Annotated in this window: 38 protein-coding genes and 4 pseudogenes; 25 read left to right on the top strand and 17 right to left on the bottom strand. The window is 66.2% G+C overall.

Annotated elements, in window-relative coordinates; translation table 11 throughout:
• The 5 genes and pseudogenes from DID98_RS32250 to DID98_RS32230 form a co-directional block, all read left to right on the top strand.
• Window positions 1-282: pseudogene (locus tag DID98_RS32250) on the top strand (amidohydrolase); the annotation flags it as partial.
• A 1-nt stretch (window position 283) separates the two neighbouring features.
• Entirely contained in the window at window positions 284-730 is a 447-nt protein-coding gene (locus DID98_RS32245) for a DoxX family protein (protein ID WP_124489415.1), read from the top strand.
• Window positions 731-1,112: 382 nt separating this feature from the next.
• Window positions 1,113-2,132 carry an aldo/keto reductase gene (locus DID98_RS32240; protein WP_124572028.1) on the top strand — a complete coding sequence of 340 codons (1,020 nt, stop codon included), beginning with the start codon at window positions 1,113-1,115 and terminating at the stop codon, window positions 2,130-2,132.
• Between the two features lie 17 nt (window positions 2,133-2,149).
• Window positions 2,150-2,563, top strand: a complete 414-nt coding sequence (locus tag DID98_RS32235; RefSeq protein WP_124572027.1) for an SRPBCC family protein — start codon at window positions 2,150-2,152, stop codon at window positions 2,561-2,563.
• 641 nt (window positions 2,564-3,204) lie between these two features.
• Entirely contained in the window at window positions 3,205-4,788 is a 1,584-nt protein-coding gene (locus DID98_RS32230; protein ID WP_124572026.1) for an aldehyde dehydrogenase (NADP(+)), read from the top strand.
• A gap of 153 nt (window positions 4,789-4,941) precedes the next feature.
• Here DID98_RS32230 and DID98_RS32225 read toward each other — a convergent pair whose 3' ends face one another.
• Entirely contained in the window at window positions 4,942-5,850 is a 909-nt protein-coding gene (locus DID98_RS32225; RefSeq protein ID WP_044847137.1) for a LysR family transcriptional regulator, read from the bottom strand.
• Window positions 5,851-6,171: 321 nt separating this feature from the next.
• Between DID98_RS32225 and DID98_RS36685 the strand changes: the two are divergent.
• Window positions 6,172-6,417, top strand: a pseudogene (locus DID98_RS36685) (aldo/keto reductase); the annotation flags it as partial.
• Window positions 6,418-6,842: 425 nt separating this feature from the next.
• Here the strand turns inward: DID98_RS36685 and DID98_RS32215 are convergent.
• Together DID98_RS32215 and DID98_RS32210 are read right to left on the bottom strand one after the other, a co-directional pair.
• Window positions 6,843-7,289: a DUF6196 family protein gene (locus DID98_RS32215; RefSeq protein WP_124489411.1), complete on the bottom strand. Its 447-nt coding sequence runs from the start codon at window positions 7,287-7,289 to the stop codon at window positions 6,843-6,845.
• A gap of 306 nt (window positions 7,290-7,595) precedes the next feature.
• On the bottom strand, window positions 7,596-8,384 hold the full coding sequence (locus DID98_RS32210; protein WP_260427358.1) for a DMT family transporter: 789 nt from the start codon (window positions 8,382-8,384) through the stop codon (window positions 7,596-7,598).
• A gap of 244 nt (window positions 8,385-8,628) precedes the next feature.
• On the opposite strand from DID98_RS32210, the gene DID98_RS32205 reads away from it, so the two are divergent.
• The gene (locus DID98_RS32205; protein WP_124489418.1) at window positions 8,629-9,528 is read left to right on the top strand and encodes a LysR family transcriptional regulator; all 900 of its coding nucleotides are present in this window, start codon (window positions 8,629-8,631) and stop codon (window positions 9,526-9,528) included.
• Here DID98_RS32205 and DID98_RS36680 read toward each other — a convergent pair.
• From DID98_RS36680 to DID98_RS32190, 4 genes and pseudogenes are all read right to left on the bottom strand, one after another.
• Window positions 9,520-9,642 (bottom strand): annotated as a pseudogene (locus DID98_RS36680) (IS5/IS1182 family transposase); the annotation flags it as partial. The gene DID98_RS32205 and the pseudogene DID98_RS36680 overlap by 9 nt on opposite strands.
• Window positions 9,636-9,740: pseudogene (locus DID98_RS36440) on the bottom strand (IS5/IS1182 family transposase); the annotation flags it as partial. The pseudogenes DID98_RS36440 and DID98_RS36680, both read right to left, overlap by 7 nt.
• 112 nt (window positions 9,741-9,852) lie before the next feature.
• Complete coding sequence (locus DID98_RS32195) at window positions 9,853-10,794, bottom strand: LysR family transcriptional regulator (protein ID WP_124489408.1); 942 nt, start codon at window positions 10,792-10,794, stop codon at window positions 9,853-9,855.
• Window positions 10,795-11,337: 543 nt separating this feature from the next.
• Window positions 11,338-11,637 (bottom strand): H-NS family nucleoid-associated regulatory protein, encoded by a 300-nt coding sequence (locus DID98_RS32190; RefSeq protein WP_124489407.1) that lies wholly within the window; start codon window positions 11,635-11,637, stop codon window positions 11,338-11,340.
• A gap of 396 nt (window positions 11,638-12,033) precedes the next feature.
• On the opposite strand from DID98_RS32190, the gene DID98_RS32185 reads away from it, so the two are divergent.
• On the top strand, window positions 12,034-12,429 hold the full coding sequence (locus DID98_RS32185; protein ID WP_124489406.1) for a hypothetical protein: 396 nt from the start codon (window positions 12,034-12,036) through the stop codon (window positions 12,427-12,429).
• A 257-nt stretch (window positions 12,430-12,686) separates the two neighbouring features.
• Here DID98_RS32185 and shc read toward each other — a convergent pair whose 3' ends face one another.
• Window positions 12,687-14,747 (bottom strand): squalene--hopene cyclase, encoded by a 2,061-nt coding sequence (gene shc, locus DID98_RS32180; RefSeq protein WP_124489405.1) that lies wholly within the window; start codon window positions 14,745-14,747, stop codon window positions 12,687-12,689.
• A gap of 52 nt (window positions 14,748-14,799) precedes the next feature.
• Here shc and DID98_RS32175 point away from each other — a divergent pair, with 52 nt between their 5' ends.
• The 3 genes from DID98_RS32175 (at window position 14,800) to DID98_RS32160 (ending at window position 17,817) form a co-directional block, all read left to right on the top strand.
• Window positions 14,800-15,534 carry a TetR/AcrR family transcriptional regulator gene (locus tag DID98_RS32175; protein ID WP_124489404.1) on the top strand — a complete coding sequence of 245 codons (735 nt, stop codon included), beginning with the start codon at window positions 14,800-14,802 and terminating at the stop codon, window positions 15,532-15,534.
• 710 nt (window positions 15,535-16,244) lie between these two features.
• Window positions 16,245-16,499, top strand: a complete 255-nt coding sequence (locus DID98_RS32165; protein WP_124489403.1) for a hypothetical protein — start codon at window positions 16,245-16,247, stop codon at window positions 16,497-16,499.
• A gap of 145 nt (window positions 16,500-16,644) precedes the next feature.
• On the top strand, window positions 16,645-17,817 hold the full coding sequence (locus tag DID98_RS32160) for a 4-hydroxybenzoate 3-monooxygenase (protein ID WP_124489402.1): 1,173 nt from the start codon (window positions 16,645-16,647) through the stop codon (window positions 17,815-17,817).
• A 78-nt stretch (window positions 17,818-17,895) separates the two neighbouring features.
• Here DID98_RS32160 and DID98_RS32155 read toward each other — a convergent pair whose 3' ends face one another.
• A complete protein-coding gene (locus DID98_RS32155; RefSeq protein WP_124489401.1) occupies window positions 17,896-18,795 on the bottom strand; it encodes a helix-turn-helix domain-containing protein in 900 nt (299 codons plus the stop codon).
• 183 nt (window positions 18,796-18,978) lie between these two features.
• Here DID98_RS32155 and DID98_RS32150 point away from each other — a divergent pair, with 183 nt between their 5' ends.
• The 4 genes from DID98_RS32150 (at window position 18,979) to DID98_RS32135 (ending at window position 23,660) form a co-directional block, all read left to right on the top strand.
• Window positions 18,979-19,815: an SDR family oxidoreductase gene (locus DID98_RS32150; protein WP_185640916.1), complete on the top strand. Its 837-nt coding sequence runs from the start codon at window positions 18,979-18,981 to the stop codon at window positions 19,813-19,815.
• Window positions 19,816-19,896: 81 nt separating this feature from the next.
• On the top strand, window positions 19,897-21,690 hold the full coding sequence (locus DID98_RS32145) for an FAD-dependent oxidoreductase (protein WP_409362348.1): 1,794 nt from the start codon (window positions 19,897-19,899) through the stop codon (window positions 21,688-21,690).
• 14 nt (window positions 21,691-21,704) lie between these two features.
• Window positions 21,705-22,046 (top strand): NIPSNAP family protein, encoded by a 342-nt coding sequence (locus tag DID98_RS32140; RefSeq protein WP_124489399.1) that lies wholly within the window; start codon window positions 21,705-21,707, stop codon window positions 22,044-22,046.
• Window positions 22,047-22,286: 240 nt separating this feature from the next.
• On the top strand, window positions 22,287-23,660 hold the full coding sequence (locus DID98_RS32135; RefSeq protein ID WP_124572024.1) for an MFS transporter: 1,374 nt from the start codon (window positions 22,287-22,289) through the stop codon (window positions 23,658-23,660).
• A gap of 125 nt (window positions 23,661-23,785) precedes the next feature.
• Here the strand turns inward: DID98_RS32135 and DID98_RS32130 are convergent, their stop codons facing one another.
• Window positions 23,786-24,727, bottom strand: coding sequence for a dihydrodipicolinate synthase family protein (locus DID98_RS32130; RefSeq protein ID WP_124523839.1), 942 nt, complete (start codon window positions 24,725-24,727; stop codon window positions 23,786-23,788).
• Between the two features lie 589 nt (window positions 24,728-25,316).
• On the opposite strand from DID98_RS32130, the gene abaF reads away from it, so the two are divergent.
• Both abaF and DID98_RS32120 read left to right on the top strand, forming a co-directional pair.
• The gene (gene abaF, locus DID98_RS32125; protein WP_124572023.1) at window positions 25,317-26,696 is read left to right on the top strand and encodes a fosfomycin efflux MFS transporter AbaF; all 1,380 of its coding nucleotides are present in this window, start codon (window positions 25,317-25,319) and stop codon (window positions 26,694-26,696) included.
• Between the two features lie 366 nt (window positions 26,697-27,062).
• Window positions 27,063-29,822, top strand: a complete 2,760-nt coding sequence (locus DID98_RS32120) for a UPF0182 family protein (protein ID WP_124572022.1) — start codon at window positions 27,063-27,065, stop codon at window positions 29,820-29,822.
• 157 nt (window positions 29,823-29,979) lie between these two features.
• Here DID98_RS32120 and DID98_RS32115 read toward each other — a convergent pair whose 3' ends face one another.
• On the bottom strand, window positions 29,980-31,350 hold the full coding sequence (locus DID98_RS32115; RefSeq protein WP_124572021.1) for an MFS transporter: 1,371 nt from the start codon (window positions 31,348-31,350) through the stop codon (window positions 29,980-29,982).
• Window positions 31,351-31,810: 460 nt separating this feature from the next.
• On the opposite strand from DID98_RS32115, the gene DID98_RS32105 reads away from it, so the two are divergent.
• Window positions 31,811-32,212, top strand: a complete 402-nt coding sequence (locus tag DID98_RS32105) for a hypothetical protein (RefSeq protein WP_124489393.1) — start codon at window positions 31,811-31,813, stop codon at window positions 32,210-32,212.
• A 191-nt stretch (window positions 32,213-32,403) separates the two neighbouring features.
• Here the strand turns inward: DID98_RS32105 and DID98_RS32100 are convergent, their stop codons facing one another.
• The 3 genes from DID98_RS32100 to DID98_RS32090 form a co-directional block, all read right to left on the bottom strand.
• Window positions 32,404-33,327 (bottom strand): recombination-associated protein RdgC, encoded by a 924-nt coding sequence (locus DID98_RS32100; protein ID WP_124523859.1) that lies wholly within the window; start codon window positions 33,325-33,327, stop codon window positions 32,404-32,406.
• Between the two features lie 122 nt (window positions 33,328-33,449).
• Window positions 33,450-33,854: a nuclear transport factor 2 family protein gene (locus DID98_RS32095; protein WP_124489392.1), complete on the bottom strand. Its 405-nt coding sequence runs from the start codon at window positions 33,852-33,854 to the stop codon at window positions 33,450-33,452.
• A gap of 214 nt (window positions 33,855-34,068) precedes the next feature.
• A complete protein-coding gene (locus tag DID98_RS32090; protein ID WP_124572020.1) occupies window positions 34,069-34,986 on the bottom strand; it encodes a LysR family transcriptional regulator in 918 nt (305 codons plus the stop codon).
• Window positions 34,987-35,124: 138 nt separating this feature from the next.
• Here DID98_RS32090 and DID98_RS32085 point away from each other — a divergent pair, with 138 nt between their 5' ends.
• The 3 genes from DID98_RS32085 to DID98_RS32075 all read left to right on the top strand — a co-directional run bounded on the left by DID98_RS32085 (window position 35,125) and on the right by DID98_RS32075 (window position 37,603).
• The gene (locus tag DID98_RS32085; protein WP_124489416.1) at window positions 35,125-35,889 is read left to right on the top strand and encodes an SDR family NAD(P)-dependent oxidoreductase; all 765 of its coding nucleotides are present in this window, start codon (window positions 35,125-35,127) and stop codon (window positions 35,887-35,889) included.
• Window positions 35,890-35,972: 83 nt separating this feature from the next.
• Window positions 35,973-36,680, top strand: coding sequence for a pirin family protein (locus tag DID98_RS32080; protein ID WP_124572019.1), 708 nt, complete (start codon window positions 35,973-35,975; stop codon window positions 36,678-36,680).
• Window positions 36,681-36,922: 242 nt separating this feature from the next.
• Window positions 36,923-37,603 (top strand): GntR family transcriptional regulator, encoded by a 681-nt coding sequence (locus DID98_RS32075; RefSeq protein ID WP_044847167.1) that lies wholly within the window; start codon window positions 36,923-36,925, stop codon window positions 37,601-37,603.
• 142 nt (window positions 37,604-37,745) lie between these two features.
• Here DID98_RS32075 and DID98_RS32070 read toward each other — a convergent pair whose 3' ends face one another.
• The gene (locus tag DID98_RS32070; RefSeq protein ID WP_124489389.1) at window positions 37,746-37,940 is read right to left on the bottom strand and encodes a hypothetical protein; all 195 of its coding nucleotides are present in this window, start codon (window positions 37,938-37,940) and stop codon (window positions 37,746-37,748) included.
• Between the two features lie 557 nt (window positions 37,941-38,497).
• On the opposite strand from DID98_RS32070, the gene DID98_RS32065 reads away from it, so the two are divergent.
• The 4 genes from DID98_RS32065 to DID98_RS32050 all read left to right on the top strand — a co-directional run bounded on the left by DID98_RS32065 (window position 38,498) and on the right by DID98_RS32050 (window position 42,561).
• Window positions 38,498-39,484: a TRAP transporter substrate-binding protein gene (locus DID98_RS32065; protein ID WP_124523850.1), complete on the top strand. Its 987-nt coding sequence runs from the start codon at window positions 38,498-38,500 to the stop codon at window positions 39,482-39,484.
• The gene (locus tag DID98_RS32060) at window positions 39,481-40,059 is read left to right on the top strand and encodes a TRAP transporter small permease (protein WP_124524223.1); all 579 of its coding nucleotides are present in this window, start codon (window positions 39,481-39,483) and stop codon (window positions 40,057-40,059) included. The genes DID98_RS32065 and DID98_RS32060 overlap by 4 nt, the downstream gene beginning before the upstream one ends.
• 4 nt (window positions 40,060-40,063) lie before the next feature.
• Window positions 40,064-41,416, top strand: a complete 1,353-nt coding sequence (locus DID98_RS32055; RefSeq protein ID WP_124523853.1) for a TRAP transporter large permease — start codon at window positions 40,064-40,066, stop codon at window positions 41,414-41,416.
• 320 nt (window positions 41,417-41,736) lie between these two features.
• Entirely contained in the window at window positions 41,737-42,561 is an 825-nt protein-coding gene (locus DID98_RS32050; protein ID WP_124489385.1) for an alpha/beta fold hydrolase, read from the top strand.
• 98 nt (window positions 42,562-42,659) lie between these two features.
• Here DID98_RS32050 and DID98_RS36435 read toward each other — a convergent pair whose 3' ends face one another.
• Together DID98_RS36435 and DID98_RS32045 are read right to left on the bottom strand one after the other, a co-directional pair.
• A complete protein-coding gene (locus tag DID98_RS36435; protein ID WP_260427357.1) occupies window positions 42,660-42,788 on the bottom strand; it encodes a hypothetical protein in 129 nt (42 codons plus the stop codon).
• Between the two features lie 140 nt (window positions 42,789-42,928).
• Complete coding sequence (locus DID98_RS32045; RefSeq protein WP_124572018.1) at window positions 42,929-43,996, bottom strand: porin; 1,068 nt, start codon at window positions 43,994-43,996, stop codon at window positions 42,929-42,931.
• Window positions 43,997-44,313 lie beyond the last annotated feature (317 nt).

The following is a 44,313-nucleotide window of genomic DNA, read 5'->3' as shown; positions in this document are numbered from 1 at the left end:
ATCGTGTGGGGCGCGGGCCCGTTCGCGTCGCACGATGCGCCGATTCCGCCCGCGATGCCGGACTGGTCGCCGGTGCGTGAGTATGGCGGCTACGGCGGTTGGGGCGCGACGCAGCGCAGCGGCGCACCGCTGCAACGCGCGGCGGCCGCCGCGATGTGTGGCTGCGCGAATGCATGCAACGTGCACCAGCATGCGCACGCGAGTGCGTGGGGCAGCACGCTGCCGACCTCGGACGCGAAGGGCTTCTGGGGCGCGTTCGGCTGTTCGTGCTGGGCGGTCTGACATGTCGACGACGATCGGCCGGTACAGCCCCGCGTGGATCCGTGTCCTGCTCGCGCAGCCGTGGGTCGGCGCGCTGGTCCGGCTTGCACTCGTTTCCGCCTTTCTGATCGGCGGCGTCGCGAAGGCGCTCGACTTCGACGGCGCGGTCGCGGAGCAGGCGCATTTCGGCCTGCATCCGCCTGCGCTATGGGCTGCACTGGCGATTGTCGTCGAGATCGGCGGTTCGCTGTGTGTGGTGTTTCGCCGCTTCACGTGGCTCGGCGCCGGCAGCCTCGGCGTGCTGACCGTCGTCGCGATGCTGGTGGCGAACGACTTCTGGAACCAGACGGGCGCAGCGCGCTTCATGGCGCTCAACGGTTTCTTCGAGCACTTGGGCCTGATTGCAGCGCTCGTCCTCGTCACGATGCTGGGCGATGCCCGGGATACGCAAGGGGACGGTCGCGCCTGAGGGCATGAGCCGCGCATTGCGACGGAACGCAGATTCGATCACCAGGCGGCTTTTCCCCGTTGCGCCTTTGAAAGAGGCGCAACGGGGATTCCTTTGCGCGACGCGTTGCAGGCGTGCGGCAATTGGGGGCACGCGTGGCGTTGCCCATCGTGCTCACCGGCGAAATCACTTTTGATCTGAAATCACGAATCGGCGGCCGATTCCGTCGCCAGCCTTGTCGGGCGGGGCCGCCGCGCGAACGGACCCTCCGGACGCGATATCCGCCCACCCTTCAGACCACGTTTTAGACCTCCAGGGACTCAACTGTGTCGAATTCCGTCTTGGACAGACTTAACCCGGCTGCCTAGACTGAACTCGCTTTCCCTCACCCCTGGAGAAAATGATGAGTCTCGAAGACACGCTGCCCGGTAACAAGATCCTTGGTTTCGGTACTGCCCCGCTCGGCAACATGTTCCGCAACATCCCGGACGCGGAAGCGGCGGCCACCGTCGAAGCGGCATGGCAACACGGCATCCGTTATTTCGATTCGGCCCCGTTCTACGGCGCCGGCCTCGCGGAAATCCGCCTCGGCGACGCGCTGGCGAATCACCCGCGTGACGAATACGTACTGAGCACCAAGGTCGGCCGCGTGATCCTCGACGAAGTCGAGGACGTGTCGGCGCGCGATCTCGGCGAGAAGGGCGGCCTGTTCGAACACGGCCGGCCGAACCGCATCGTCAACGACTACACGGCCGATGCGACGCTGCGTTCGATCGAGGACAGCCTGAAGCGTCTGCGCACCGACCGCCTCGACATCGTCTGGGTGCACGACATCGCACAGGACTTCTACGGCGACGAATGGCTCGCGCAGTTCGAAGTCGCGCGCAAGGGCGCATTCCGCGTGCTGAGCAAGCTGCGTGAAGAAGGCGTGATCAAGGCGTGGGGCCTCGGCGTGAACCGCGTCGAGCCGATCGAACTGGTGCTCGACCTCGCCGAACCGCAACCGGACGGCATGCTGCTCGCCGGCCGCTACACGCTGCTCGATCACGAGCGCGCGCTGCAACGCGTGATGCCGGCGGCTGCCGCGCAGAACGTCGGGATCGTCGTCGGCGGCCCGTACAGCTCGGGCGTACTCGCGGGCGGCACGCACTTCGAATACCAGAAGGCTTCGCCGGAAATCCTCGCGAAGGTCGAGCGCATCAAGGCGATCGCCGCGCGCTACGACGTGCCGATCAAGGCCGCCGCGCTGCAGTTCTCTATGTCGCATCCGGCCACCGTCGCGGTGATTCCGGGCGCGAGCCGTCCGGAGCGGATCGCGGAAGACCAGGCTGCGCTGAACGTGGTGATTCCGGCCGACTTCTGGCGCGAAATGCGTGAACAAGGTCTGATTGCGGCCAATGCGCCGCTGCCGACCGATCGTTGATCCGCAAAGGTGATGACATGGCACAGGCCAATGCAAGCATCGAGATCACGGCTTCGGCCGACACGGTCTGGACACTGATCGGCGGCTTCGGGTCGCTGCCCGACTGGCTGTCGTACATCCCGGCGAGCGAGCTGAGCGAAGGCGGTCGCGTGCGCAGCCTCGCGAACCCGGACGGCGACGCGATCGTCGAGCGGCTGGTCGCCTTCGACGACGCGGCACGCAGCTACACGTACGCGATCCTCGAAGCGCCGTTCCCGGTCGTGAACTATCGCTCCACGCTGCGCGTGCGCGAGAACGGCGCGAACGCGGCGACGGTCGAGTGGTCGGGCATGTTCACGCCGGATGGCGCGACCGACGACGAAGCGATCCGCCTCTTCCGCGGTATCTACGAGGACGGTCTTGCCGAGCTGGCGAAGCGGTTCACGGCGTGACGGTGTCGTGGCGTAGCGGCGCGATCGCGTGACGGTGTGACGATGTCGCGCGCGGTGAGCGGGTGCCGGTCGTGTCGGCACCCGCCGACGCCGTGCGTCGTGGCGGGTTTTCATCCGTGACGACGCGCGGCACCGGCGCCATCGCGCGTGCATCGTCAATCGTCGTATGAACGTGCCGAGCCGTCGTCGGCGTTGCGGTCGCACCGTTCGTCGTCCGGCCGCCGCGGCGGCATGCGATGGACGCGGAACCCGCCCGCATGCGGTGGCGGGGCAATGACCGATAACGCGCGGTTATACCGGTATCACATCCTGTCAATTGTCGCGCGGGGGCGGACTCCGTATGCTGGCCCATTGCGCGGCTTTCCGGCGCATTTCGGACGTGCGCGTCAGTCGGTGCGCCGCCGGCACGCGCTGCGCGGGCGCGCGCACGGCAGCGCCGGCGCGTGACCGTGCCGGCCGGCGCACGCGGCAGCACCCGAGCCCGGCATCGAGCGCACCGCCGCACGGATTCGAACCGCCCGGCCCACTCACGGCGACGCGACAGGCGCGTTGGCACGACAAACAACACACAACACACAACGCCTATGCGAGCCCGTGATCGCACGGCGTTCGCCCCCGATCCATCTACAGAGGAAACGAACATGACACTCGCAGGCAACCTGCTGATCGGCTCGCGCGCACGGCGCGGCACGAACGGCGACACATACGCGGTCGACGCATCCAGCGGCGAACGCATGGCGCCGGCCTTCGGCGGCGCGAGCAGCGTCGATCTCGATGAAGCATGCGCGCTCGCCTGGGCCGCGTTCGACACGTATCGCGAAACGCAACCCGAAGCGCGCGCGACGTTCCTCGAGACGATCGCGGCGAACATCCTCGCGCTCGGCGACGAACTGGTCGAGCGCTGCGTCGCGGAAACGGGCCTGCCGCGCGCCCGCGTCGAAGGCGAGCGCGGCCGAACGGTCGGCCAGCTGCGGATGTTCGCCGACGTGGTGCGCGCGGGCGACTACCTCGACGCGCGCATCGATCCGGCGCAGCCGGCACGCCAACCGGCGCCGCGTCCCGACCTGCGCCTGCGTCATATCGGCCTCGGGCCGGTCGCGGTGTTCGGCGCGAGCAATTTCCCGCTGGCATTCTCGGTCGCGGGCGGCGATACGGCGTCCGCGCTCGCGGCCGGCTGCCCGGTGATCGTGAAGGCGCACCCGGCGCATCCGGGCACGTCGGAACTGGTCGGGATCGCCGTGCAGCGGGCGGTGAAGACGTGCGGGATGCCGGAAGGCACGTTCTCGCTACTGTTCGACACCGGCCTCGAGATCGGCCAGGGGCTCGTGCGCGATCGGCGCATCAAGGCGGTCGGCTTCACCGGTTCGCGCCATGCCGGCACCGCGCTGATCGCACTTGCGAACGCGCGGCCCGAGCCGATCCCCGTGTACGCGGAGATGAGCAGCATCAATCCGGTGCTGCTGTTCCCGAACGCACTCGACGCGCGCGGCGACGCGATCGCGCAGCAGTTCGTGCAGTCGCTGACGCTCGGCGCCGGGCAGTTCTGCACGAATCCGGGGTTGATCCTCGCCGTGGACGGGCCGGCACTCGAGCGCTTTACCGCCGCGGCGGCGGAGCGTCTCGCCCAGGCCGCGGCGGCGACGATGCTCACGCCGGGTATTCATCAGGCCTTCGAGCGTTCGGTGGCCGCGCTCGCGCAGCATCCGCAGGTGCGCACCGTCGCGCGCGCGCATGCGCCGGCCGGCGCGAACCAGGGGCAGGGCGCGCTGTTCTCGACGAGCGCGGACGCGTTCCGCGAGTCGAAGGCGCTGCATGAGGAGATGTTCGGCGCGGCGTCGCTGATCGTCCGCTGTCCGGACCTCGAGACGATGCTCGATCTGATCGAGTCGCTGGAAGGGCAGCTGACGACGGCGCTCCATATCGACGAAGCCGACTACGCCGCCGCGCGCACGTTCCTGCCGGCGCTGGAGCGGCGCGCGGGCCGCGTGCTCGTCAACGGTTTCGGCACCGGCGTGGAAGTCGCGCATGCGATGGTGCACGGCGGCCCGTATCCGGCCACCGCGGACGGGCGTACGACGTCGGTCGGCAGTCTCGCGATCCGTCGTTTCCTGCGGCCGGTCTGCTATCAGGACATGCCGGAGGCGCTGCTGCCCGATGCGCTGAAGACCTCGAACCCGCTGGCGATCAACCGGCTGATGGACGGGAAGGTCACGCTCGCGAACTGACGCGCGAGCGGGGGGAAGCCGGCATCCGGTGTCGCGCATGCAATCGCATGCGGACCGCTGCCGGCGCGATCGATTTCAGCCGCATTCGTGTGCGGGGATGCGGACGGCACGATAGATTCTTTGTCTTTGCCGGCGATCGCGCCCCCCGTCACGTCACTTGACCGTCGCGACCACATCCTCGCCGGTCAGAATCTCGCGAAACACGCCGACCAGCGGCCGCAGGTTGACCTTGTGCCACGCGGCCCACAGCGGCGTGCGATAGCTGAACCACGGCAGCTCGCGCAGCACGACGCCTTCCGGCACCTGGTGACGCAGGCTCTGCTGGATCATCGTCACGCCGAGCCCGGCGGCGACGAGCCCGAGCGCCGCGAGCGGCTCGCTCGCCTCGACGGAAATATCCGGCGAGAAACCGGCCTTCGCGCACGCGGCGACGAACGCGCCGTGACGCGGCGCGCTTTCCTGCTGCGTGACCCCGATCCACGGCTGCGTCGCGAGATCGTCGGCCACAAGCGTCTTCTTCTTCGCGAGCGGATGGCCTTCGGGCAGCGCGAGCAGCATCGGGTCGTTCAGCACGCGCATCGATTCGAGTTCCGGATCGTCGGGCGCGGGCGGCTCGGTCACGAGCGCGATGTCGAGACTGCGCTCGCGCAGGCCTTCGAGCTGCGCGGCGGACGTGTAGTTGTACAGCGCGATGTGGACGGCCGGGCGGTCCGCGCGCAACGTCTTCAGTGCGCGCGGCAGCACGCCCGAGTGCGTGGCCGTTTCCAGGTAGCCGATGCAGAGCCCGCCTTCGTCGCCGCGGCCGAGCCGGCGCGCGAGCGATTCCAGCCGGTGCGCATGGCGCAGGAACGCCTGCGTCTCGCTGAGGAACGTGCGGCCGTCGCGTGTCAGACGAATACGCTGCTGGCTGCGCTCGAACAGCGTCAGCCCGAGCTTTTCCTCGAGCTGCGCGATCTGGCGGCTGAGCGGCGACTGCGAAATGTGCAGCCGTTCGGCGGCGCGGCCGACGTGTTCTTCCTCCGCGACCGCGATGAAATATTGAAGCTGACGGATGTCGAGCATATAAGACCTGGAGGGACTCAAGTTGGATGAATTATGTCTTGGATGGACATAACCATGCAACCCAGACTGGGCGCACTTTTCCGTGACCTGTGGAGAAATGCATGCGTCTCGACGACACACTGCCGGCCGACAACACGCTCGGTTTCGGCGCCGCCGCGCTCTGCAACATGTTCCGCGACATCCCCGACGACGAAGCTGCCGCGACCATCGAGACCGCATGGGCGGATCCGCAACTTCGACACCGCGCCGTCGTGCGGCACGAGGCTGGCCGAGTCGCGCTTGGGCGACGTGCTCGCCGGCCATCGACGCGACGACTACGTGATCAGCACGAAGGTCGGCCGCATCAAGGTGATCGCCGCGCGCTACGACATGCCGGTCAAGGCGGCCGCGCTGCAGTTCGTGCTCGCGCATCCCGCGGTCGCGTCGGTGATTCCCGGTGCGAGCCGTCCGGCGCGCATCGCGGAAGATGTCGACGCGCTGAACGCGACGATTCCGGCCGGCTTCTGGCGCGAGATGCGTGAGCAGGGGCTCGTCGCGGCGAACGCGCCGCTGCCGATCGATCGCTGATCGGGCCGGTCGACGCGAGTCGATAAAAAATGCCCGCGCAAGCGGGCATCGTCGGGACGGTGCGGTGCGGCGCGCCGTTCGGGCGCGCGCTTGGCCGTTCAATTAGAATCTCTAACAAAATGAACGGATGGGGCTGCCAACCTGCCGCACGCTCCGCTCACCACTTCGTTGTTTCGCTGACGACGAGACCACGGCATAACCGATACGCGATGGCGAATTGCGGTCACTGATCCAACTGCTGCGATATTTCGTGCGCGAATGACTGGTTTAGCACTTGCATGCCGTTGCGGTCGTCGCTAGCAAAGGCTACGTCTCGAACGCCTTTGTGGAGAGTATCCACCCTCCGCGTGCGCAGGCCGTCATCCCGCTTCGCTCGAACAGAAAAACCAAGCGTCGCTATAGCCGCGTGCTGTATCGGATGAGCTTTATCGATGATCGCTCTGCCCCTGAACAAGCCGCTTGACTTCCTCGATCACCTCGTCTGACAGCGTCTCGGGTACGCCCCAGTAATCGAAGATACCGCCATCCGCATGATTCTGTCCGCACGTCACAAATACGCCGGTGCCAAATCGATTCTTGAGATGGGTAGCCAGCCAGCCAACGAAGCCACTATTGTCTGCCCCTGCCGGGAAGTGGAATCGAAAGATGCCAAACTGTTCCTGGTGTGAACCGTCACTCGGCACAAGCTGACTCCACACGTTGTCGTCTCGCACCAAGGCAAGTGCGTCGGCCCGCACAGCGCTCGGGAATTGATCCAGCGGAAATTCAATGAACGTGTACGTGCCGGAGTAAATCCGTAGGCGTGCCTCGGTGATGACTCGTCGAAGGCGACGCTCAGTTTGTTCGACGGTCTCACGTGAAATATCAACCATGTCTACTCCGAGAATGAGGCGGTTACAGGTCAGATCATCAATGCAAGTAGAAACGAACTTCATCCTACCAGCATGTGACGCAATCACCGGCGAATAGTCGCCCGAACCGAGCGGACCGGATAACCCGACAACCCGCACAAATGTAAACAGACCCTGGAACTGCCCGGAGCAGGCGTTTGGCGGACAGACAGCTCGCTCAACATCACCCTGCACTCGAATCGTCGATCGCGGCCAGCGCCAGTCTTGTCATTCCGACTCCGATGGCGAGGCGACGAAGCGCATGCCAGCCAAGCCTTGGGGAGCCGGCTACTGCTGCATCACGGCGCCTGCGCTGGCACCGATGACAAACAACGTGCCGATACTTTGCAGCAGGGTCATGGGCTGCCCGAGTACCGCAAATCCGATCGCCGAGGCAATCGCAGGCTCGACGCTCATCAGGATGCCAAACGTCGACGCCGTCATGCGCCGTAACGCAATCATCTCCAGAACATAAGGCAAGAGCGGGACGAGCACGGCGAGACCGGCAGCGTCGATCAATTGCCCGGCCGGAAAATGCCCGCCGCTTTCTGCGAGGCCGAATGGCGCGGTCACGAGCGCCGCGACGATCAGCGACGTGGACAGGCCTTGCAAACCATCGAACAGCGACCCCACGCGCTTCATCATCAGGATGTAGGCGGCCCATCCGAGCGCCGAGCCCAGCGGGAATACGAGCGCCGCAACGGGCACGATCCACATGTCGTCCTGGCGCGCGAGCAGCACGATTCCTGCCAGGGCGAGCGCGGGCCACGCGAGCATCCGGATCTTGCGTACGCCGATGGTCGCGACGCACAGCGGCCCCAAGAAATTGATCGCGACCGCGAGCCCGAGTGGCACGCGCTTGACCGCCTCGAAGAAGCACAGTGTCATGCAGGCCATCGCACAGCCGAGCGCGATGGCGGCGATCCAGCGCTGCCGGGAATAGCGCCGGACGGGCGGGCGCACGATCACGGCCAGCGCGAAGGCGGCGAAGCACAGGCGCAGCCAGGTCGTGCTGAACGTTCCGTACTCGATCATCGCGGGCCGCGACAGCGCAGCGCCGAGCTGGACGCTGCACATCGACACCACGGCGAACCCGGGCGCCAGAGCCGCTTGGAAGCGTCGTGTCCGCGACGCGCCAAACGACGCATTCGCCGTGAACTCGTCGCGCGCAACCGGTGTGGAAGCGGTCGTGTGCCGGCCGGCCCGGATGCTTCCGGTTTCTTCGTTCATGCAGTACTCCATGATGGCGATGCGGCGATGGTAACCACGCATGTTCGTTTGGTATAAGCTCGAATTTTTTATGGGCGCTTCAAGAATATTTATGGCTCGGGATCTCGACAGCGGCTTGTTGCGCACCTTTCTGATCGTGGTCGAAACCGGTAGCGTGAGCGAGGCGGCGCAGGCGCTGCATCGCACGCAGGCCGCCGTCAGCATGGCATTGCGCCGGCTGGAAGAATCGGTCGGGCAGCGCCTGCTCGAACGTTCGCCACGCGGCATCAAGCCGACAGCGGCGGGCAGCGTGCTGCTGCCTTACGCGCAGCGCATGCTCGACATCGGGATCGCGGCGCGCGCTGCGCTGAATGCAGGTGAGATTTCAGGGACGGTCCGGCTCGGCCTCCTCGAGGACATCGCTGTTGGCCATCTGCCGCACACGCTGCGTGATTTTGGCGCGTCGTTCCCGAATGTCGCCGTGGAGATCGTCGTCGATTCGAGCAAGGCGCTGTCGCAGGATTTCATGAATGGCTCGCTCGATTTCGCGATCATCGACCCGACGTTCATCCATGCGGAACCGCTCGTGCGGTGGCAGCATCCGCTGTTCTGGGCGGCTGGCCTTGCGTATGACGGAGATGTCCGCCACGGTCCATTGCCGTTCGTCGCATTCGGCGGTGCGTGCCCGTGGCAAGACAGGCTGTATGCGTCATTGCGCGATGCTCGGGTCGCATGGAAAGTCATCTGCACGAGCACGAGCCTGGCCGCCATTCAATCCGCAGTCGAAGCAGGGCTGGGGGTCACGGTCCTGCTCGAATGGAACGTCCGGCGCGATTCGATGCGCGTGCTCGATCCGGCTGCCACCGGATTGCCGCACCCGCCATCTGCGGAATTCGGCTTGTTCAGCCGTGCGGATGGCAGCGATCGCATGTCGGCGGTACAGGCCTTGCAGCGCTTTCTCCTTCGCGAGTTGCGCGATGCCGCAACGCTCCAGGAAGCGCTCACACAATGAGTCTTGAAGCCGTCGCCGGCAGTTGATGCAAGCGGCGATCTTCATGAACGCTTCGTGGATCGCCGCGAGGCGCTCGAACCGGATGTGCAGTCGCCCGAAGTTGTGCAGCCAGGCTGTTGCCAGTCGCGCGGTCTGCGCCAGCAGCTCATGCCCGAGCCGCAGCCCGTTTCCTGCGGAAGCATCTTCCAGGAAATGCCGGACTGCGGCACGAACCCAACGGCATCGCGAACGCGGCGCTGCTGCGTTCGTGATCGACTTCAACCGCTCCGCGTGCCCGACGCTCTACCGCGACATCGCGGCGGCGTTCGGCCGCGTTCTCGCCGATCAAGTAGGCAGCGGCTGCTGTAGCGTCTCGACGAGCATGCGCGCACCGGGTGTCAGGTGCGCGAAGGTGCGGGCCACCACGCCGAACGGCTCGTCGAGCGCGGGGATCGCGACCGGCAGGCACGCGACGAGGCCGAAGCGTTCGCCGAACTCGGCGACTTCGCGCGGAATCACCGCGACCAGTTCCGGGTTCGCCTGCAGCAGCGTCAGCGTCGCGAACGTCGACGCCGTCTCGATCGGATAGCCCGGCACCTCGATGCCGGCATCCGCGAGCGCGCGTTCGAGCGCGAGCCGCATCGGCGTGTTGACCGGATACGCGACCCATTCCGCGTCGGCGAGATCGCGCAGCGTCAGCGCGTCGCGTTCGGCCAGCGCATGCGTGCGCGCGGTCACGACCGCGAGCGGTTCGGACTGCAGCGGGATATGGTCGTAGGCTCCCGGGCGCCGGTTGTTGCCGTTGCGGCAGATCGCGAGATCGATGCGGCCGTCGTCGATCAGGGCGAGCAGGCTCGCGCTGGTGCCTTCGACGATCTCGACCGACAGGTGCGGCTGGCGGCGGCGCAGGTCGGTCAGCGCGCGCGTGAGCAGCGGCACCGCGCCCATGACCACGCCGACGGCCAGATGGCCGCCATGCCCCTGCGTGATCGCGAGCACTTCGGTATGCAGGTGTTCGAGGTCGCTGTAGATGAGGCGCGCATAGCGCGTGACGCAGCGGCCGAGGTCGTTCGCGACGAGGCCTTTCGGTTGCCGCTCGAACAGCGGCATGCCGAGGATGTCCTCGATCTCGCGCAGCACCTTGGTCGCACCGGGTTGCGATATCGCGATTTCTTCGGCGGCCTTGTGCAGCGAGCCGTGGTTTTCGAGCGCGATAAGCAGCTTGAGCTGCTTCAGGCGAAGGCGCGACGCGATGTTCGCGAGAGAGGGAACGGCCAGCGGTTTCATGGCGTCGACCAAACCGAAAGCGGCGATTATAGCCCTGCCGGGCGGAAAACGATCTTGAGGATCGCCAATGCAGAACCGGTCAGCGCGCGTGCGGTGAAGCGGCCCCGCACGCGACGCGGCCCGTGATGTTCGTCGTCAATTACCGTACATGTCGAAGTCGAAGTATTTCGACTGGATCCGGTTGTACGTGCCGTCGCCGTGGATCTGCGGGAGGTATTTGCGCGGATGCGGGATCGGCGCGACGCATGAGCGGGGAGAGCGGGGGCGCGGATTGCGATCGCGCCGCACCGATTGGGCGTTATCCGTCGATCATGCATGGCCCAAATCGCAATGCAGGCAGGTGTTTGCCCACACGTAGCGGAGTGTTCGGCGTGTTGCGGTTGCTCGGGCGAGCACACAAGCGAGCGTAGGGTGCCACTACGCTCGCTTCAGCGCTCCTTGCGAGCGGCTTCATCGACGCGATGACGTGCATTGCCGAAGCACATGATCGGCGCTCGATGAGCGTGTTGCCGCTGATCGAGCCGCGGCGTTATCCGGAATGGTTCATTCCTGAATCAGGAATCGATTCCGGTTCTTGGCATCCTTGATCCATGCGGGCGCGCGGCCACGGCCCGACCAGGTTGCGCCAGTCTTGGGATCGCGATACTTCGCATTCACGGTCGACGGCTTTTTTGCCGCCGCTCGATCCCGACGAACACCGAAGATGTCTTTTTCGGTAATTCCGTACTCCGCGACCTTGGTACGGATGTCTTCGATTACAGCCTGGAGCTCGGTGAGACGGGCGGTTTCCGCTTTCTCCGCCAGTGCGTCCATTTGAGCCTTCAGTTCCTTGTATGTAGCCATGCTTTCCTCCGCGGGTTGTACTGCAAACATGATATGCGGCTTTTTGCCGAAATGATAATGATTGGCTATGCCTAATTCGCCAAGTTTAAAGCAAATTGAACTTTGGATCTCCCTTGCCTTCGGCGCGAGGAACTGTCCGGCTATCGAATTCTATTTTCATATGATGTGAGTTTCGCTGCCGATCGCACTGCCTACGACTGGAAATCGGCGATGAATCCGTTTGCCATCGTGTTTGGCGAGCGATTCACGCCATCGTCGCGACAAGCAGGTCGGTCATGAGTGTCACCAAAAGCGGCTCGGGACCGGAAGGCTGCTACAACATAGTTACCGAATGGCAACGGAAAGCCGGCAATAACGTCGCGAAACGAAAGATGATCTAAAGAGGACACCTGGTTTATGAACTCCGCCAAAGGCAGCGGGGCCGCTGCGCTTACTCGAACGGCGGACTTTCGTGCTCTGTTGGCGAAATTGCTTTACGAACGGGGCCCGGATTTCGCGCTCAAGGTTCTTGTGGTGACCACGACGCCGGGTTGGGAAGAAAACAGACGAGCGCAAATTTGCGACATCCTTTCAGATGAGGCGAGGCTTGCGGTTATTCAGCGTATGGCGGCAGCGCAGCAGCCTGAAATCGTAGACCAGACAGCGTCCACAACGGTGATTGACGAAATTGCGAGATTTGCTCTGGAATTCCGGATCGAGTCGAAGCGTTTAAGGCAGGGTGCGGCGAAAACGCTCCGTACGAGGATCTTATCTTCCGCCGGCGATCGATTACCTCGCTGTCAGACCGCGTGATCAACCGCTTTTCCCGTGCGTTTTCGCAGCCACGTTGCGGCCGATGATCGTCCGAGAGGGCGGGCATACCCTACATCAGGTAGCAGGACGGGCTCGGCGGAAAGCTTCCGCCGAGCCCGTCCTCGCCGTTCATGTACTCGGCGCGTCACGCGATCGAGCGCGAGGAACGCGCGGCACCTCCCGCGCGCGGGCGGGACGATCGTACGCGTTGCCGCTCGAGTTCGGACTCGTGCTTGCGCTCGTGCACACGCTCAGGCTCAGGCGAGCGCGGCATCCGTGGTGCGGGAGGCCGACACGCCGGCCCCGCTGGACGAAGACGTACCCGCCAGCGCAGCGCCGGCCAGACGCCGATAGCGCGCGAGCGCCCACAGCGGGAAGTACGCGGTATAGCCGTGATACTTCAGGTAGAAGATGCGCGGAAAGCCCGGCGCATTGTGCGAGCGGTGCCACCAGAAGCCGTCGTCCTGCTGCACCGATTGCAGATACGCGATGCCGCGTTTCACCGAGTCGGATTCGCAGTCGCCGAACGCCATCTGCGCGAGCAGCGCCCACGCGGTGAAGTTCGACGTGCTTTCGCCCGCATTGGTGCCGGCGAGCGCCGGGTCGATGTAGCTGTCGTTCGTCTCGCCCCAGCCGCCGTCCGCGTGCTGACGCGCGCGCAGCCAGGCCAGCGCGCGGGCGATGTACGGCTGCGCGGGGTCTTCGCCCGCGAGCGCGAGCCCGGCCAGCGCGCTCCACGTGCCGTAGATGTAGTTCGTGCCCCAGCGGCCCCACCAGCTGCCGTCGGGCTGCTGCGTGCGCTTCACGTAGTCGATCGCGCGCGCGAGCGACGCGCGGTCGGCCGCGCGCTTCGTGACACCGAAGCACAGCAGCACGCGGCCCGATACATCCTCGGTCGGCGGATCGAGCAGCGCGCCGTGATCGGCGAACGGGATCGCGTTCAGGTACATGCGGTCGCAGTCGGCGTCGAACGCCGCGAAGCCGCCGTTGCGCGATTGCAGCCCGCGCATCCAGTCGAGTGCGCGTGCGACGCGCGCCGCATACGGGTGCGAGCCATCCGCGTTGCGGTGCGTGCGGCCACGGCGGTCGAGCATCGCGGTGACGACCGCGGTGTCGTCGATGTCGGGGTAGTACGGGTTCGCATACTGGAACGCCCAGCCGCCCGGTTGCGTGTCGGCCGGCGCGTTCTCGATCCAGTCGCCGCGCAGGTCGTTCACCTGGCGCTCGGCGAGCCAGTCGTATGCGCGGGCGATGCGTGCGTCGAGTTCATTCAGTGAGCCTGCCGGCTCGCCGGCGTCGGGCGCGGCCACGCCACGCGCCTGCTCGAGCGCCATCGTGCTCCACGCGGTGTCCCATACCGGCGACAGGCACGGCTGGCAGTACACGCTGCCGTCGGGCCGCGTGACCAGCAGCTTTTCGAGCGCGTTCTCGCAGTCGCGGCGCAGCGGATGATCGTCCGGGTAGCCGAGCACGTCCATCATCTGGTAGCTGTACACGATTGGCGGAAAGATCCCGCCGAGCCCGTCCTCGCCGTTCATGCGCTCCGCGCACCACGCTTCCGCATGCCGGATCGCACGTTGCCGCAGGCGTTTCGGCAGCAGCGGCTCCACGTGACGCACCACGCGATCGAGCGCGAGGAACGCGCGGCGCATCCCGCGCGCGGGCGGAAAGTATTGGCGTTCCTGGTCGGGCGGCGTGACGAACAGCTCGGGGATCGCGATGTTGCGCGGGTTGCGCGCACGCGCCTTCAGCGAGCACAGCACGAGCAGCGGCACCATCGTCGTACGTGCCCAGTACGCGACCTTGTACATCGAGATCGGCACCCACTTCGGGAACAGCACGAATTCGACCGGCATGAACGGCGCCGCGCGCCACGGCACCTGGCCGAAGGTCGCGAGCAGGATGCGCGTGAACACGTTCGCGCGTGCCGCGCCGCCGAGCTTCAGGATCGCGTCGCGCGCGCGGACCATGTGCCGCGCCTGCTCGCTGTCACCGGCGGCCTTCAGCGCGAAGTACGCCTTCACGCTGCACGACACGTCCGGATCGCCGTCGACGTACAGATCCCACCCGCCATGCGTGTCGAGCCGCTGGATCGCGCGCAGGTAGCGCGCCATCTGCTCCTGGCGCGCGTCGTCGATCTTGTCCATGAAATGCATCATCAGGATGTATTCCGCGGTGATCGTCGCGTCGGATTCGAGTTCGAAACACCAGCTGCCGTCGGGCTGCTGAAGACGCATCAGCGCGTCGCGGCCGCGGGCGATCGCGGTGTCGAGCGCGGACCAGGAGGAGGGGGCGGGTTTATTCATGCGGCGGATCATACCATCCAGCCGGAATGTTTATCTCGAGACCGCGGGTGCTAACATCGCCGCCATGAAGAAACGCCCCGAACCCGCTTTGCACGACATCCCCGCGCCCGTCGACACGGCCGAACCGGCCGGCCCGCAGGCGTCCGGCGCACCGGCTGTGCCCGGTTCTGCGCCTGATTCCGCGCCCGTCGCCGGCGTGCGGCGTAAAAAGGCGCCGGAACAGGTGCGCGCGCAACTGCTGGAAGCCGCGTCGGAAATCGCGACCCATCATGGCGTGGCCGCGTTGACGCTCGACGCGGTCGCCGAGCGTGCAGGCGTGACGAAAGGTGCGCTGCAGTATCACTTCGCGAACAAGCAGGGCTTGCTCGACGCGCTGTTCGGGCAGGCGACCGAGCGCTTCGCGACGCAGATGGCCGCACGCCGCGCGGCCGATTCGCACGGCGACGGCGCGGCGGCGCGCGCATATCTGCATGCGGTGCTCGACACCTCGCAGCCGGCCGCGAGCACCGACGTGCTGCGCGTGCTGGTCGCGTCGATGATCACCGAGCAGGAGACGCGTGCGCGCTGGTCGGTGCCGATGCGCGAGTGGACGCGGCCGGACCCGGTGCCGCTCGAACGGGCGGCGACGCTGATGATCTGCCGGCTCGCGGCCGACGGGCTGTGGATCTCGGAGCTGCTCGACAGCGTGGAGATCTCGGCGGAACTGCGCGCGGAGATCGTCCGGCAACTCGACCGGATGACCGCGGCCGAGCCGGCGGGCACCGGCAAGATCAAGGGTGAGCGCGGCCGGCGCCGCTGAGTATTCGGTCGCCGGACAGCGCGACGAGATCGGCATACGCCGCACGCCCGTCTTCGCGAAGACCGCCTTGCTCTGGCTGAGCACGGTGCGAATCTGTACGCCGTTGCATGCCGCGTGCTCGGCCGGCGCCAGGCCGCCGGCTATGCCGGTCGCGACTGCCGGTTGCGCGCGGGTGAGCGAGAACGGACGCCGGTGCCGGTGCGCGCGTCGCGCACGAAGCAGTTCGCCGCTCGCGCGTCGGCGAGCGCCATGAGGGCCTCGAGCGCGACGTCCCATGTTCGCGATCGACGGCGGCCGTGCAGAGCGCCGCGATCGACTCGTCGGCCGCGCAAATCCTCGCGTCCCCGTTCCCCGTTTGCCGCACGCGCTACGTTGCGCGTGTTGCCGCATCGCGTTCGCCGGATCTGGCATGCCGGCGTGTCGCACGGATGCGGTGCGATCGACTTCTGCAGGCATCCTCAATTTTGGGGATGCCATCGTGAGGCGGAGTGTCTACGATCGGCAACGAAGAGAGGGGCCGTGGACGTGACGCGTGCGGTACGACATCGATCCGACGATATGAAGAAAATCGTCGTGCTGCCGGGTGTTTTTCTGACATACGACGCGCGTACCGTGAAGCGAAACGAGGACGACGCGTCGAGCAAAAGGACCATGCGGCGACGCGCCGATGAAGACAGGCCGGGTGCTCTGTTTCGGGGAGTGGCAAGCACATGCTGACGAGAGACTATGTGGAGCGCGAGCTCTCTCATATCGAGAGAATGGTCGCGCTGCTGGAAAGCGATACCGATACCGGCGCGGCGGTGATGCCGGTTGCGATGCGCGTGAGTCACCCGAGTTACTGGCGCGAGCGGATCGAGGCGCTGCTGGCGATCCCCGGCATGCCGCGCCATCTGACGAAGCTCGGCAATGCGCTGCTCGCGAGGATCGACGGGATGGAGTCGCGGCCGGCGCCGGCGAAGCCCTGAACGGATGGACGCGCGCGGCCCGGGACGTGCCGCGCCCGCCCGCCTGTATCCATTATCGAGATAGTCCATATTCCGGATATCGCGTTGCGGGATAGCACTCGTCGCCGCCACACTTGCGCAAAATCAATCCCAACCGGAGACATTCATGCGTACGCAAGTCGGCATCATCGGCGCTGGGCCCGCGGGCCTGCTGCTTTCCCATCTTCTTCATCTGCGCGGTATCGAGTCGGTCGTGCTCGAGTCGCGCAGCCGCGAACAGATCGAATCCACCATCCGCGCCGGCGTGCTCGAACAGGGCACGATGGACGTACTGACCGAATCGGGCGTCGGCGACCGGATGAAGGCGGAAGGCGCACTGCATCACGGGTTCGAACTGGCATTCGAAGGCAAGCGCCGCCGCATCGATTTGACCGAACTGACCGGCAAGGCGATCACCGTCTATGCGCAGCACGAGGTGCTGAAGGATCTCGTGGCCGCGCGCGTGGCGGCCGGCGGCGCGCTGTACTTCAACGTGTCCGGGACGACGATTGCCGGCATCGAGACCGATGCGCCGTCGATCCGCTTCGTGCACGACGGCGTCGAACAGACGCTCGACTGCGACTTCGTGATCGGCTGCGACGGCTCGCAGGGCGTGTCGCGCACGATGATCCCCGCCGCCTTGCGGCAGGACTACGAGCGCGTGTTTCCGTTCGGCTGGTTCGGCATTCTCGTGGAGGCGCCGCCGTCGTCGGACGAGCTGATCTATGCGCGCCACGAACGCGGCTTCGCGCTCGTCAGCACGCGCTCGCCGAACGTGCAGCGCATGTATTTCCAGTGCGACCCGAAGGATTCCGTCGACCAATGGTCCGACGATCGCATCTGGGCCGAGATGCACGCGCGCGTCGACTCCGCCGATGGCCGGCAGGTCGTGGAAGGGCGGATTTTCCAGAAGAACATCGTCGGCATGCGCAGCTTCGTGTCGACCACGATGCAGCACGGCCGCCTGTTCCTCGCCGGCGACGCCGCGCACATCGTGCCGCCGACCGGCGCGAAGGGCCTCAACCTCGCGGTGTCGGACGTGCGCATCCTGACGTCCGCGCTGCAGGCGTTCTACGACGAAGCGCGCACCGACCTGCTCGACGCGTACAGCGAAACCGCGCTGCGCCGGATCTGGCGCGCCGAACACTTCTCGTACTGGATGACGCGCATGATGCATCGTCTCGACGACGCGTCGCCGTTCGAGCAGCGTTTGCAGGTGGCCGAACTCGAGCACGTGACGACGTCGCGCACGGCGGCGATGGCGATGGCCGAAAATTACGTCGGCGCGGTCGCGGTCTGACGCGCGGCGATCGAGCGGGCTGTTGCGGTCGCGGCTTTCGGGAGCCGCGACCGCGCGCATCGCCCGCACCGCGCCCGTTTACGAGCGGCCCGGCATCAGGTCGCGATGGGCCGCTTCCCTGAACTCGCCCGGCGTCAGGCCGGTCTGCTTGCGGAAATAGCGGCTGAAATACGCGCTGTCCGCAAACCCCATCTCGTGCGCGATCTGCTTCACGCTCAGATTCGAATAAACCAGATCGCGCTGCGCTTCGCGAATCAGATGCGCGTTGACGACCGCCGTCGTCGAGATGCCCAACTCCTCCCGGCACACGCGCGCAAGCTGCGCGGCCGTCACGCCGAGCCGGTCCGCATAGAATTCCACCGGCCGATGCTCGCGAAAATGCGTGTCGATCAGTTCGCGAAAACGCCGCAGCAACGTGGCGCGCCGATCGGTGCCGGCATGCGACGGCGCGGCCGCGAGATCGCTCAGGCGCGCGACATGCACGATCAACGCCACCAGCAACGCCATCCCGGCCGCGCCGCGTCCGCGTGAGGTGCTGCGGAATTCCTGTTCTAGCAACGCGAACAGCGGCATCAGCATCGACGCGCTCGCGTCCGGCTCCTTGACCGGAATCACCGCCGCGCGTTGCAGGATCGACAGCGCGCCCGGCGCGGCGGTCTTGACCAGCGTTTCGAGCGCGCGCTGCACGACCGTGATCACGAGGCCGTCGATCTGTGGCGAGAACTCGAACGCATGGACCGTCTGCGCGGGCAGCACCACGAGGCACGGCGGCGCGAACGTGTGCTTCCCGCTCTCGATCACGACATGCCCCTGCCCGCCGCGGATGTACAAAATCTGCAATAGCGCATCGTGACGGTGCGCGGCGATATGCCAGTCGTTCGGCTGGCTGCGCTCCGGTATCCATTCGAAGTTGAACGCGTCGTACCAGGGCGGACGCGCCGATTCGCCATACAGATCGTAGTTAGGGATTCTCCTCATGCCGCACGGCCTCCTGTGTACAAATTGTCCTGTTGCTTGCGGCGTTTGTCCAATTTTCGCGCGATGCGCGCTTCTATACTTTTCCCATCGACGTAGCGCTTGCCACTGACGCAGCGCGCGACGTTCGGGCAGCGTGTGCCGGATCGAGCCGGATCTCTCAAGCTCATTTCAAGAGGATACCTAATGATATCGCAAGCGAACAATCAACAGCAGGACTGGCTTCGTCTCGACGGGCAGGTTTGCGTCGTGACGGGGGCCGCGGGCGGCATCGGCGCGTCGATCGTCGAAACGTTCGTGGCGGCCGGCGCGCGGGTCGCGCTGCTCGACCGCGACGCGGACGGCACCATCGCGATCGCCGAGCGGCTGCGCGCGGCCGGCGGCAACGTCGTCGCGATCGGCTGCGATATCGGCGACGCCGCCAGCGTGACCCAGGCCGCCGAACGCGTGGAGCGCGACCTCGGTCCCGCCGACGTGCTCGTGAACAACGCCGGCCTGTTGCGTGCCGGCGGCATCGAGACCATCGACCTAGACGCATGGAACGCGATGCTGCAGGTCAATCTCACGGGCTACATGTTGTGTTCGCAAGCGTTCGGGCGCGCGATGCTCGCGCGCGGCTCGGGTGTGCTGGTACATGTCGCGTCGATCGCGGCGCGCCACCCGCAGACGTACAGCGGCGCCTACAGCGCGAGCAAGGCGGCGGTCGCGATGCTCGCGCGGCAACTGGCGGCGGAGTGGGGGCCGCGCGGCATCCGCAGCAATACCGTGTGCCCGGGAATGATCCGCACGCCGCTGTCCGAGTCGTTCTATGCGAGCGGCGACATCGAGGCGCGCCGCAGCGCGATGACCGCGAACCGCCGCATCGGCCGGCCCGACGACATCGCGAACGTCGTCGCGTTTCTCGCGAGCCCGCGTGCGGCATACGTGAATGGCGCGGAACTGGTGGTCGACGGCGGCCTCGACGCGATGCTGATGGATCTCGTGCCGCGGCCCGGCTACGACGCCGGTGCCGGCGCACGCTGATTCGGTGACCTTGCCGCGCTGGACGCACGGCGCGCAGCACGAGCCCGGCGACGCACATTTATTCAAGAGATGGAGGAAGACATGATGAACGACCAGCAGCGTTCGAAGCACGTCACGTGCGATCTGCTAGTGATCGGATCGGGAGCGGGCGGCCTGTCCACCGCCATTACCGCGCGCAAGGCGGGGCTCGACGTGATCGTCGTCGAGAAGGAAGCGTGCTTCGGCGGCACGACCGCATTTTCCGGCGGCGTGCTGTGGATTCCCGGCAATCGCCATGCGCGCGCAAACGACGTGCAGGATACGCGCGAAGCGGCCCGCACGTATCTGCGCGGCGAGACGGGCGCGTTCTACGACGATGCGGCGATCGACGCATTTCTCGAGCACGGCCCGCACATGCTCGATTTCTTCGAGCGCGAGACGGACGTGAAATTCGTGCCGACGCTGTATCCCGACTATCACCCGGACATGCCCGGCGGCGTCGACATCGGCCGCTCGGTCGTCGCCGCGCCGTACGATGCGCGCGGGCTGGGGCGCGATCTCGAGCGCCTGCGTCCGCCGCTGAAGACGATCACGTTCATCGGGATGATGTTCAATTCGTCGAATGCGGACCTGAAGCACTTCTTCAACGCGACGCGCTCGCTTCGGTCGGCGTGGTACGTGACGAAGCGGCTTGCCGCGCATCTGAAGGATCTCGCGCTGTACCGGCGCGGCGTGCAGATCACGAGCGGCAACGCGCTCGCCGCGCGCCTCGCGAAGTCCGCGCTGGATCTCGGCATTCCGATCCTGACGAACACGCCCGCACGCGAACTCGTCGCGGACGGCGCGCGCATCGCCGGCGCAACGGTCGGGGCCGACGGCGCGACGTATCGCATCACCGCACGCCGCGCAGTCGTGCTCGCGAGCGGCGGCTTCTCGCACGACGTCGCACGCATCGCGCGTGCTTATCCGCACGTTGCGCGCGGCGGCGAGCATGTATCGCCGGTGCCGGCCGGCAACACCGGCGACGGCGCGACGCTCGCCGAGCGCGCGGGCGGCCGCGTCGAGATCCGCTATCCGCAACCGGCCGCATGGATGCCCGTCTCGCGCGTGCCGCTCGGCGACGGCCGCTTCGGTGTGTTTCCGCATCTGCTCGATCGCTACAAGCCCGGCGTCATCGGCGTGACCCGCCGCGGCACGCGTTTCACGAACGAATCGAATTCGTATCACGACGTCGGCGCCGCGATGATCGCAGCATGTCAAGGCGAGACCGAGACGGCGATGTGGCTCGTGTGCGATCACGCGACGATCCGCAAATACGGGCTCGGCTTCGCGAAACCCGCACCCGTGCCGCTCGGGCCGCTGCTGCGCGACGGCTATCTCGTGCAGGGGCGCACGCTGGCCGAACTCGCGCAGCGCGCCGGCCTCGATGCGGCGAATCTGGAAGCGACCGTGCGACGCTACAACCGCGATGCCGCGCGCGGCGAGGATCCCGAATTCGGCCGCGGCACGACGTCGTTCAACCGTTATCTCGGCGACGCCGACCATCGTCCGAATCCGTGCGTGGCGCCGCTCGGCGACGGGCCGTATTACGCGCTGAAGGTCGTGATGGGTGACCTCGGCACCTTCGACGGCATCCGGACCAACGTGGTCGGCCAGGTGCTCGCCGCCGACGACCGGCCGATCGCCGGCCTGTATGCGGTCGGCAACGATCGCGCCAGCATCATGGGCGGCAACTATCCGGGCGCGGGGATCACGCTCGGGCCGATCATGACGTTCGGCTATCTGAGCGCACGCCATATCGCGGGGCTGGCCGATCTAGGCGACCAGACCGACCTTCGTGACCGACTCGATCTTGCCGAGCCGACACCACCCGCCACCGCGCGCGCGACCGCCTGAACCCGGAGCCGACCATGACTACCGCTAAATCCTTCATCGACCATCGCATCTATACGATCCGCCCGCGCGGCATGGCGGAGTTCATCGAGATCTTCGACCGGCTCGCGATGCCGATCCAGGTCAAGTATCTCGGCGCGCCCGTCGGCTTCTACATGAGCGACATCGGCGCGTTGAACCAGGTCGTCCATCTGTGGGGCTACGACAGCATCGCCGACTACGACGCGCGGCGCACCGCGCGCGATGCCGATCCGGACTGGCCCGCGTATCTGCAGGCGTCCGGCCACCTGATCGTCGCGCAGGAGAGCCGCATCATCCGCCGCGTCGAGTTCCCGAGCCTCGCGTACCTGACGCGCTGAGCCGATGACGATGAAACCCGGACCCGACACGGACGACACCCCGCGCGCGGGGCGATCGTCACGGGCGGCGCGGACGGCATCGGCCGGGCATGCGCGATGCGGTTGGCCGCCACGGGCTGCCGCGTCGCGATCGCCGGCCTGCAAGGGCGCCGGGTTCACGACGAAACCATGACCATGAACAGGTCCGCGCGCGGGCGGTGCATCGGCACCGTCGTGCGACCGGACCGAAGGAGACATACGATGAAAACCCCCCCGCGTACGCTCGACGTGCAGTCGTTCATCGACGCCGAGCGCTTTTCCCCTTGTCAGTGGCTGATCCTGATCCTGTGCTTCCTGGTCGTGGCCGCCGACGGCTACGACACGGCCGCGATCGGCTTCATCGCGCCCGCGCTGACGCACGACTGGGGCATCGCGCGCAGCGCGCTCGGCCCGGTGATGAGCGCGGCGCTGGCCGGGCTCGGCATCGGCGCACTCGCCGCCGGCCCGTGCGCGGACAGGCTCGGCCGCAAGACCGTGCTCGTGCTGTCGGTTGTGTGCTTCGGCGCGTGGAGCATGGTGTCCGCGCATGCGCAGTCGATCGAAGCGTTGACTGCATTCCGCTTCCTGACCGGGCTCGGCCTGGGCGCGGCGATGCCGAACGCCGTCACGCTGATGTCGGAGTACGCGCCCGCCCGGATCCGCGGTGTGGCCGTCAACGCGATGTTCTGCGGTTTCTCGTGCGGGCTCGCGGTGGGCGGCGTCACGTCCGCGTGGCTGATTCCGCAGTTCGGCTGGCAAAGCGTGCTGACCGCGGGCGGCATCGGGCCGCTCGCGCTGGCGGTCGCGCTCGTGATGCTGCTGCCCGAGTCCGCGCAGTATCTCGCGGCGCGACCGGGCACGCATGCGCGCATCGCGCGCATCCTCGCGCGGATCGCACCGCGCGAGCGCTTCGACGACTGCACGTTCGTGGCCGCCGGCGCGCGAGCGCAAACGGGCGGGGCGTCCGCGCTCGCGCAGGTCGTATCCGCGCAGTTCCGTTCGCGCACGCTGATGCTGTGGGCGGCCTATTTCATGGGACTGCTGATCTATTACCTGCTGACCAACTGGATGCCGACGCTGCTTCGCGACGCCGGTTTCAGCGCCGAAGGCGGCGCGCTGATGACGTCGTTGTTCCCGCTCGGCGGCGTGCTCGGCAACCTCGGCGCCGGATGGCTGATGGATCGCTTCAACCCGAACCGGACGATCGTGTGCGCGTATGCGCTGGCGGCGCTACTGGTGCTCGCCGCGAGCCGCACGATCGGGCATGCCGCGTGGCTCGGCACGTTGATCTTCCTGTGCGGCACCGTGGTGACGAGCGCGGTGACGTCGATGTCGGCCTATGCGGCGAGCCTGTATCCGACACGCTGCCGTGCGACGGGCGTGGCCTGGATGCTCGGCATCGGCCGAATCGGCGGCGTGGCCGGCGCGTTCGCCGGCGCGATGCTGATGGGGCTCGGCTGGCACTTCGGCGACGTGTTCAGCCTGCTTGCGGTGCCGGCGCTCTGCGCGGCCGGGGCGGTGTACGCGATCGGCCGTTGCCGCACGGAAATCACGGAACAGGAGCGCGCGAGCGGCGCGGCCGCGCAGCAGCACTGATTCGGCAGGTGCGCGATTGCAGCGCACAGCGCGAATGAAAAAAGCCACGGAGTGCTCCGTGGCTTTTCGTTTTCGTCACGCAGCCGTTTCATGGCTGCGTATCGAACGGTTTCGTGCGAACGCGCTTACGCGATGCTCTTCGACCAGTTCGCATACCAGTTGCGGAACAGCGTGTACTGCGCTTCCGCGTAGTTGCGCTGCGCGTCGCTCAGGGCGTCGGTTTCGTTGAAGTGCAGCGTGTATTCCTTGTCGCCGTTCAGCACCATCAGGTGCTTGTAGAACAGGACCAGGTCGCAGCCTTCGTCGAACGACGACAGCACGGCCAGCGCTGCTTCCAGTTCCTTCGCCCGCACGCGCGCCACTGCGTCGCCTTGCGCGGCCTTCTTGCACAGGTCGACCAGTTGCAGCACTTCACGCGGCAGCGCGTTGCCGATACCGGTGATCGCGCCTGCGGCGCCGCAGTTCACGAAGCCGTGGAAGACCTGCGTGTCGACGCCGGCCATCAGCGTGACGCTGTCGTCCTGCGACGTGATGTTCTCGGCTGCGTAGCGCATGTCGGCGGCGCCGCCGAATTCCTTGAAGCCGATCAGGTTCGGGTGCTGGCGACGCAGTTCGAAGAACAGGTCGGCGCGGGTCGCGAAGCCGTAGTACGGGCTGTTGTAGATCACGGCCGGCAGGTTCGGCGCGGCGTTCAGGATCGCGGCGAAGTGCGCCTTCTGGGCCGCCGGCGATGCGCCGCGCGACAGCACGCGCGGGATCACCATCAGGCCGTGCGCGCCGACCTTCGCGGCATGCGCGGCGTGCGACACGGCTTCCTTCGAGTTCACCGCGCCGGTGCCGACGATCGTCGGGACGCCGGCTTCGACCAGGCGCGCGACGCCTTCCTGGCGCTGCGCTTCGGTCAGCAGCGGCCAGTCGCCCATCGAGCCGCAGTACACCACCGCGCGCATGCCGAGTGCAATCAGTTCCTTGCCCTTCTTCACCAGCGCGTCGAAATCCGGCTGACGGTCAGCGGTGCACGGCGTCATCAGGGCCGGAATGGTGCCGGTAAAAATGTTGTCGCTCATCTCGTTTCCTCACATTCAGATAGGGTCAACTGCCATTGCTGGCAACCTGGGCTGTACGCGCGCTCGCCGTCTCGTCGGTGCTGCATGCGATCCGGACGGCGGCTGGCCGCCTCTTGTTTGCCTCGGTGCCGAAACGTTGCCTCCGGTTTCGCCCGAGAGTCAGCCATCGACGGAAGTCATTCTAGCCAGTTCGAATATTTTATACAATATAAAATAAAAAGGGCGTGACGAAGGTCGTCGTGCCGGAGCCGCGGGGAGGGTGGCGAACCGCGCCGCAGCGGCTTCGGGCGGGGGCGACGGACGATCCCGTCGACGCCGGAAAATTCACGCCACGCCCCGTCCGTCGGCCCGCGAGCCGCGGTCGGCGTCCCATAGACGGGTCCTGCCGTACTTTCCTCTGATCAGAACCATCGCGCTCGCAGGCTCGGAACCTGACAGCCAGATGCCGCCCCGCATGTCGCATTTCTGCCGAAACCTTTTTTGAGATTGCGTGGATTGTGTATTGGATATTGTATAAAATCTTTCGACGTGCTTACGCGCGAACCCGGCCCGCCAAGGGAAATGGAAGACAACGAGAGGAGATACGGAGATGACAAGTCAGGTCGGCGAGGCAGTCTCGCCCGGTAGTGCAGCAGCCGTGCCGGACACGGCGTCGAAGCGGGAATTGAAGCGGGTCGTCGCGGCGTCGATGGTCGGCTCGGTGGCGGAGTGGTACGAGTTCTTCCTGTATGGAACGGCGTCGGCGCTGGTGTTCGGCACGCACTTCTTCAAGAAGACCGGCAACCCGATCGACGGCCTGCTCGCCGCGTTCGCGCTGTATGCGGTGGGATTCGCCGCGCGCCCGATCGGCGGGCTGGTGTTCGGTTATTACGGCGACAAGTTCGGCCGCAAGTATCTGCTGCAGGTGAGCCTGATCGTGGTCGGCGTCACGACCTTCCTGATGGGGTGTCTGCCGACCTTCGATGCGATCGGCTACTGGGCGCCGGTGCTGCTGGTGTCGCTGCGCCTGATCCAGGGCTTCGCGTTCGGCGGCGAGTGGGGCGGCGCGATCCTGCTGGTCAGCGAACACAGCCCGGACAACCGCCGCGGCTTCTGGGCCAGCTGGCCGCAGGCCGGCGTGCCGGCCGGCAACCTCGTCGCGACGATCATCCTGCTGGTGCTGTCGAGCTCGCTGTCCGAGGCCGACTTCCTGGCGTGGGGCTGGCGCGCGGCGTTCTGGTTCTCGGCGGTGGTCGTGCTGATCGGTTTCTGGATTCGCCGCAAGGTCGACGATGCGCCGATCTTCAAGGAAGCGCAGGCGCGCCGCGCGCAGAAGCAGGAAAAGCAGCTCGGCGTGGGCCACGTGCTCAAGTATCACTGGCGGCAGGTGCTGATCGGCATCGGCGCGCGGTTCGCCGAGAACATCCTGTATTACATGGTCGTCACGTTCTCGCTGACTTACCTGAAGCTGGTCGTCGGCTTCGACACCACGCGGATCCTGAAGCTGATGTTCGCCGCCAACGCGATTCACTTCTTCTTCATCCCGCTGATGGGGCTGATGTCGGATCTCGTCGGGCGCAAGCCCGTGTATCTGACGGGCGCCGTGCTGACCGCCGGCTGGGGCTTCGTCGCGTTCCCGATGATGGATACTGGCAACGACTGGATCATCATGGCCGCGATCGTGCTCGGCCTGTTCATCGAATCGATGACGTACTCGCCGTATTCGGCGCTGATGACCGAGATGTTCCCGACCAACGTGCGCTATACCGCGCTGTCGCTGTGCTACCAGGTCGCGCCGCTGATGGCCGGCTCGCTTGCGCCGCTGATCGGGCTGTCGCTGCTCGAGCGCTATCACTCGTCGACGCCGATCGCGTTGTATCTCGTCGCGGCCGCGCTGATCTCGATCGTGTGCGTCGGGCTTGCGAAGGAAACGCGCGGCAAGTCGCTGCGCGAGGTCGATGCGGAGGCGAGTCGGCGCACGCACGCATGAGGCGGGTGATCGAAGACTGATTGCACGCACGGAAGCCACCCGCGAGGGTGGCTTTTTTGTGCTTCATCGAGGATGTCCGGGGAGCGCGGGGAAGACGGCCGGCGTTCGGTTCACTACGGTCGTCACTGATTGCGCCCGGCAGCGGCCATCGACGGGTGCTTGTCGAGGGGGGATCGAATCTGCCGTAGCGCACTGCACTGCATTCGCTCGTTCCCGGTGATGTCACGCATGCCGTCGGATGGCGACGCGTCGGCAACGGGCGTAGCATTCAGACATGCGGCCGGCCGCGATGCTCACTGCCTGATCGGCGGCACGCCAGGTCCGGCCGCGGCCGGCCACCTATGACGGCCCGGCAAAGGAGCCTCGATGCGCTCGCAAGCAACGTCCGTCCCACGCCTGAGACGCTACGGGATCGCGGCTGCGATCGTCGTCGCCTGCCTGATCGTCGTCGGGCGCGTCACCGGTCTCCTGGTCGACTGGCTCTGGTTCGCGTCGATCGGCTATGCCGGCGTCTTCTGGACGATCCTGTCCGCGAGGGTGCTGCTGTTCGCCGCGGTGTTCGCCGTGTCGGCGGCCGCGATCGGCGCGTCGGGGTGGCTCGCGCATCGTCATGCCAGGCCCGTCGATGTCTGGCAGGTAGCGGACGCTTCGTCGACGCGTGCGGAGGATGTCCTGCGCGCGCTGGCGGGGGAGGTCGCGTCGCGCATTCCCTGGCGCGCGGTCATTGCCGCGGGTGCCGTCATTCTCGGGCTTGCGATCGCCGCCGGTGCGATGTCGAGCTGGGATGTCGCGCTTCGCTTCCTGCATCGGGTGCCGTTCGGCGGGCGCGATCCGATCTTCGGCAAGGACATCGGTTTCTATCTGTTCGCGCTGCCCGTCTGGATCGTGCTGAAGAACCTGCTGCTGCAAGTGGTCGTCTGCTGCGCGATCGTCGCGGGCGGCGTCTACTGGCTGCGCGGCGACATCATGCTCCGCCCGCCGAAGGGGCTTTCGTCGGCCGCCGCGGTTCACGGGTCGGCGCTACTGGCACTGTTCTTCCTGCTGAAAGCCTGGTCCTGGTGGCTCGAACGCTTTCTGCTGCTCTACGACAACAACGGGGTCGTGGTCGGCGCCGGTTATACGGATGTCCACGTGATGCTGCCGGTGCTGTGGCTGCTCGTCGGCCTCGCCGTTGCGTCGGCCGTTGCGATGCTGGTCAACCTGCGCCGGCCCGGCTATCCGTTGCCGGCCGCCGCGATGCTGCTCGTGTTCGGCACTTCGTTCGCGCTCGGCATCGTCTATCCCGCGCTGTTCCAGCGCTTCTACGTCAAGCCGAGCGAACTGCAGCTCGAGACGCCCTATATCCAGCACAACATCGCGTTGACGAGGCAGGCTTACGGTCTCGCGCAGATCGAGGTCAAGCCGTTCGCGGCCGAGCAGGGCCTGAACATCGCGTCGCTGCAGGCCAATCGCGCGACCGTCGACAATATCCGCCTGTGGGATGTGCAGCCGCTGATGGATACCTATGCGCAGTTGCAGGAGATCAGGACTTACTACAAGTTCTTTTCCGTGGATATCGATCGCTACCGTCTCGACTCCGGCTACCGGCAGGTCATGCTGTCGGCGCGCGAACTGGAGCAGTCGATGCTGCCGGAGAACGCCCGAACCTGGGTGAACCTGCATCTGCTGTTCACCCACGGCAACGGCATCGTGATGTCGCCGGTTACGGAGAAATCGACAGAAGGCTTGCCGTCGCTCTATCTGCGCGACATTCCGCCCGTCGCCGATGGCGGACCGGCGATCGACGAACCGCGCATCTACTTCGGCGAAGGCGGGCAGGGCTATGTGATCGTGAAGGGCAGCGTGCCCGAATTCGACTACCCCAAGGGGGACAGCAACGTCTACACGTCGTACAGCGGGCGCGATGGTGTCGCGATCGGCGGCGCGGTGCGGCGCAGCCTGTTCGCATGGCAGTTCGGCGATCCCAACATCCTGCTGACGCACTACATCACGAACGAGAGCAGGATCCTCTTTCACCGCAACATCCGGGACCGGATCCGCACGATTGCACCGTTTCTCGCGCTCGACCACGACCCCTATGTTGTGGCAAGCAACGGACGCCTGTTCTGGATGCAGGACGCCTATACGACCAGCCAGTGGTTTCCGTATGCGCCGCCCGGCACCGGCGATGGCGCCAACTACATTCGCAACGCGGTCAAGGTGGTGGTCGACGCGTACAACGGCACGGTCGACTTCTACGTCAGCGATCCTTCCGATCCGCTGGTGCGGACTTACGCGCGCATCTTCCCGGGCATGTTCAAGCCGCTCGACGCGATGCCGCAGGATCTTCAACGGCACATCCGCTACCCCGAGGATCTGTTCCTGATCCAGGCGAACCTCTACCGCGCTTATCACATGGATGCACCGGAAGTGTTCTATAACCGCGAGGACCTCTGGCAGTTTCCTCGTGCGCTCGGCGATATCGACGGGGGCGACGCCGCGAACCGGCAGATGGCGCCGTACTACACGATCATGCGGCTGCCCGGCGATGCGCAGGCCGGCTTCGTGCTCATGCTGCCGATGGTGCCGAGCCAGCGCGAGAACATGATCGCGTGGCTGGCCGCGCGTTGCGATCCGCCCGGGTACGGCAAGCTGATCGTCTACGCGTTCCCCAAGGAAAAGCTGATCTACGGGCCGTACCAGATCGAGGCGCGCATCCAGCAGAGCACGGAAATCTCGCAGCAGATCTCGCTGTGGAACCAGATGGGCTCGCGCGTGATCCGCGGACATCTCGTGGTCGTTCCGATCGAGCACTCGATTCTCTACGTGTCGCCGCTCTATCTGCGCGCGTCGTCCGGCCAGTTGCCCGAGCTGAAACGGGTGATCGCGGCCTATGGCGATCGCGTCGTGATGGAGGAAAACCTGAGCGAGGCGCTCGCGGCGCTCTTCAAGGAGACGAGGCCGGGGCCGGTGGCGGCGCCGGCCGGCGGCGCGGCGGATACGCGCGCCCGCGACGCGCTGGCCCATTACGATCGTGCGATCGAGCGGCTGAAGGCGGGGGATTGGGCCGGCTTCGGCGCGGAACTCGATGCGCTTCGACCGTTGCTCGAAGCGCTGGGCGCCGCTCGCGCGGATCACAAACAGTGAGTGAGGCGCGGCTGAGCGGGCGTGGGCGTAATTGACCGCAATCAAGCAGTTGTCGTGTCGTTCCGGGCGCACACGTTGGCTTGAATCGGGACCGGGCGCGGAAAGCGGGCCGGCAGCCGGCTCGTCGTCCCATGCATCGAGCGAACCGGCCAACCCGTCAGGTCAGCGGCGGCGCGTGGCCATGATCCTCCAGACTTCGCGCGTCGTCGTATTCCCGCGAAATATCCTTGTTCGTGTAGTCGCCGAGCTTCGATGCGGCGACCAGGCTCAACACCGCACATATCAGCACGTACACCGCGATCGCATACCCCGAATGGTAGTAGGCGAACAGCGCGGTCGCGATCAGCGGTGCCGGGCCGCCCGCAATGACCGAAGCGAGCTGATAACCCATCGACGCACCGCTATACCGCAACCGCCCGGTAAACGACTCGGCGATCAATGCCGCCTGCGGTCCATACATCATCGAATGCGGGACCAGCGACAGCACGATGGCCGCGAAGATCCATGCCGGATTCCGGCTGTCGACCATCGCGAAGTAGAGGAATCCGAATACACCGACGGAAACCGCACCGATCATGTACATCCGTCGCCGCCCGATCAGATCCGACACGTGGCCGAACAGCGGAATGGTGACGAATTCGACCACGGACGCCACCAGCACCGCCGTCAGCAGCAGCTCTCGCGTGACGCCCAGTGCCGTGATCCCGTAAGTGAACACGAACGCCGTGAAGATATAGAACGGCGCCTGTTCGGCCATTCGCGCAAACGCCGACAGCACGATATCCCTCGGCTGCTTGCGCAGCACTTCGAGCATCGGCGCCTTCTCGATCCGGCGCTCGGCCAGCAGTTTCGCGAAGATCGGCGTCTCGAGAATGTTCAGGCGGATATAAAGCCCGATCGCGACCAGCAGGATGCTGAGGACAAACGGCACGCGCCAGCCCCACGTGAGAAAACTGCTGCCGGACAACCAGCTCATGGCCAGCACGGCGAGGTTGGCGAGGAACAATCCTGCCGGCACGCCGAACTGCGGCCACGACGCGACGAAGCCGCGATGCGCATTGGTGCGCGCCCACTCCATCGACATCAGGACCGAGCCGCCCCATTCGCCGCCGACGCCGACGCCCTGGATGAAGCGCAGCACCGTGAGGAGAACGGCGCCCCAGATGCCGATCGTCGCGTAGGTCGGAACGAAGGCCACGGCGAACGTCGCGAGCCCCATCAGCAACAGGGTCACGATCAGCGTGGCCTTGCGGCCGATGCGATCGCCGTAGTGGCCGAAGATCGCCGCGCCGACCGGCCGCGCGACGAAGCCGACGGCATAGATCAGGAACGCCTGAAGCGTGCCGACGAGTGGATGGGATTGGGGGAAATACAGCTTTGCGAAGACCAGGCCGGTGACCGTGCTGTAGAGGAAAAAGTCATACCATTCGATCGTGGTGCCAATCGTGCTGGCGATGACGGCGCGGCACAACTGGCGCCGGGCTTCCTCGTCGGAGAGGGGCGTGGCCGCGGATTGCATGGCAGCCATTTTGGTATCTCCCGGAAAAGGGCGATAGAGAAATAAACCATACGCCCGGCGACAGGTTTCAGCAAGCGCAGGCCACGAATGATTTGCAGGGCGATCAAGACATTCAATAAGAAATCCTGATATATGGCTAGATCAACCACCCGCGCGCGCATGCATGTCGATGAACGCGCGGTTGCACGATGGCTCGGTGATTTTCGTCGATTGAAGATGCGCGTATTTGCAGTACGCGATCCGCAGCGATTCCCGGTTTCGTGAGAAGGCACCGGCGCGGTGCCGGTCGAAACGGCGGCCGTGGAATCGTGGAGTAGTATTCCCAATGTCCAGGTTATGGCTCGGCCTCCACGGCGCATAGCCAACCCGTCCGCGACGAGGGCGGCCGCCTCGTCAAAGGATTTGGAAGCTGCTTCAACGATACGTATGGTGGCGTCGGCCGTGACGACGGCATTGAGGGGAGTGCGTCATGTCAACCGAGTGGAAGCAGCGCGTCAGACTGTTCATCCAGCGCTTCTGGCAGCCGACCAGTGCGTGCATGACCTGCATGCCGGGGAGCTGGGGCAACATCATGAGCCTCGCCCACTGGTCGATTGCATTTCATACTGGTCTGTTTACCGGACTCCTGGCTGTATTGCTGACTTTCACGCCCGCGGCGAAACTCTACGCGCATCGATACGGCAATGCGGTGATCGTCGGCGTCCTGACGACGTTGGGCGACGCCTACTCGCACACGAGTCACTACCGTATCCCCTATGTCGAGCACATCGTGACGGGTGCGATTTCAGGTCTCTTGACGCTGGCAGCCTCATATCTGTTCGAAGACCGCGCGCGACGCCTTCGGGCGGTATGGGCCCGGGTGTTCGGATAGCTCGTCCGCTGACTTTTCGAACCCGCCGGGCCGAACGGCAAGAGGCTCCACGGTGCGGCGGCGCTTCGTCGGCGCGCAGCCGCACCCCGCCCGCCGCCAGAGCGGCGACGGTCCTCCCCGACAGGTCGCGTCAGCGCGAAGCCGCGCCGTAGCGCCGTAGCGCGGCGACGATCCTCGACAGCCGACGAGGTTCAGGCTGCCGCCGCGATTTGAACCGAGTCTTGCCGCTCGCCACCCAGGATATCGACGAGATCGGTCAACATCCGCGCCAATTCACCCGTCATCAGCGTGACATCCGAGTCGAAGCGTTCGTCGTCGTTCTGCGCGGTGGGATCCGACGCCTCCTTGATCACGTCGAGCGGCGTGACACGCTTGATCGTCAGCGACGGCGTGAGCACGAAGGAGATCCGGTCATTCCAGGTCATCGCGAGGCGCATGCATTGTTTGCCGGCCTCGATGTGCCGGCGCATGTCGTTCGCCTCCAGCGCGTGGCCGACGTATCGCACCGTGGCGCCACCTTCGCCGCTCGAGCGCAGCTCGGCGTCCTGATCCACGGTGAATCCGCCCGGCGCCTCGCCGGACAGCAGCCAGTCCGTCATCGCGGCGACCGGCGACAGCGCCACCTGGACGCCGGTGAGCGGCAATTGATCGATCGATTTGACGAGCAGGCCGCGAACGTCGTCGGCAAGTGCCTGTGCGGCCGCATCGATGACGAGCCAGCCGTTCACCGTATCGATCCACACGCGGGTATCGCGGCGAATGGTGAACGCGCGCGGCAGCAGTTCGTCGGTCACCTGCTCCTTGAGTTCGCGCAGCTGTTTTCGCCCGACCTTGAAACCCTGCTGCTCCTCGACCTCGAGCGCCCGGGCCTTGGTCACCTGATTGACGACCGACGCCGGGAGCAGCTTCTTTTCGGCGCGAAACGTCAGCAGCATCTGCCGGTTGATCGAATACACGAGCGCGCCGTCGTCACGCGGCGACGCCCATCCCGAGCGCTGCATCTCGACGCTGGTGCCCGGCTGAAACGCGTGGGGCGCGAGCCATGCTTCCATCTGATCGGGGGTAACGGCCCACGGTGCCGGAAGACGATGAAGCTGAAGATTCTTGAACCACATAGGCGTGCGGGCAAAGCGCGTCATTCTATATGACGGTGACGTCTACCGGCCAGAAGCGCCGGTCGGGATGCAACATCGGCAGGCCGCTTCGATTGCTCGAGCGGCCTTTCGTCGGCATCTCGTCAAGCGGGTTGCGCCGCCGAGAATGCGTGTGCTGCAGCCACCGTGTCCAGTGCTTCGCGCAACAGCACGATTTTGCCGTCGCGCGCCACCAGCCGCCCTGCGTACAACTGGCGATAGATTTTCCCCGTCGATGGAACGAGCGCTTCGACTTCATATTCGGCGAATACCTGCTCGGGCGTTTCGATCAGCAGCCGCACATTGCTGAACGCAAAATCCGGCACTTTCGCGAGCAGCGAGGCAATGAAGGCTTCGATCGCACCGGGCCCCTGCGCACGCGCGTCGATACCCAGTGACTTGAGATACGGCAGTTCCAGCACACCGTCGTCGGCAAACAGTGCGCCAGCCGCGCGTGGATCGCGAATCGATTCGAGGTAAGCGAAAAGCAGTTGTTTGGCGTTGTTCATGATCGGCTCGATAAAAGCGTGAATGGAAGCGATTCATTGCAGGCGCGTCGTCAGCGCAGTCGCCATCTGCTGCATGGCGGCTTGCGGCGTGATGTCGTGCAGCCGGTGGAAAGGAGAATACGGTCCGGACAATATTTGCGAAACGGAATTGTTTGAAAACCATCGTTGCATGAATGCAATGACGAAACGCCGGCCGATCAACCGCGCCGACGCATCATTTCGGCCATCGCCAGGTCGGCTCGGAAAGGTGCTCGGCAAGATAATCCGACAGCGCCGCGACTTTCGCGGGCCGCGCGCGCGCCGAGGGCGTGACGAAGTAAATGCCGCCCTTCGTCAGCGACCAGTCGGTCAGGATCGCTTCGAGACGACCGTCGGCCAGGTAATCGCCGGCGATGAACTCGGGCAGTTCGGCAATCGCCAGTCCGGCGAGCAGCGTGGGCAACAGCGCATCGGCGTTCGTCACGCGCAGCGGGCCCGTCGGCATCACCGGCTCTTCTTCGCCTGCGTCGTTCGTGAAGCGCCATACGGCGCTACGCGCGCGGTATGCGTACGAGAGACAGGGACGATCCGCGAGCTCGCGCGGATGGGCGGGCCGTCCTTCACGCATCAGATATTCCGGCGACGCCACCACGAATTGCGTCACCGCGCACAGCCGCCGCGCGACCAGCGACGAGTCCGGAAGCGCGGCGATCCGCAGCGCGGCGTCGAACCCGTCGGCGACCAGATCGACCGACGCATCCGACAGATGCAGGTCGATCGACACTTCCGGATACGCGCGAAAGAAGCCCGGCAGCAGCGGCGCGACCCAGCGCAGGCCGTACGACATCGGCACGGCCAGACGTACCAGCCCGCGTGGCCGCACCGACATTTCGCGTGCCGAGCTTTCCGCCTCCTCGGCCTGGCGATAGATCTCGCCGGCTTTCTCGCTGATCGTGCGGCCGAACTCGGTGAGCGAGAGCTGACGCGACGTGCGATTGAACAGCCGCGCGCCCAGCCGGTCCTCCAGGCGGGCCACGCCGCGCGAGACGGTCGCGACCGACACGCCGGTCGCGCGCGCCGCGGCGGCAAACGAACCGTGTTCGGCCACCTTCGCGAACATCGCAAGCCCCTCGAAATCGGGGAATTGAGCCATTTTTCCTCATCTTTGCATTTCTGCAACGTTTGTTTGCAATCAATTCTATTTCGAAAAGATGAGGCCGTCGATATTCTCCTCACATCGCAGTACGCGATGCAACGCAACCCACACCGATCCAACGAAAGGAGCAATACCATGGCACGCAAACTCGACAACAAGATCGCACTCGTCACCGGCGCAACCAGCGGCATCGGTCTCGCCACCGCCCAGCGCTTCGCGGCCGAAGGTGCGCACGTCTATCTCACGGGCCGCCGACAGGCCGAACTCGATGCCGCCGTGAAGGGCATTCGCGAAGCCGGCGGCAAGGCGACCGGCGTACGTTCGGATTCCACCAAGCTCGATGAGCTCGACGCGCTGTATGCGCAGATCAAGGAAGAACAGGGCCGCCTCGACGTGCTGTTCGTGAACGCCGGCGGCGGTTCGATGCTGCCGCTTGGCAGCATCACCGAAGCACACTACGACGACACTTTCGAGCGCAACGTGAAGGGCGTGCTGTTCACGGTACAAAAAGCGCTGCCGCTGCTTGCCGAGCGTGCCTCGGTGATTCTCACCGGCTCGACGGCGGGCAGCGCGGGCACCGCGGCGTTCAGCGTGTATTCGGCTTCGAAGGCAGCGGTGCGGGCCTTTGCACGCAGCTGGATTCTCGATCTCAAGGAACGCGGCATCCGCGTGAACACGATCAGCCCGGGCGCGACCCGCACGCCTGGCCTGCTCGATCTCGCCGGCGACGATGCCGCGCAGCGCCAGGGCCTCGCCGACTATCTGGCGGCCCAGATCCCGATGGGGCGCCTCGGCGAGCCTGGCGAGATCGCGAGCGCGGCGCTGTTCCTGGCCTCGGACGACGCGAGCTTCGTGAACGGCATCGAATTGTTCGTCGATGGCGGCCAGCAGCAGATCTGAGCGCAGCCACGGCGCGCGGGTGCGGAAGACGCCGTCTGCGACGATCGCGATCCGCGCCCGGCGTACTCGAACCGGGCTCCGTCATGATTGAACATCGGCCTTTTCTTGTGCTTGGCGCAATCCGGCGCGGCCGTGTCGACATTCGCCAGCATTTCCGCATCGGAGAATCCGGGCGCGCCGACGATGCGCCGCTCGGTCCGCTCTACATGTGGAGCGACGTCGAATTCGCGCCGCGCTCGGGCCTCGGCCCGCATGCCCACCGCGACGTCGAGATCGTCACGTGGGTGCGGTCGGGTGCCATCACGCATGAAGACGACGCGGGCAATCGCGTGCGTCTGGTCGCCGATTCCGTCCACGTGACGAGTGCCGGCACGGCGATCCATCACGCCGAGCGCAACGACGAGGATATGCCCGCGCGGCACTTCCAGATCCGGCTGCGGCCGCGCACACCTGCCGGTACACCGCGCTGTTCGACGCGAGCCTGTTCGCCCGGATGTCGCGAGGGCCGATTCGTGACACTGGCGAGCGGCAATCCGGAGGATGTCCGCGCCGGCGCGTTGCCCATTCATGCCGATGCACGCGTGCGTATCGCGACACTGCGTGAAGGCACTGCGTTGCGGCACGCGTTGCCGATGCCCGGTTCCGCTTATCTGGTTGTCGATCATGGCCGGCTGGACGTAGGGCCGATCAGGCTGGCACGACGCGATGGCGTTGCCGTTCGCGATGAAACGTGGCTCATGTTGCGGGCGCGGGACGACACGGACGTCATGATCGTCGAGCGCTTGTGCTAGGGCGAGTGCTCGATCAGCGCGCGGCCGCAGCCTGGTTCATTGCCATGCCGACTTCGAGAAAGCGCGCCGGTGAGCGTCCGGTGCCGTATTGCGGGAACACCGGACGTCGATGCCGACGTCGCCTGTGGTGGCGACCGCCGACGCTCGGCCGCAAGGCCGCTCTGCTAATATCGTAGAAAGTATGCAATATCCAGCGCCGCGTCGGCGCTTGCCTGACCGCCATCCCCAGTCCGAACCGCAACATGAACGAGAAACGCCCCGCTCTTGTCTACGCCACGCGCGCCGAAGCCGCAGCCAATGAACTGCGCCGCCGCATCCTGACGGGGGAATACGTCGACGGCTACCAGCTTCGCCAGGATGCGCTGGCGACCGAGCTCGGCATCAGCCGGATCCCGCTGCGCGAAGCGCTCGTGCAGCTCGAGAGTGAAGGGCTCGTGAAGATCCTGCCGCACAAGGGCGCGATCGTGTCGGAGCTGTCGCCGGAGGACATCACCGAACTGTTCGAATTGCGCGCGCTGCTGGAGCCCGTGCTGCTGAAAAAGTCGATTCCGAAGCTGACCGCCGAGGATTTCGCGCGGCTCGACGCGATCCTCGACGAATACAGCGCAGTGCTGCACGCGAGCCAGTCCGGCCGCTGGGGCGAACTGAACACCGAACTGCATCATCTGCTGCTGTCGCGCGCCGACCAGCCGAAGACGGCGGCGATCGTCGCGTCGCTGCTGCAGCAGACCGACCGCTACACGCGCGTGCAGCTGTCGCTGTCCGAGGCTGCGCGCGACGTGGCCGAATCCGAGCACGCGGAGCTCGTCGCGCTGTGCCGCAAGGGCGATGCGCGCGCGGCGGCGTCGCTGCTCAAGCGCCACATCGAGCATGCGGGTGGCGAGTTGAATGCGTTTCTGCGGGACCGGCGGCTCGGGCGTTGAGGTCTTTCACGCGCCGCGCGCCGCGCGGATACCCGATTCCGGTCAATCGCGGCGTTGCAGCGCGGTCGCATTCGATCCGTGGCCCGTCCGGGCGCCGCACGGCGCCGAAGGCGGCCTGCACGCATCGCTTCCGTTTGACCGTCTAGCCGCCGCCGATCCCCTGCAGTACCTTACCCGTCCCTCCGCACACCGCGCATGGCTGTCCTTCGACCATCCCGGTGCCGCGACACACGCCGCATAGATCCTCGCCGACGCCCGGCGCATCGGGCGGCCCTTCGTCGCCCGGATTCAACGGCGTGTCCTGACGCTGTCCCGCCGGCGTTCTGGTCGTCTGCATCGCACACCTCCTTGCGTGTTTCCGATGTCGCGGCAAGCGCGCATCGCGCGTGCCTGCCGCGACGGCATGCGCCGTGGCCGACGCGCGGTGCCGCCAGCACGCGTGAGCAGGCACGCCGGCAACGATGACGCGACGCACCGCATGACTGCGGGGCATCGTCGTCGTCACGTCCTCATTACAACGACGGCGGCCACGTCGAACCGGCCATCGCCGACGGCAGTCAGTCATCCTACGACTGTAGAAATAGAAACGAAAGAGAGTATCCGGCTCCGGAAAACGACACGGCACCGCGCCGGCTCAAATGCAGCCCCATTTCCGGAAAACGTTTCGCCGGCTACGTGCTGAACTGAGAAGGCTTTTCCCTTCGCCTCGCCGAAAACCCGCTACAGAAGCGCCTATAGGGTATGCACCAAGTGAGTTAAACGATTAACCGACGTACATTCGCTCCCACACGTCATACAACGTATGACTGCGATTCAGTGAAGGCCGTGCCCCGACTGATGCGCAAGCCGCCCGGATCGCCGCCAGACGACGAACAACCATCAAGGAGACTGACGATGAAGCACCGATTCACCCGCTCCCGTACCGCCCTGGCCGTCGCGCTCATGGCCGGCTTCGCGGTGTCCGCGCAGGCCCGCGTGTTCCGCTCGGCGGACGTGCACGGCGACAGCTTCCCGACCAACATGGCGGTCAAGTACATGGGCGACGAGCTGTCGAAGCTGACGGGCGGCAAGGACTCGATCAAGGTGTTCGGCAACAGCGCGCTCGGCTCCGAGAAGGACACGGTCGACCAGGTGCGGATCGGCGCGATCGACATGGCGCGCGTGAACGGCGCGTCGTTCAACGAGATCGTGCCGGAGTCGCTGATCCCGTCGTTCCCGTTCCTGTTCCGCGACGTCGACCATTTCCGCAAGGCGATGTACGGCCCGGCCGGCCAGAAGATCCTCGACGCGTTCGCGGCGAAGGGGATGATCGCGCTGACGTTCTACGAGAGCGGCGCGCGCTCGATCTACGCGAAGCGCCCGGTGCGCACGCCGGCCGACATGAAGGGGCTGAAGGTGCGCGTGCAACCATCGGACCTGATGGTCGACGAGATCAAGGCGATGGGCGGCACGCCGACGCCGATGCCGTTCGCCGAGGTCTACACGGGCCTGAAGACGGGCCTCGTCGATGCGGCGGAAAACAACCTGCCGTCGTACGAGGAAACCAAGCACTTCGAGGTGGCGCCCGACTACTCGGAGACGCAGCACGCGATGACGCCGGAAGTGCTGGTGTTCTCGAAGAAGATCTGGGACACGCTGTCGCCGCAGGAACAGGCCGCGATCAGGAAGGCAGCATCCGATTCGGTGCCGTACTACCAGAAGCTGTGGACCGCGCGCGAGGCATCGGCGCAGCAGACGGTGACGAAGGGCGGCGCGAAGATCCTGCCGGCCGCGCAGGTCGACCGCGCGGCATTCGTGAAGGCGATGCAGCCGCTGTGGGCGAAGTACGAGAAGACGCCGCAGATGAAGCAGATCGTCGACGAGATCGAGGCCACCAAGTGACCCGTCGCACTTCCCTGAACGGCGCGGCGGCCGTGGGCGCATCGGACGCGGCGGCCGCGGACGGTGCGGCGCCGTGCCGGCCGCATGCGGCGGCGCCGCGCCTGCGCTGCATGAACGACCTGTTGTTCCGCGCGCTGGCCGTGGTCGCGTCGCTGTGTCTCGCCGCGCTCACGGTGCTGGTGTTCTACGCGGTCGTGATGCGCTACGCGTTCGAGAACGCGCCCGACTTCGTCGAGCCGATCGCGCTGCTGCTGGTGATCGTGATCGCGATGTTCGGCGCGGCGATGAAGGTGCGCGACGGCGGCCACATCGGCCTCGACTCCCTCGTGCGGCGCCTGTCGCCGGGCCCGCGCACCGCGGTGATCGCGATCCAGCACCTGAGCCTGATCGCGTTCGCGATCGCGATCATGGTCGGCTGCGGCAGCATGGCCGCGGAGACGATGGGCGACCGCATTCCGATCATCGGGTTGCCCGAAGGCGTGCGCTACCTGATCACGATTCCCGCGGCGATCGCCATCATCCTCTTCTCGCTCGAGCACCTGCTCGCGCTTCGTCGTTCTTCGTCGGGACAATAACGCCATGGAACTCGCGATCCTGTCCGTCAGTTTTCTGGTTTTCCTCGTGCTCGGCGTACCGGTCTCGTTCGCGCTCGGCATTTCCTGCGTGCTGACCTACCTGGTCGAAGGGCTGCCGATCGCGACCGCGATGCAGGCGATGATCTCGGGGATGAACGCGTTCTCGTTCCTCGCGGTGCCGTTCTTCATCTTCTCCGGCGAGCTGATGCTGCACGGCGGCATCGCGGACCGGATCCTGCGCTTCGCGCAGGCCACCGTCGGCCATTTCCGCGGCGGCCTCGGGATGGCCAACGTCGTCGCGTGCACGCTGTTCGGCGGCGTGTCGGGTTCGCCGACGGCCGATACCTCCGCGATGGGCGGCGTGGTGATTCCGCTGATGAAGCGCGAAGGCTACAGCGCGGCTTACGCGGTCAACGTGACGACCCACGCGTCGCTCGCCGGCGCGCTGATGCCGACGTCGACCAACATGATCATCTACGCGTTCGCCGCGCAGGGGATCACGGGCATGCTGCACGGCCAGCCGGTGAGCGGCGTGTCGATCGGCGACCTGCTGTTCTCCGGCCTCCTGCCGGTGCTGTGGGTGATGGGCTTCGTGCTCGCGGCCGCATACTGGCAGGCCGTGCGCCACGGCTATCCGCGCCGCGAGGACGGTTCGTCGGCGCTGCCGTCGTTCCCGGGCTGGTATGCGGTGCTGCGCAGCTTCGTCGGCGCGGTGCCGGGCCTGATGGTGATCGCGATCATCCTCGTGTGTGTCGCGAAGGGGATCGCGACCGCGACCGAAGCCGCCGCGATCGCCGTCGTGTACTCGCTCGTGCTGACCGCGCTCGTCTACCGGACGCTGACGGCCGGGAAGCTGCGGCGCGCGCTGTCGCATGCGGCGCGCACGACGGGCGTCGTGCTGCTGCTGATCGCCGTGTCCAACATGCTGCGCTTCCAGATGTCGTACCTGGAGATTCCGGATGCGATCGAAGGGCTGCTCAAGCAGTCGACCGCCGCGCCGTGGCTGATGCTGCTGTACATCAACATCATCCAGGTGTTCCTCGGCACGTTCGTCGACATGGCCGCGCACATCCTGATCACGACGCCGCTGTTCCTGCCGATCGCGATGGCATGCGGCGTCGGGCCGGTGCAGTTCGGGATCATGCTGCTGCTGAACTGCTCGCTCGGCCTCGTGCACCCGCCGATCGGCTCGGTGCAGTTCGTCGGCTGCGCGATCGGCAACGTGTCGATCGGCGAGACGACGAAGATGGCGTGGCCGTATTACCTCGCGATCTTCAGTGCGATCAACATCGTCACGTACATGCCGTTCTTCTCCACCTGGCTGCCGAGCCTCATCAGCGGGCACGCGGTGTTCTGAGCGCGCGTTTCGCCCGTCGCGGCGCCGGACGATCCGAGGTCGTCCGGCGCCGCAGTCACGTCGGCGGTTGCTTCACGCGCGGCGTGGCGCGCCATCGCGGCGGCCGCACCGGCGCCGGTCGCGTCGCGCGATCGGCGTCGTGCCGGCCGCACGGCGCAAGTGCGCGATGCGCTGCGTCGCGGCACGCGCGGCAGTCACCCGCAACGGCGGCAACCTGTGCGATGATTCGCCGCTTCGCGTTCGTCGCAGAACGCCGCGGATCGCGACGCCCGTTGCCGGGCCGCCGCTCACCGCCCACCGCATTGACATCCGGAGACGACATGCCCGCACACATCGTTCATGGCAGCACCCTGCATTACCAGGATCACGGCACCGGATTTCCGGTGCTGTTCGGGCACAGCTATCTGTGGGATGCCGCGATGTGGGCGCCGCAGATCGACGCATTGTCGAGCCGGTATCGCGTGATCGTGCCGGACCTGTGGGGACATGGCGCGTCGGGCCCGCTGCCTGCCGGCACGCAGACGCTCGACGATCTCGCCGCGCACGCGAGCGCGTTGCTCGATGCGCTGGAGATCGGGCAGTGCGCGGTCGTGGGGCTGAGCGTCGGCGGGATGTGGGGCGCGCGGCTCGCGTTGCGCGAACCGCAGCGCGTGCGCTCGCTCGTGCTGATGGACGCGTCGCTCGAGGCCGAACCCGACGCGACGCGGCTGCGCTACTTCGGGATGCTCGATGCGATCGCCGCCGCCGGCTGCATCGCGCCGCCGCTGCTCGATGCGATCGTGCCGCTGTTCTTCCGGCCGGACGTGAACCTGGCCGACCCGGTGCCGCGCGCCTTTCGCGCGGCGCTCGCGAACCTGCCGGCCGACCGGCTGCGGGAATCGATCGTCCCGCTCGGCCGGCTGATCTTCGGGCGGCCGGATACGCTCGCCGCACTCGCCGGGCTGGATGCCGAACGCACGCTGCTGATGTGCGGCGCGGGCGACATGGCGCGCCCGCCGTCGGAGACGGTGAAGATGGCGAGCGTGATCGGCTGCCGCCATGCGCTGGTGCCGGACGCCGGCCATATCTCGAACCTGGAGAACCCCGCGTTCGTCACGCGGATGCTGCTCGACTGGTTCGACGAGCAGCAGCTCGCGGCGGGCTGAACGCCGCACGCGATGCCGGCGGCGGGCGCCGCGCGGCATCGCGTGACGACGCAACGACTTGCGTTGCGACGTGGCCGCGGCAATGCGACGTTACCGCGTCATGCGCGTTCGCCGACCGGCGTGAACTGGCGGTCGCGCACGCGGCCCGCGTCGGCACCGCGGCGGATCAGGTCCTGCGCCTCCGCACGGCTCGCGACGCACGGTGACGGGCGGGTGGAGCTTCGCATGTGCATCCGCATGTGCATCCGCCCGCAACGGAAGTCGCGCCGAAACCGGATGCATCGCTGCAGGCCGGCTTCGGCGAAAAACGATTCGGAGTGCGAATGCATCGGGGCGGTGGTTCGATGCAGTCTCCACCGCCCGTGCATCAGAACATGTGGCGGATCCCGAGGTTCGCGCCGACGGTCGTGCCGGTGACCGCGTAAAGCGCGTTGGTGATCCCCAGCCCGGTGTTCATCGCACCGTGGTTGTTGACCATCGCGACCTGCGCGTACAGCGCGGTCGCCTTCGACAGGCTGTAGGTCGTGCCGATCGCCGCGAGCAGCGAGTGATTGGCCGTGTCGTTGCGATCGCTGGTGAACCAGACGCCGCCGTTCAGGTCGACGGCCGGCGTCGCCTGATAGTCGAGGCCGCCGCCGTACACGTTGTTGCTGAACGAGCCGCCGACCTTGTAGCTCGTGAACGACGCCTTCGCGGTGACCGGGCCGAAGCGGTAGGCGGCGCCGATCGTGCGCCCGACAAACGCGACGGTGCTCGGCGTCGGCGTCGGGTTGGTACCGTCGTTGCCGTCGTAGAACGCGGCGTCGATCATGAAGCCGTCGTGCTCGTACTTGAGGCTCGCCGAATACTGGCGGCCGGCCTGGAAGTCGCCGGCCTTGCCGCCGAACGCGAACATCGCGCTGCCGGTGAGGCCGGCGATCGTCGGGCTCGTGTACGACACGGCGTTCGGGTTGAACAGGCCCGTCACCAGCACGTTGTCGACGTAGTTGATCAGCCCGCTGCCGAAGTGCGAGAAGCTGCGCGGATCCGAATCGAAGATCGCGAGCAGGAACGGCGAATACTGCACGCCGGCCTTGACCGTGCCGAACCCGCCGTCGAGCCCGACCCACGCCTGGCGGCCGAAGAAGTTGCCGTTCGAATGCGCGAACGCGCCGTTGGTGACGGCGAAGCCGCTCTCGAGCTGGAATTTCGCCTTGAGGCCGCCGCCGAGATCCTCGGTGCCGGTCATCCCGAACGTCGTCGGCGTCATGCCGGTGTCGGTCATCGCGAACTGATGGCCGGCGTTCGCGCCGGTGGCGGCGTCGCGTGTCTTGCTGGTGTACAGCAACGCGGCGTCGAGGTTGCCGTACAGCGTCACGCTGCTCTGCGCGAAGCCGCTGCTGCTGGCCAGCGTGCCTGCCAGCGCCGCGCAACCGATCACGATTCTGCTTTTCATTGAGGTGTCTCCAGTGTTGTTGTACGTCGATGCATCGAACAAGGGGATGCGGCGGATGCCCGCGTGGCGGTGTCCGTCGCATGAGCCGCGCACGCAGGGTGGGGCGCGGCGGGACGCACGTGCGCGGCCGGGTGGCGGCCGCGTGCGACGCGTTCAGGGCGGGGATGGGCGCCCGAACGCGCGTGTGTCGACAGTGTCGGGTGCGGCCGGTGCCGGCCGCGTCATTCAGAGCGACCGGTTGAGCTGCTCGAGGATCGCCGGGTTCTCGAGCGTGGACGTGTCCTGCGTGATCGCCTCGCCCTTCGCGAGCGAGCGCA

The sequence above is a fragment of the Burkholderia sp. Bp8984 genome (assembly GCF_003853755.1).
Taxonomy (GTDB): domain Bacteria; phylum Pseudomonadota; class Gammaproteobacteria; order Burkholderiales; family Burkholderiaceae; genus Burkholderia.
The sequence above is the reverse complement of the archived record's forward strand: the minus strand, read 5'-3'. Positions and strand labels throughout refer to the sequence as shown.

Bases quoted from the DNA above. Each gene is read 5' to 3' on its own strand.
- DID98_RS32245 (WP_124489415.1), top strand. From the start codon at position 284: ATGTCGACGACGATCGGCCGGTACAGCCCCGCGTGGATCCGTGTCCTG.
- DID98_RS32240 (WP_124572028.1), top strand. From the start codon at position 1,113: ATGAGTCTCGAAGACACGCTGCCCGGTAACAAGATCCTTGGTTTCGGT.
- DID98_RS32235 (WP_124572027.1), top strand. From the start codon at position 2,150: ATGGCACAGGCCAATGCAAGCATCGAGATCACGGCTTCGGCCGACACG.
- DID98_RS32230 (WP_124572026.1), top strand. From the start codon at position 3,205: ATGACACTCGCAGGCAACCTGCTGATCGGCTCGCGCGCACGGCGCGGC.
- DID98_RS32225 (WP_044847137.1), bottom strand. From the start codon at position 5,850: ATGCTCGACATCCGTCAGCTTCAATATTTCATCGCGGTCGCGGAGGAA.
- DID98_RS32215 (WP_124489411.1), bottom strand. From the start codon at position 7,289: ATGGTTGATATTTCACGTGAGACCGTCGAACAAACTGAGCGTCGCCTT.
- DID98_RS32210 (WP_260427358.1), bottom strand. From the start codon at position 8,384: ATGTGCAGCGTCCAGCTCGGCGCTGCGCTGTCGCGGCCCGCGATGATC.
- DID98_RS32205 (WP_124489418.1), top strand. From the start codon at position 8,629: ATGGCTCGGGATCTCGACAGCGGCTTGTTGCGCACCTTTCTGATCGTG.
- DID98_RS32195 (WP_124489408.1), bottom strand. From the start codon at position 10,794: ATGAAACCGCTGGCCGTTCCCTCTCTCGCGAACATCGCGTCGCGCCTT.
- DID98_RS32190 (WP_124489407.1), bottom strand. From the start codon at position 11,637: ATGGCTACATACAAGGAACTGAAGGCTCAAATGGACGCACTGGCGGAG.
- DID98_RS32185 (WP_124489406.1), top strand. From the start codon at position 12,034: ATGAACTCCGCCAAAGGCAGCGGGGCCGCTGCGCTTACTCGAACGGCG.
- shc (WP_124489405.1), bottom strand. From the start codon at position 14,747: ATGATCCGCCGCATGAATAAACCCGCCCCCTCCTCCTGGTCCGCGCTC.
- DID98_RS32175 (WP_124489404.1), top strand. From the start codon at position 14,800: ATGAAGAAACGCCCCGAACCCGCTTTGCACGACATCCCCGCGCCCGTC.
- DID98_RS32165 (WP_124489403.1), top strand. From the start codon at position 16,245: ATGCTGACGAGAGACTATGTGGAGCGCGAGCTCTCTCATATCGAGAGA.
- DID98_RS32160 (WP_124489402.1), top strand. From the start codon at position 16,645: ATGCGTACGCAAGTCGGCATCATCGGCGCTGGGCCCGCGGGCCTGCTG.
- DID98_RS32155 (WP_124489401.1), bottom strand. From the start codon at position 18,795: ATGAGGAGAATCCCTAACTACGATCTGTATGGCGAATCGGCGCGTCCG.
- DID98_RS32150 (WP_185640916.1), top strand. From the start codon at position 18,979: ATGATATCGCAAGCGAACAATCAACAGCAGGACTGGCTTCGTCTCGAC.
- DID98_RS32145 (WP_409362348.1), top strand. From the start codon at position 19,897: ATGATGAACGACCAGCAGCGTTCGAAGCACGTCACGTGCGATCTGCTA.
- DID98_RS32140 (WP_124489399.1), top strand. From the start codon at position 21,705: ATGACTACCGCTAAATCCTTCATCGACCATCGCATCTATACGATCCGC.
- DID98_RS32135 (WP_124572024.1), top strand. From the start codon at position 22,287: ATGAAAACCCCCCCGCGTACGCTCGACGTGCAGTCGTTCATCGACGCC.
- DID98_RS32130 (WP_124523839.1), bottom strand. From the start codon at position 24,727: ATGAGCGACAACATTTTTACCGGCACCATTCCGGCCCTGATGACGCCG.
- abaF (WP_124572023.1), top strand. From the start codon at position 25,317: ATGACAAGTCAGGTCGGCGAGGCAGTCTCGCCCGGTAGTGCAGCAGCC.
- DID98_RS32120 (WP_124572022.1), top strand. From the start codon at position 27,063: ATGCGCTCGCAAGCAACGTCCGTCCCACGCCTGAGACGCTACGGGATC.
- DID98_RS32115 (WP_124572021.1), bottom strand. From the start codon at position 31,350: ATGGCTGCCATGCAATCCGCGGCCACGCCCCTCTCCGACGAGGAAGCC.
- DID98_RS32105 (WP_124489393.1), top strand. From the start codon at position 31,811: ATGTCAACCGAGTGGAAGCAGCGCGTCAGACTGTTCATCCAGCGCTTC.
- DID98_RS32100 (WP_124523859.1), bottom strand. From the start codon at position 33,327: ATGTGGTTCAAGAATCTTCAGCTTCATCGTCTTCCGGCACCGTGGGCC.
- DID98_RS32095 (WP_124489392.1), bottom strand. From the start codon at position 33,854: ATGAACAACGCCAAACAACTGCTTTTCGCTTACCTCGAATCGATTCGC.
- DID98_RS32090 (WP_124572020.1), bottom strand. From the start codon at position 34,986: ATGGCTCAATTCCCCGATTTCGAGGGGCTTGCGATGTTCGCGAAGGTG.
- DID98_RS32085 (WP_124489416.1), top strand. From the start codon at position 35,125: ATGGCACGCAAACTCGACAACAAGATCGCACTCGTCACCGGCGCAACC.
- DID98_RS32080 (WP_124572019.1), top strand. From the start codon at position 35,973: ATGATTGAACATCGGCCTTTTCTTGTGCTTGGCGCAATCCGGCGCGGC.
- DID98_RS32075 (WP_044847167.1), top strand. From the start codon at position 36,923: ATGAACGAGAAACGCCCCGCTCTTGTCTACGCCACGCGCGCCGAAGCC.
- DID98_RS32070 (WP_124489389.1), bottom strand. From the start codon at position 37,940: ATGCAGACGACCAGAACGCCGGCGGGACAGCGTCAGGACACGCCGTTG.
- DID98_RS32065 (WP_124523850.1), top strand. From the start codon at position 38,498: ATGAAGCACCGATTCACCCGCTCCCGTACCGCCCTGGCCGTCGCGCTC.
- DID98_RS32055 (WP_124523853.1), top strand. From the start codon at position 40,064: ATGGAACTCGCGATCCTGTCCGTCAGTTTTCTGGTTTTCCTCGTGCTC.
- DID98_RS32050 (WP_124489385.1), top strand. From the start codon at position 41,737: ATGCCCGCACACATCGTTCATGGCAGCACCCTGCATTACCAGGATCAC.
- DID98_RS36435 (WP_260427357.1), bottom strand. From the start codon at position 42,788: ATGCGAAGCTCCACCCGCCCGTCACCGTGCGTCGCGAGCCGTGCGGAG.
- DID98_RS32045 (WP_124572018.1), bottom strand. From the start codon at position 43,996: ATGAAAAGCAGAATCGTGATCGGTTGCGCGGCGCTGGCAGGCACGCTG.